Below are 57,671 nucleotides of genomic sequence, written 5' to 3'. Positions count from 1 at the left end.
CTTAAATATCGTAGAAGGAACATTGGACTATTTGGGTGAGAATGGCGAAATTATTGCGAGAGATAATTGGGAATCATTCCTGAAAAGATACCATGACTACTGTGCGGCCGAAGGAATTGAACCTACAGATGTAACCAAATTTTAAATGGTAGACATGAAAAAGAGAAGCCGTTGCCGTAATCGTACGGAGGTGCTTCTCTTTTATGTTACGTCTTAACTCTTAATGATTTCAGATTTTAAATAATGAATATACTTGTTAGCAAAGGTGGATAAATGTTTCACCTCTGATTTAACCAACCCGATAGAAATATTGACAGGCCCATGATTCACCAAATCAATAGCAATGATATCACCCTTTATGACAGGGTGATAGTTTTTCATTTGGAAATCAGGAGCAAATGTAAAAGCCAAACCATCAATGATCGCCTGGAGAACTCCCTCCATGTTATTTGCTGTAAATAAAATTCTCAAGGGTTTGTACTTGTTAAAGAAATCTTGAACAAAACACTGCATTGATTCACTGTTAAATGTGACCAAAGTTTGATCAAGTAACTCATGCGGAGTTATGGTACTAAGAAATGCTAATGGAGAGTGCTTAGAAACGTATACTTTCGGTCTCCCTTCAAGCAGTGCTTCAAAAGCTATTCCTTCCAAGTTTATGTTCCAATTAGTTGAATACGTAATCAATCCAATGTCGGTCTTATGCTGACGAACATCTTCAATCACAGTAGGGGCCCATTTTTCGGCAACTTCCACATTTACGTGAGGATAATCATGTCTAAAAGCAGCAATAGCTTTTACCAGAAGCGTCGTCATCCCAGGTGCAGAAGACACTTTTAGTTCCCCCACTTCCGTGGAGTTGAATGAGTTAGCTGTTTCTTTTATTTCCTCAAGTTTTCTCAGCACTTCGTAGGCTTGCTTCAGAATGATTCTACCTTCATCGGTTGGTACTGCTCCGTGTCCCCGTGACCGATTAAAAATTTTAAGCCCTAACTCCTTTTCTAAGTTGGTAATGGACTGGCTAATACCGGATTGGGTAACATGAAGATTCTGTGCTGCTATAGACAGAGAGCCGTGTCTTGCGACTTCAACACTATATTGTAATTGTTCAAGGTTCACAGTCATTCCCTCTTTATTCAATATTAGAAATACTTATTTGCAAGTAAAAATCTATAATTTTATTTAAATACAATTTATCAGTATAATCAAGATAAGTTTTCAAAACACTCATAAAAATCATAATAATCGCTATTTAAAGAAACCAACCGCACTATTGAAGGAGGAGTATTTATGGGATCCATTATAAAGGAAAAAATTCAAGGAGCAGTAGCGTGGAAAGGGACTGATCTAGCACAAGATGATTCATGGATCTATAATTTGTCCGAAAAAACGATTGCAGCGCTTGAAAGCGCTTTATTTCATGTGAAGCAAAAGGGTTTACAAGCACCTGATTTTAACAAGGAAGACTTCCCGATTCAGGATCTCTCTGACGAAATTGCTTACTTTGTTGACGAGTTGGAGAACGGTAGGGGGTTTCTATTAATTCGTGGTTTACCGATCGAAAGGTATACGGATGAAGAAGCAAGCATCATTTACTGGGGGCTTGGACTTCATATGGGCATTCCGGTAACGCAAAATGCAAGAGGTGACGTCTTAGGGCACGTCATAGATCAAGGTCTCAGTTTAGAAAATCCAAATGTACGTGGTTACCAAACGAAATTACATCTTCCCTTTCACGCAGATGGATCTGACGTCGTCGGATTATTAAGTCTTCGAAAAGCGAAATCTGGCGGTTTTAGCAGTATCATAAGTTCGATGGCTGTTTATAACGAAATTCTGGAGAAATACCCAGAGTATCTCGGAATTCTCTATCGTCCATTCATCTTTGATCGCCGTGGAGAGGAAGCGCCGGGTGAATCTCCCGTATTTACTTCACCTATCTTTAGCTATTACGATGGTAAATTGAGCTGCAGATATGTGCGTACATTTATTGAATCAGCACAAGTGAAAACAGGTACTCATTTATCAAAAGTTGAAATCGAAGCATTAGACATGCTGGATTCCATTCTTCATGATGAAAATATGCATTATAACATGATGATGGAACCAGGTGATATGCAATTCGTCAATAACTATACAATGCTTCATTCACGTACTCTGTACGAAGACTATGAAGAACCGGAACGCAAACGTCATTTATTAAGATTGTGGCTCACGATGCCAAATGGTCGGGAAATTGCATCAGATTTCGCGATGTATATTGATGAGCACACAGGTAAACCGGGTCGCGGTGGTATTCCTGTACGTAAAAAAACCGCCGGCGGTATTGTAGAAAACTTGAAGTAATTGAACGTAAACCTTGAAGATTTACCTTTATTGACCGTTTCATAAGAACACCAACTGAGCCATGTGATGGGGAGTACCTTTTCAGATATTACGAAATGGTGTTCCCTTAATGGAAAAAAAGGGGGATTTTATGCCGAAAACTCCAAAATATTCCTGGATCATATTATTATTCCTAGTTCTTTCCGGGATGATCAACCAAGTCGATAAAATTGTCATAGGTTTAGTTTCCGTTCCCCTCATGAAGGAATTACAATTAAGTCCTTCCGAATGGGGACTTGTAGGGAGTTCTTTTTTTTGGTTCTTTATCTTTTCCTCTATCGTACTTGGCGGCATGGCCGATTCAATAAACACAAAAAAAATGTTAACTTGGCTGTCATTGATTTGGTTGGCTGTTCAATTTGCCACACCGTTTGTTTCCGGTTTGTCTGTCTTAGTGTTGACCAGAATGATCTTGGGAGCAGGTGAAGGTCCAGCCCCTGCACTATCAACGGTGATAATCGGAAAATGGTTCCCAAAACATAGACATGGTATCGGTTTTGGCGCTGTTCTGTTAGGAACAACTGGCGGATCAGCGATTGCTTCGCCATTATTAATTTCCATGATCGAACAATATGGATGGAGATCTGCTTTTATCGCCATGGGTATTCTTGGGCTTATTGTACTAGGGTTTTGGGTGATTGTCGGTAAAGAAAGTCCACAAGAAATCGGGTTGCCTTCCTTTGATCAAGAGGAGCAGCGTTCATCAACCCTCTCCAAGGTTTCTTGGCGTCAGTTTCTCCCATATCTTTTTTCTAAAAATTTCGTTTTTACCGTTTTGTGTGGAGGCTGTGCCTATTGGTTACTGTCCGTTCAAGCGGTATGGTTTCCGGCATACTTTTCCAAAATTCAACATTTTAATGGCCCAACATTAAAACTAGCGGTGTCTTTACCATTTCTTTTCGCTGCCATTTGCCAACTTGGCTTTTCGATGCTATCAGATTGGCTTTATCGCAAAACAGGGGACATTCGTAAAGCACGAATAAATCTTGCAGGTTTGATGATGGTGCTATCCGCTGTGTGCATATTTCTGGCAAATGCCGTGAATTCAACTGATCTTAAGATACTGTTCTTTACCATTGCTCCAGGTCTTTCGTATGTCATCCTTTCACTCGCACCCGCCATATTGATGGATTTTTTTTCTCCCAAAAATATCGGAAAAGCACAAGGGACGTTCATTGCTCTTTCAAGTTCAGCAAGTATTATTGCTCCACTCGTATTCGGTTATCTCATCCAAAATGCTGCGACTGAAGCAATTGGATATCATTATTCGTTTCAAGTAACCTCTTTGAGCATGTTGGTTATTGGATTATTGTTTTGGATCGTTGTGCGTCCCTTAAAGCGGAGTCTTACAGCGCTAAAAGAAGGGGAACAAGTGAATGTTTAATCACCTTTACAATAAAATACTAGATTGGGGATGAAAATTATGGATAAAGATCTAAAACAACACATTAGAGGACTTGAGGAACAATTGTTAAGACCAGAAGTTCGCTCATCTCCTGAGGAATTAAATAAACTGCTTGCAAATGATTTTCGTGAATTTGGAAGTATGGGTCATATATTTTTGAAAAGTGATTGCATAGCAGCTGTTGGAGCCAGCGGTGTCTTTAAAATGACTCTCCATAATTTTGATATGCATACTTTGGCTGACGATGCGGTACTGGCTACTTATCAAATAATTGATGAAACAAGAAATCGACATACTTTGCGTAGTTCTATTTGGAAATTGAGAAATGGAAGATGGCAATTGTTTTTCCATCAAGGTACAATTATTCATTTACAACCTTAACCTTTTCAGCGCAAGGTAACCAAGATTTGGCGTATGTAAGAAATGAACTAATTGGAATGGAAAACAAGATTATTTTTACGGTCCATTTTATAGAAAAAAATCAATCATATGCTTATGTTCCTAGGAGGATAAATAACATGTCTTTTAAAAAATGTTTGATTTATCAGAATAGACAGCATTTGTTACAGGAGGCGGTACCGGGTTAGGTCATGTCATGGCGCTGGCTTTGGCGGAAGCAGGCGCAAGTATTGTAGTATGTTCGCGTCGAATAGAGGTTTGTGGCAAAGTTGTAAAAGAAATCGAAGTTTTAGGAAGACAAGCACTTGCCTTGGCATTGCATGTCACAGATCCTGTATCTGTCCGTCAGGGAGTGGATAAAGACATTTCTCACTTTGGAAAAATCGAGATTTTAGTAAACAGCAGCGGAACGGCTTCTGAATCGCCTGCGAATGAAATGTCTTTAGAACAGTGGAAAGAGATGATTGATACAAATGTTACAGGCACATTCTTGATGTGTCAGGCTGTAGGCAGACATATGATCGAGAACCAATACGGAAAAATTATTCTGCCGCTGGATATAAAGGTGCTGACCCAGAATTTATAGACTCTGTTGCATATACAACAAGTAAGGGTGCAGTTATGACTTTAACGGAGGAGCTTGCCGTCAAGTGGGCCGCCATGGCGTAAATGTGAATTCCATTGCTCCTGGAACTTTCCCTATCGGCATGAATGACCCACAGGTACCAAGAACTCTTGTCCAAAAAGCTGGCTCTATCCTTTCTTCCCTTATTCCTCTTAGGAGATTAGGTAGCGAAAATGATTTAGCAGGAACTTTCCTTTACTTCGCTTCTGCCGCTTCCAAATATTGTACTGGACAAATATTGGCTGTTGATGGGGGATTTGGAGCTAAGTCAAAGGACGTCCAAAACACTTTCGTATGTAACCGTACGAACTACAGGATAGCCTGCTGATCTTCGCTCGCAGGAGCGCTCAGCTCTGGAATCTCTTGACTTTAGTGACGAGAGCTTCATTTCCACTCCTTTCTATAGAGAAAGAAATACCTAATTTCTTTCTCTATTATTTCTTTCCGTTTTAGTGAAAGGGAATAGCCGTCTATTGATGGTTTAAGCCAAAGGAATGCATGTAACGACATGTCGTGAGGATTTCAATTCTAAAGGAGGGTACCTTCCATGGCAAAAATAGACAGTTGTATTTATTGTAACGAGCCCCTCTCCATTTGGGAAAGGATAAGAAGTTACTGCTGGAATTGTAGTGAATTAACTACGGATACTTCTCATGAGGAAGTAGAAGCAGAATGAGACTATGAACTCGAAAGGGAGAGAGAATTTATGAATTTTATTTTATCGGATGAACATTTAATGATGCAGAAGATGGTACGTGAGTTTGCTAGAAATGAGTGTGAACCAACAGCAGGAGACCGTGATGAAGAAGAGCGTTGGGATATGTCGATATGGCAAAAGATGGGGGAAATAGGCTTGTTAGGAATCCCTTGGGGTGAAGAATATGGTGGCGCTGGAGCCGATTACTTAAGTTATGTGATCGCGATTGAAGAGCTTTCTCGCATCGATGCTTCTGTAGGCGTAACGCTAAGTGCGCACACATCACTTGCCAGCTGGCCAGTATATAAATTTGGGACGGAAGAACAAAAGCAAAAATACGTTCGGGCGATGGCAAAAGGACAATGGATGGGTGCTTACTGCTTAACTGAACCAGGATCCGGTTCCGATTCCGCGAATATGAGGACAACTGCTGTTTTACAAGGGAATGAGTGGGTGATTAACGGAAGTAAGATTTTTATTACTAACGGAGAATATGCGGATGTCTTTATCGTTTTTGCTCAGACCAATCCTGAGTTAAGGCATAAAGGAATCGCTGCATTTATAATAGAAAAAACATTCCCCGGTCTAAAGATTGGTAAGAAAGAGAAGAAGTTAGGGATTCGTTCTTCGGCAACAAATGAAATTATTTTTGAAGGATGCCGCGTGCCAAAAGAGAATATGCTAGGCTCTATTGGCGAAGGGTTTAAGATTGCTATGATGACGCTCGACGGGGGAAGAAACGGCATTGCAGCTCAAGCTGTAGGGATTGCGCAAGGGGCATTCGATCACGCTTTAGCCTACTCCAAGGAGCGCGTACAGTTCGGCCAGCCGATCTCTACGCTACAAGCGATCCAATTTAAGCTTGCTGATATGGCGACTAAGATTGAAGCTGCTCGCTTGCTGACATATCAGGCAGCCTGGCGAGAAAATCAAGGAATCTCTTACGGACTTCACTCTGCGATGTCTAAGCTTTTTGCTGGAGATATTGCCATGGAAGTGACCGTTGAAGCTGTTCAAGTGTTCGGCGGATACGGTTATACTCGTGAATATCCAGTTGAGCGTTTCATGCGCGATGCGAAGATCACTCAAATCTATGAAGGAACAAATGAAATTCAGCGTGTTGTGATTGCAAACCTGCTTCTTAAAGGATAAAAATTAAACGAGCCTCAGATTTTAGAGAGGCTCGTTTTTTAATAGAGAAGATATTTTTATTTTTGACTTGTCCTAGCTATTAGTAAAAAACGGTATTCCCTATGCCGCCAGTTACCGAAATGACATCGCCAGTAATCGATGTCGACAAAGGTGAAGCCAGGAAGGTAACGACATAAGCAATATCCTCCGCTGTAACCAAGCGGCCAATCGGATACATTTCTACTGCCTTGCGCAAATCCTCCTCATTAGGGAATCGCTCTTTAATCGTTTCCGTCACGGTAACGGCTGGATAAACAGCATTGACGTTAATTCCGTGCTTTCCTAATTCCAATGATGCAGATTTTGTTAAATGGACAACAGATGCATTACGCGGACCGGAACTAAAATAATTGCCTCCTATTCTGGCAGCCAGACCGCTTATATTAACGATGCGCCCCCAATTGTTTTTCATCATATATGGAGCAACAGCTCGCATGCAACGAAAATAGCCCATATACTTTTCTTCAAAATCTTTCAAAATAAGTTCATCTTTAATACGGTTAAAATCCTCTGGCTCTCCACCCCCAACACGAGCTCCGCTGTTGATGAGAATATCAATACCACCCATCGCTGCTGCCGATTGTTCAACTAAATGTAGGATAGAGTCAGGATTCGAGGTATCTGCCACGATCGGATAGATATTTCTTTTTGTTTCTTGGGCTAATTCATCTGCTGCGATCTCTAATGCGGATTCGTTTCTTGCACAAATCGTACAATCTACACCTTCCAGAGCCAACTGTCGGGCAATCGCTTTACCAATTCCCCGGCTTCCTCCTGTAATGAGTGCTTTTTTTCCAGATAACTTTAAGTCCATACAATACCTCCTGTTTTAATCAAGACTTTATGCGACCAAAATAGAAAATGATTTTTGTGAATATTAACTCTTTTATACATTTGATTATACTTGTTAAAAATAATTAAATAAAATTAAATATTTTTACTTGCAAGTAAGTATTACTAATATTAAAAGGGGAACAGCCTTTGTCTTTCAATCATGGTTATACAGCCAGAACGTTTCATATATTCACCGTTTTACGTGACGAGAGTTTGATCAAGGATATGGTACTTCACCGTGCCCTCTTGAGTGATTAAAAATGTTGAGCCCTAACTCCTTTTCTAATTGTTAATGGACTTGCTGATACCGGTTGTAGCTACCTTTTCCAATATTAGCAATACTTACTTGCAAGTAAAAAACTCTAATTTTATTTAATTGCAATTGATGAGTATAATCAAAATAAGATTTCTAAACAGTCATAAAAGTCATAATAATCACTATTTACAAACACCTAATTGTGAGTAAAGGGGGAGTATTATGTAATGAGTTATCATTTAGATGGAAATTTGAAAAGAAGCGCAAGTAATTTCCCGGATAGTAACGCCTATATCTATGGAGATAAAAGTGTTACTTATAAAGAATTAAATCAGCAGGTGGATCGATTCGCTGCCGGGTTGTCTGCCCAAGGAATCGGGAAAGGTGATGGAGTAGCTCTTGTATTAGGAAACAGCCCTGAATTTGTCATCGCGTACTACGGCATTTTACGTGTCGGTGCATTTGCTGTTCCAATCAATCCTTTATTTACCTCTGGGGAAATCACCTATATTTTAGACAATAGTCAAGCCAAAGCGGTCATTGCTCATATATCAGTAGAACCGAAGTTATCAGAAATAAAGGGACAATTGGAAAATCTAAAACTCGTCATTTATACAGATGCAAAGGATCAGGAATGGACTTGGGAGCATCTGATGGAAACAGGCAATTATGTTTGTGAAAGTCCTCTCATTGATCAGGAAGACCTTGCCGTCATTCTATACACATCAGGAACAACCGGTAAACCAAAGGGTGTGATGTTATCTCATCGAAACCTGGCTTCGAATGCAGACTCCGTTTTCAAATTACTGGAAATGTTTGAGGGAGATCGCGTCGTAGCTGTTCTGCCGATGTTTCATGTTTTTAGTATGACCGTTTGTCTGAATGCGCCAATTGCTTGCGGGGCAACTGTCCTTATCGTGCCTAGATTCAGCTCTCTCGATGTGGTCAGCACCATCCGAGAAAAAAAGGGAACTGTGTTTGCAGGAGTTCCCACGATGTACAATTTTATCTATCAATTGCCTGAAGTAACTGCGGAAGATCTCTCATCCATTCGCTTGTGCATCTCTGGAGGTGCCTCCATTCCAGTTGAGGTGCTGCAAAAATTTCAAAACAAGTTTAACGTGTTTATCTTGGAAGGGTATGGCCTTTCCGAAACTGCTCCTGTCGTCGCTTTTAATCCTTTAAAGGGAACACGCAAGCCAGGTTCTATCGGTCTGGATATTCCTGGTGTCAAGAGCAAAGTGGTAGATGAATACGGAAAAGAATTGGCGAAAGGAGAAGTCGGAGAATTAGTTGTCCAAGGCCCAAATGTCATGAAGGGATACTTGAGCATGCCGGAAGCTACATCAGCTGTTTTAAAGGATGGCTGGTTTTACACGGGTGATCTAGCCAGAATGGATGAAGAAGGATACATCTACATTGTTGATCGCAAGAAAGACATGATTATCGTTGGCGGGTACAATGTATATCCCCGTGAAGTAGAGGAAGTCCTTTATGAACATCCTGCAATATTAGAGGCGGCCGTGATCGGAGTACCAGATGCGGAATACGGTGAAAGCATAAAAGCTTATGTCGTCGTCTCGGATGAACAGATCACTAAGGATGACATGATTCGCTTCTGTCAGGAAAAGCTGGTGAAGTACAAACTTCCAGAATATGTAGAATTTTTAAAGGAGTTACCAAAGAACTCAGCAGGGAAAATTTTACGCAGAGAATTAAGAGAACTGACTGAAGGTAAAACCAGCCATATTATTTGAGGAGGAATTTTTATGGGATCCATTCTAAAGGAAACAATTCAAGGTTCAGTAGCTTGGAAAGGGAGTGATCTCACGAAAGATGATTCATGGATTTATTATATGTCCGACAAAATGATCGCATCTCTTGAAAACGCTTTATTTCAAGTGAAGCAAAAGGGTTTACAAGTACCTGATATTAACAAGGAGGATTTCCCGATTCCTGATCTCGCTGATGAAAACGCTTACTTTATTGACGAACTGGAGAATGGGAAAGGGTTTCTATTAATTCGTGGATTGCCGATGGAAAGGTATACAGATGAAGAAGCGAGCATCATTTACTATGGTCTCGGGCTTAATTTGGGCATTCCGGTAACGCAAAACGCAAAAGGCGACCTCTTGGGACATATCAAAGACAGAGGTCTCGACTTTTCCAATACAAGTGTACGTGCTTACCAAACGAATGTACATCTTCCTTATCACACAGATTTAACGGACGTAGTCGGGTTACTCTGTCTTCGCAAAGCGAAATCTGGCGGTTTAAGCAGTCTGGCGAGTGCAATGGCTCTTTATAATGAAATACTGGAGAAGTACCCAGAGTATCTTGGAATCCTCTATCGCCCACTCTTCCATGATCTTCGCGGGGAACAAGCAAAAGGTGAATCTCCCGTATTTTCATCACCGATCTTTAGTTATTACGATGGTAAATTGAGCTGTAGATTTATGCGTTATTATGTTGAATCTGCACAAGAGAAAACAGGTATCAAACTGTCAAAAATGGAAATCGAAGCATTTGATGTAATGGATTCCCTCCTTCATGATGGAAACTTGCAGATTGATATGATGATGGAACCGGGTGATATGCAATTCGTCAACAATTACACCGTTCTTCATTCACGGACTGTATTTGAAGATTATGAAGAAGAGGAACGCAGACGTCATTTATTAAGATTGTGGCTCATGATGCCAAATGGTCGAGAAGTTGCCCCAGAATTCGATGTGTTTAGCGGTGGTATTCCTGTACGTGAAAAAACAGCTAAACGGTAGTGTAGAAAACCTGAGGTAAATGGGCTTGAATTTGGAAAACCAATGGATTCATGTGAGAGGGAGTGCCTTTTCAGATTTCAAGAGAAGGCGTTCCCTAAAAAGTAAAATGTTAGGGGGGATTATTATACGGAACACTCCTAAATACTCCTGGATTATATTGTTGTTTCTAGTTCTTATCGGTATGATCAACCAAGTTGACAAAATTATCATAGGTTTGGTTTCCGTCCCCGTCATGAATGAGTTACATTTAAGTCCTTCCCAATGGGGACTTGTGGGGAGCTCCTTTTATTTGTTTTTCACCCTAACATCGATCTTACTAGGTGGTATGGCTGATTCCAAAAACACGAAAAAAATGTTTATTTGGCTGTCGATGATATGGTTGACTGTTCAATTTGCCACACCTTTTGTTTCCAGTCTGTCTCTCTTGGTGTTGACAAGAATCATCTTGGGAGCAGGCGAAGGTCCAGCCGCCGCTGTAGCAACTGCTATGTTGGGAAAATGGTTCCCGAAAGAAAAACATGGGATCGGCTATGCCGCTATTCTGTTTGGAACAATGATTGGACCTGCGATTGCTTCTCCACTATTAATCTCCTTGACAGATCAATATGGATGGAGATCTGCTTTTATAGCCATGGGTATCGTAGGACTGATTTGGGTAGTTTTTTGGCAGTTTTTTGGTAAAGAAAGTCCACAAGAAATTGGTTTGCCTTCATTTGATCAAGAGGAGCAGCATTCATCAAACCTCGCTAAACTTTCTTGGCGCCAATTTCTCCCGCATCTATTTTCTAAAAATTTCGTCTTTGTCGCTTTGAGTGGAGCTTGTGCATATTTTTTAGTGGCCATTCAAGTGATTTGGTATCCAGTATACTTTACCAAAATTCAACATTTTGATAGTCAATTATTAAAACTTGCCGTGGCTCTACCTTTTCTTTTCGCTGCTATTAGTCAAATTGGATTTGCCATGCTATCAGACAGGCTATATCGCAAGACAAGAGATATTCGTAAAGCACGAGTAAATCTTGCAGGTTTGTCGATGGTGCTGTCCGCACTTTGTATATTTCTTGGAAGTGTAGTGAATTCGAGTGCTCTCTCGATACTGTTCTTGACCCTTGCTCCAGGTTTAGGAATGCTCGTTCTCTCAATTGGACCCGCCGTATTGATGGAACTTTTTTCTGCCCAAAACATCGGAAAAGCACAAGGGATGTATATTGCTCTCGCAAATACAGGGAGTATGATTGCTCCTCTCGTATTCGGGTTCATTATCCAATATGCAGCGACTGAAGCAATCGGATATCGTTATGGGTTTCAAGTAGCTTCATTGGTTATGTTCGTTATCGGATTGTTCTTTTGGGTCGTTGTACGTCCCGCAAATCAAAGTCACACTCCAATAAAAGCAGACAAGAAAGTAAGTATCTAAACACCATTTCTAGGAGGAGATCTATTATGTCATTTAACAAAATGTTTGATTTAACTGGACAGACAGCAATTGTTACAGGAGGCGGTACCGGGTTAGGGCGTTTCATGGCGCTGGCGTTGGCGGAAGCAGGTGCAAACATTGTAGTATGCTCGCGTCGTGTAGAGATTTGTGAGAACGTTGTAAAAGAAATAGAAGCTTTAGGAAAACAAGCACTTGCCATAGCATTAGATGTCACGGATCCTGAATCTGTCCGTAAAGGTGTGAAAAGGGCCATTGAGCATTTTGGAAAGATTGAAATTTTAACCAACAGTAGCGGGACGGTTTCAGAAGCGCCGGCGACCGAAATGACATTAAAACAATGGCAAGACATGATCAATACCAATGTTACAGGAACATTCTTGATGTGTCAGGCGGTAGGAAGCCATATGATCGACAACCAATACGGAAAAATCATTAATATTTCTTCTATTATTGGAGGTAAAGGTACGGACCCGGAAGTAGTAGACTCTGTAGGATATACAACCAGCAAGGGTGCAGTGATGACTCTAACGAAGGATCTTGCCGTCAAGTGGGGTCGCAATGGCGTAAATGTGAATTCCATTGCTCCTGGAATTTTCCAAACAGGAATGAACAACCCCGAAATTCCTGGAACACTTGTCCAAAAAGCTGGTGCTTTCCTTGCTACCCAAGTTCCAGCAAGAAGACTAGGCGAAGATAATGATTTAGTAGGAGCTGTCCTATACTTTGCTTCTGCAGCTTCTAATTATTGCACGGGACAAATACTGGCTGTTGATGGGGGACTTGGGGCTAAGTAAAAGGAAATATAAAGATAAGGAAAAGACAGTGTGAGCGATCATGCATCCTGTGATCTCTCGCTTTTCGATCAATCAGAGATCCATAACTTTTTTAATCTAGTATCTTGGGAGGAGCAAGAACTCCGTTCGGCAGCTTTGGTGGAAACTTAAAGGATGTTTTCGCTGTGGAGCTTGGGGCTATTGCTTCCAGGGAAGCGATTGAGAAGAGCAAGGTCCAAGCGGAAGAAATCGAGCATATGTTTGGCCGATCAATTTGAAATCGGGTGTGACTTGCAAGATCAATTTGCACTGGAATCGCAATTGAAAGCCGCCAGAGCACAACAGGAGGGTCGGTTCAAGCAGAAAATTACGCTTGTCATTCTAACGAATAAAGGAAAGCAGATCACCATCGCCGAGGATGAATATATTCGCCATGATGCTAAACTTGAAAGGCTGGAGGATTTAAAGCCGGCCTTTAAGAAGGATGGAACAGTTACTGCTGGAAATGCCAGCGGCATCAACGTTGGGGCTTCGGCTGTGATTTTGACAAGCGAATCTTACATGAAAAAGAATGCAAGGACAACTCCCCTGGCAAGAATTGTCTCGTGTGGAATTGCTGGAGTTGACCCGAGCATCATGGGAATCGGCCAGGTGCCAGTGAGCAGATTAGTTTTAAAGAAAGCAGGTTTAAGCATCGATGACATCGACTTGATTGAAGCTAATGAAGCGTTTGCCTCCCAGTACCTAGCCGTCGAACAAGAACTAGGCCTGAATCGGGAGAAAGTGAATGTGAACGGAGGAGCTATCGCATTAGGTCACCCGGTCGGGGCGAGTGGCGCGAGAATTTTGAATTATTTGGCGGTTAAATCGAAAAATCAAGGGAAGAAATATGGATTGGCTACCTTGTGTATCGGCGGAGGTCAAGGGATTTCTATGATTATTGAATCGGTGTAACTTAGAGAACTATTACGTTCTCCTATGGTCACATGTTCTCACAATGGAAATGAGGAGGTTGCAATGGTTTATGTTTGTAAGAAACATTTGATAGAAGGATTACGAACAATTCAAGTTCCACATGTCAACAAGGTTTCTTCCACAAAACTGTTTTGCCAATTTTGCGGCGATCAAGCTCACTATAAATTATTTACAAATAAATTTATATCCTATAAAAAACAACATATTATTTAAGTGCACGACCATCCAAGCGACGTTTGATGTTGTCTCGTGGTAGGATGTGGTAAAACAAGAATGAACTCACCCGGGAGGATTTTGCCTGCGGTGAGTTACTTCTTGAAAAAACTGTATCCGTTATCAGTATTTTAATGCATTGGATTCTTTCATTGATACTAAGTGATCTTTGAATGTGCACTATTTTCCGTGAGTTAGTTAGAGTTAATTTCAGGGAGATGGATTGGGGAAAAAGGCAGGCTCTTTTTTGTTTGGTTAACCAGTTTTATAATCTTTTCAACGTATTGAAAAAGGAGTTCTCCTGAGTCGGTTGTAAAATTGTTGTGATTGCCATCGATAAGATGTTACAGGAACATTTGTCCAAACCGTTTTATGCGCATCAATTCATTGAGATATTACAGGCATGGTGTCAGTAAATCTTGTGTTATAATAAGCGCGGGTAAATAGCATGCGAGAAATCACTTAGAGATTGACGGTTGAGCAAATTGTAAAGGAAAGTGGAACATCAAAAGGCGGATTTTACCACAACTTCAAATTGAAGGATAAGCTTCTTTACATCATACATGATATTTCCTATGTATTAGAAAAGGCACAGTAAGCTTACCAACAATGGATGAATGCCACTTGCCGTGCCGTTTTGGAAAAATATATGGCTGAGTTGCCCCCTGATACTCCAAATGATTGTGTAAAGACTGCTTGTGCTTCTTTATATTTCTTCTGACCTAGAAAAATTGAATATAAAGTGGCTCCTCCTATCCCCATCCACAATGAAATGGATAATAGAATAGAGAAGATTGGCGCTGTAATATTAATGGCTACAATTGCTTCAGGTCCAATCCCAATACTGACAAAAATGCATTAGCAGCATTCCAAGTAAAGACGGCACTAAATAAGAAAAAACAATGGCCTAACAGCTTTTTGTTCTAATAAAATCGTCGCTTGCTCCATAAGTCGTCTCCCTCAGTATTTATACATTGACTTTCTTCACCATGACTTTTTCACCGTTAATATCAATTTCTCCATTGAACTTGAATCCATATTTTTGATAAATACGAATGGCTTGGACATTGTCCTTAAATACACTTAAGTAAATTTTTTCACAGTTATACTGTTTGACAAGGTGCTGAATAAGAGCTTCCAATGATTGCTTACCTAAGCCATATCCTTGATAACGGTGGTCAATAAAGTAGCGATCTAACCAAACACGTTTATCTTCTATTTCATCTTCACCCGGGAATTCCCCGTACATCGCAAATCCAACTAATTCTTTGCCAGTATATAGCCCTACTGGTTGATAATAGCTACATGCTTTTGCATCTTGTAAACATTTTTGAGGTGTTTCGATAAATGAGGTTTGGTCCTTTTTGACACGTAATTGCAGGATTTCTTGAACATTTTCTGGCGTTATGTCACGAATAATGATATTCATGACTATCAAACCCTTTCGCTTAAATTTATAGTAAGAAATGTACACTATATAGTAACTATATAGTCAAGAGAGGGAGGTTTATATGTCAGAGGCGACACACAAATATTTTACGACAGGGGAATTTGCGAGGCTATGTCGAGTCAATAAGCAAACATTGTTTTATTATGATGACATCGGGTTAATGTCACCAGATATTAAAAATGAGAAGGGCTATCGATTCTATTCGTATCGACAGTTTGAGTTATTTAACGTGATTGAACTATTAAAAGAGGTCGGGATGCCCTTAAAAGAAATAAAACCCTTTTTGGAAAACAAAACACCAGAAAACTTTGTTAGCCTTTTAGAAGATAAAGCGTCTAAAATTCAGCGCAAAATTCAAAACCTGCAGCAAATCCAACAAATGATTGAAACGAAGCTTAGCTTGACCAAGGAAGCCATCAAAACCGATTTTTCACGTATTCATATAGAAGAACTTTCGGAGGAAAAATTATTTTCCAGTGATGCCATTCTAGATTGTACGGACCGAGACTTTGTACGGGCTGTTTCTGATTTTATCGATGCGCTCCATACGCATCGTCTCGATACGGGTTATCCAATTGGAGCGATGGTTTCACGTAATCAACTATTGTCAGCAGATTACGAAAACTATTCGAATTTATATATGAAACAAACAGAAAATCATGAAGCGATAACTTGCTATACAAAGCCAAAGGGGTTGTATGTGGTTGGCTATCATTTTGGAAAGAGTGAGAGGATTACTGCAACTTATGAAGAAATGCTTGCATTTATAAAAGCCCACGAACTTCAAATCGGGGAATATTCGTATGAAGAATACGTCCTAGATGCGGTAACCAAAAATACTAGCGAAGAGTATGTGACAAAAATAATGATAGAGGTTCGAAAATAGAAGGTGTTAGGCAAAGCAGCAATACTTTAAAAAGAAAGGCAGAATGGAACTCGACAATCGAGTCCTATTCTGCCTTTCTTTTTAAAACTCGGAAAATAGAGATTAATAGGAGCATTCCTGTAAGGAAAGAATTTGGCGTTAGATAAAAAAGTACCTCCTGTTAACATACGAGGTGTCAGCTGCGCAGCAGACCCTTCAATTTGTATCTTCAACATGAAGCATATCCCAGATAATAACTTTCTTCGCGTATTGGAAAATGGTTTTGTCCCGATTGTTACGAATCAACTCAGATCGATAAAACTTAATAGATCAAATTAATAATAGGGATCACATATTATATTTTACATATGGTGTACCAAGATTGTTGAATTAAGTGGCAGCGTTTTGAACGAATATCAATTATGATGTTTGTGGCAACGCTTCTGGTTGGGTTTCTTTCATATTTAACTGATAGAAATGAGGGATATAATGGACAAATGGGAGTGGATTTGGGGGCAGAATAGTATTGAAGATATCGATATACACTTACGTAATGCTGCGAGAAATTTGCACAAACTAGAAACCGTTGATGAAGCACTGCGGTTTCTATTAGAGTCATTTTGGGATGAGTTTGTCTGTGACTACGTTGCAATTATTCAAAAATCAGAGGATGTCTTGAGTATTCGAACAAGAAGAGGAGACTCACAGAGTTTTGAGAAGAAGTTTCCATTATCGTGTTCGTCTTGTTTGGAATGCTGTTTATCTAAACCACATTGTTCTATGGATGGTATCGAGGTATGGAAGAGTTGTGATCTGCTTAGGGAATTTGAGAATGAAGGTTTTGTTACCTGGTTTACCTTCCCAATTAAGGAAAGCGACTCGACCAATTTTGATGTCTGTTTTGTTGGATATCGGGAGGCGGCTCCCTTGAATATCCAAGCGGACAAGTCCTTTGGGGAATATGGGAAAGATTTCGCAATCGTAATGGAAATGGTAAAAAACAAAGAGAAAGAAAAGCAGAAATTGAAGGCAGAACTGGAAGACAAAAATCGCTTGGAAAAACGAATGATTCACTATAAAGAATTAGTGACACAGGCTCTGGTAGGTGATGGTTACTTTGAGATTACCAAAACCCTCTCACATTTGATTGGAAAAACAGTTATTCTATTTGATCGTTTCCTGCATCCGATCTCCAGTTTTTTCATGGGAGAACGTAATGAGGAGCTAGAGGAAATCGTAAGACAACTGAATGTAAAAGCATGGGAAATCATGAATATACCTGATCGAGAGCAGTGGCTCCAATATGGGGAAGACAATCATCTTGGAATATGGAAGGTAGTTTGTGGCATTGAGCTATTCGGGTATGTAGGTGTGAAAGCAAGTAAACAGGAATTCGATCTGGAAATGCGAATGACACTGAATTACGCCTTGGATGTATATGCGATTCAGATCAAAAAGCAAAAACTTGTGGCAGATGCAAAAGAACAGGTTAAGGACGGTTTTATCCATCAACTTTTCCTGGAAAAGATTGAAGATAAAGAAAAAATGATCGGATATGCCAATCTGTTTAATCTCAATCTGTTTGAACCTAATAGAATTGGTGTATTATCTATCGAATGTAATCATAGAGAAGCGGATTTACAATCATTTAAGCTCAAGATGACTTGGATATGGGAAAGAATCAGAACAGCATTACACCTTTTTGATCGAAATATTATCGTAACGCAAAAAGAGGAACGCTATGTTCTGATTGTTCCTGACCAAAAAGAAAAAGACAGCAACCTCTATTGGAAACTGATTCATAAACAAATTAGGGATGTTGTTTCACCAACCATACAAGGAATTGAAATTTTTTTAGGAATAAGTTCTAGGACACAGACCATAGAAGACTTCCACGTTTGTTATCGCCAAGCTCATCAAGCTTTGAAAATCGTAAGTAACCGCTTATCAAACAAACGTATACAAAACTTTGACAATCTTGGTTCTCTTTCCATTTTATTTGATCTTAAAGAGAGTTTTGCGGCAAAATTGTTCATCAAGAAATATCTGGACCCGTTATTAAACTACGGAAATGAAAAGGGAAAAGACCTGTTTGATACATTGAGAGTATATTTAGCCATGAACGGGAATTTAAAAGAAACTGCAGAATATCTTTTTATCCATCGAAGTTCACTGAAGTATAGATTAGAAAAGATAACAGGCTTATTACAGTTGGAGCTGGATGATCCGGAAGAGCGGTTTAATCTCATGTTAGCCTTTAAGCTGTATGATTTATTCGGACAAAGAAACCTCCACCATGGATGAAAAAGTATTCATTTTTCGTCTGCTATGAACATATTTCTCTACCTATTTTTTATATAGAATTTTTCCTGAAGTGAATAGTAGACACGCAGGAAAGGTGATTGTATGAAGCTAAAGAAGACGGTGAATGTTGCTCTTGCATCTCTCTTAATGAGTACACTTTTCTCAGGATTTGCACAGGCCCAAACAAATGCAACGAATCCCATCAGTAAAAAGGCAGATGTCATATTGCAAAACGGTACCGTTTACACCGTTAATGCAAAGCGCGATTTTGCTGAAGCCATAGCGATCAGCGATGGGAAAATTGTATATGTTGGCACCAATCAAGGAGTAAAACCTTATCAAAACTCAAAGACCAAAGTGGTTGATCTTGGTGGAAAGATGGTTCTTCCTGGTTTTATTGATAGCCACACTCATGTGACTGCAGCCGTTGAAACAATCTTTTCAGTGAATCTGGTTGGAAAAGAATCGCGGGAGGATTATCTCCATACAATTAAAGAATTTGTTCAAAAGAACCCTAATCTTAAAGGCTTGAAGGGATTTGGCTGGGAAAACCCTGTCTTCCCCGGAAAGGGCCCGAAAAAAGAGGATCTTGATCAAATCGTAAAGGATATACCTGTTGTCTTAACCTCAGGAGACCATCACTCGGTGTGGGTGAACTCTAAAGCTCTTGAACTGGCCGGTATTACCAAGGATACCAAGAATCCAGAAGGCGGCGTAATTGAGCGAGACGATGTTACGGGGGAACCTACTGGTACTCTTCGGGAGACCGCTCAAGATCTGGTTTTGGGGATTATTCCGGATTACTCTGAAGAAGAGTATAAGGAAGGGATTTTAGCGTATGAGCAGATGGCAGCAGAAAAAGGGATTACTTCTGTCCATCTCGCGCTAGCTGTTCCAGGTAGTAATGCCCTAAAAGCATTAAAGGCTCTTGAAGCAGAAAACAAACTTCATCTAAAATATCGTGTTTCATTGGCCACTGATCCTTCCAAGGGTTCGTCACAAGTAAAATCGTTGGTAGAAGAACGGGCGAAACTAAACGGACCCGATGTCCAGGTAAACTCGGTGAAGGTATTCATGGATGGTGTAATCGAGGGAGGAACAGCTGCACTAATTGAACCATATATGGATAAGCACAATGCAAAACCGCAATGGGACCCTCAAGTCTTTAACGAAACAGCTGCTGCATTGGATAAAGCAGGTTTTGCCATGCATGTTCATTCTGTCGGAGATGCTGCCACCAAAGAAACCTTGAATGGTTTTGAATACGCGGTAAAGAAGAATGGAAAAAGAGATTCTCGCCATCAGATGACTCATCTTCAAATTGTTCAGCCAAGTGATATTCAGCGCATGGAAAAATTGAATGTTGTGGCTGTTGCCAATCCATATTGGTTTATTAAATCACCAGGCTATTATGAAAACATTGAACTGCCTTATCTCGGAGAGGAACGGGCGAGTCGTGAGTATCCGATGAAGAGTCTGATCAATAACGGAGTGAAAGTGGCCTCTGCCAGTGACTATCCGATAACGTGGAAATTTGATCCATTATACGGAATACAAGTAGGTGTCACCAGAGAGGAGCTCGGAAATACCGATCCTAAGTTAGTGCTGGGACCTGAAGAAAAAGCATCGGTTGCTGATTTGATTGCCAGCTTCACGATTAACGGTGCCTATGCCAGCTTTTCAGATAAAATCACTGGTTCCATTGAACAAGGGAAGGAAGCAGACCTTGTTGTGATCGATAAGAATCTCTTTAAGATTCCTTCGACAGAAATTGGTAGTGCAAAAGTATTGTTGACGATGGAAGCAGGAGAAGAAACCTTCAGGGATGCCACGTTAAAATAATGAACTACCTGGGACTGTCCCAAAAGGGTAACTCCGAATGACAAAATCCCCAAAAAACATCCCGTTTCATTTTCTAGGGTGGAACGGGATATTTAATTCCCTACCAAGCCACTGACTTCGAAATAACCCTTTTCAACGAATTCCCCTTATAATCTACGGTTGAAACATAGTAGAAGTTGCCATTCGCTCCAATAGCGTTAATGTCCACCTCGCACTACTCGGAGCGGACGGTTTTTTGCTGTATCCATTACGGCTATTCGAAGTACGCTTGTTTTTTCATGGCATGCTTTGCGAATCCAAGAGAGGATTCCATCTCAGCTTCGAGTATTTCTTGGATCGTTTCAGCAAACAAATCCTTTAGTGAGCGAGTCAAATTGGTAAGAAAAAACATGATATGACTCTAGTTAATTTTGCCAAAAGTCTTGGTATATCACATGCAAGTTTAAGCGAAATTGAATCAGATAAATCAACTCCTTCTATAGAAGTATTAGTATCTTTGGTAATTCAATACAAGGTCGATATGCATTGGCTTATTTTAAGTAAAGAAATGGTCTATATGAAGAAAATGGAGAAAGATGAAGTAATTGATTATATTAACCTAAAATTACTGCGATATAAATGAGTTGGATTTCCATTCTCCATCGCATGATGGTCGAGAGCACATGTAATAAAAATGGCATTAGCCCGGTGTCTTTCAGTGATTAATCGAAAAACAAACTTTTTAGGGTATCTCATACGTCTTTCATGTGTAAGGCAAGCAAATGATAAATGGAGGTTAAAAAAATGAAAAATCAACACGTAAAGAAACTTTCTTTTTTGGTACTCGCAGGTTTTATTTGTGCAGCAGGAGTGGGAAAACTCCAAGTTGCTTCTGCAGAACAGACAGTTCAAGCCAAAAAAGTGGAAATTGGTCAAAAATTTATAGCGCCCGAACTTAAACCAAAAGAAAATACGTATGTACTTGATTACAAAATGGCCGATGTGAACGGTGACTCTATTGAAGACAAAGTGATATTGGTTGGAACAAAAGAAATGATTGATGGAACATTAGATGCTTATGCAGACAATTTATCTATCGTAGTGCAGGATGGAAAAAACCAAGGGTACGTAAAATATGATTGGTTGTTCAAAGGGGAAGATGGATCATTACATGGGGAGTTAGGAAGAGAACCAAACCTAATTATTGGTGACTATACGGGTAACAAGGTGAACGATATTATTGTTACGGCTCCACAAGGAGGAAATGGTGGAAATGTGGATCATCTTGTCTTAGCTTTGGAAGAAAATAAACTGAAAATGGTATTTGCTGATAACCAAAGCACTGTAAAACAATAAAACGATTAGTTATATACTTTCCCAGCAAACTTACAATTATTTAACAAGAAACTCGATTTCCTCAAAGGGACATCGAGTTTCTTATTCCATTGAAATATTTATAGTTCGTTTATCCACGTTACATTGGAGCAACCTTCATTTTTACTGTGAGGAAGGTGTCAGGGACGCTGGTTTTTGCCATTATCGAAAAACAAACTTTTGGGTTAGCTCAGACGTCTTTTACATGTAAGGCAAGGAAATGATAAGCGCATATCAAGGGGAGAATCTTTGAATGGATAGAAAGTTAGAAAAATTACTTATCCGTTTTATTACGGAAAATAAACAGAATGTGTATCAATTAGCATTCAGTTATGTAAAGAATGCAGATAATGCACTGGATATTGTTCAGGACTCTATCCATAAGGCATTGTCATCTTCACAAACCTTAAAATCCGAGGGTTCGCTAAAAGCCTGGTTTTACAGAATTGTGGTGAATACATCTCTCGATTTCCTTAGAAAACAAAAGAGGATTCAACTAGTAGATGATAAGGTGTTGGAATTACACAGCCCCATAAGTGAAGATGCCTACCATGACATTGATTTAGAGAAGGCTTTGGAGGAATTACCCAATGCCTATCGGACTGTAGTTATACTTAGATATTTTGAGGATTTAAAAATTGAAGAAATTGCGGAAGTGATGAACGAAAACATCAACACTATAAAAACTCGATTGTATCAAGCACTTCGCAAACTTCGAATTCAAATGAGCGATGAAATTTTACAGGAGGTAAAATAATATGAGCGAACAACTGGAACAATTGAAAAGAAAATATAAGAATACGCCTATCCCCGATGAATTGGATTTCGTCGTGAAGAAAGCCCTCAAACAAAAAAAGAAAAATCAAGTGAAAATGATGAAGCCTCTCGTTGGGATTGCGGCTGCAGCTTTTTTATTGATAACAGGGATTAATACTAGCCCCGCCTTTGCACATGCCCTATCGGAGGTACCATTGGTTGGCTCGCTTGTCAAGGTGTTAACTTTTAGAGAATTTAATGTAGATGACGGACCTGCTAAAGCCGAAATAAAAGTACCGGCAATTACAAACATGAAAAATAAAACGTTAGAAGACACCCTAAACAAAAAATATTTGGAAGAAAATAAAGAGCTTTATAACGAATTTAAGACTGAAATGGAGGAATTAAAGAAAAATGGCGGAGGTCATGTAGGTGTAAAAAGCGATTACGTAATCAAAACTGACAATGATCAAATCCTTGTCGTGGGCAGATATGTTGTAAATACGGTTGGTTCCTCCTCAACAACTTTTAAATACGACACAATAGACAAGAAAAATCAACTTTTGATTACCTTGCCAAGTTTATTTAAAGATGATAGCTATATTAACCTAATCACTGAAAATATTAAAGAACAGATGAGACAGCAGATGAAGGCAGACCCCGAAAAGGAATATTGGGTAGAAGGTTCCATGAGTTTTGAAACGATTGCGAAAGATCAAAGCTTTTATATTAACAATGAAGGTAAACTTGTTATCTCCTTTAATAAATACGAAGCCGCACCCGGATTTATGGGCGTGTTGGAATTTGTCATACCAACCAATGTGATTGCCAATGCATTAGTAAGTAACGAATATATAAAATAAAAATCGAATTCGAGTAACAGGTGTCTGTCAAGCTTAGTGTGAAACCTATTCATTATTGTCATCGAAAGGGCAGAGTGCAGATGCATGGCATGAAACGATTGAAGCAGAACAAAATTAACAGGCTTGCGGCGTCGAGCCGCATAACAAATGATCGATTTCCATCGTTCGATACACTCGTTGTAATAGAGGAGGAGGGCGAAAGGTATGCCTAAGCCGCTGAACGGTAATGGCCGCTATATGGCTGGACTTGACGGACTGAGGGCACTCGCTGTTTTTGCCGTCATCGTCTATCACCTCAATGTCGGCTGGGCTCCCGGGGGGTTACTAGGTGTCGCCGTGTTTTTCGTATTGTCCGGGTACCTTATCACAGACATCCTCATTGCACAATGGAAAAGAGACGGGAAGATTGATTGGAAAGACTTCTGGTTAAGACGGGGACGGCGGCTGATGCCCGCGCTGCTCGTCACAATTGCGGTCGTCATGGTATGGATCACGTTACTCGATCGCTCCCAACTGATACCGCTTCGTGGGGAGGTCCTGTCGACGCTGCTCTATGTCAACAACTGGTGGCGTATCTTTCACGAGGTTTCGTATTTTTCGAGCTTCGGTCCGCCTTCCCCGTTTGGTCATTTCTGGTCGCTCGCCGTGGAGGAGCAGTTCTACCTACTGTGGCCGCTGCTTCTTGTTATCGGTCTTCACTTCTCGCCGCGGAGATGGCGGCTTCTCGCGTTGACTCTCGCGCTCGCGCTTGTTTCGGCGCTAGCGATGGCGTTGCTTTACGAGCCAGGTACTGACCCGAGCCGGGTTTACTACGGAACAGATACGAGAGCGTTCGCCCTGCTCATCGGCGCCGCGCTCGCCATGATATGGCCAAGCCGCAATCTCTCCGTAAAAGCTGCGCCTCGAGCACGTTTACTCCTTGATTGCATCGGGGCGGCTGGTCTGGTCACGATTGTGGTCATGATCTGGCTAACCGATCCGTACGACAGCTTTCTTTACCGAGGAGGATTTGTGCTACTGTCCGTCGCCACAGCCGCAGTGGTAGCGGTGCTCGCCCATCCGGTCAGCCGACTGGGAAAAGTGTTGGGGTGGAAACCGCTGCGGTGGCTTGGTGTTCGATCTTACGGCATTTATCTTTGGCATTATCCGGTTATCGTCCTGACAAGTCCTGTGGTCAACACCGGCGAGACCAGTATTGTACGCAGCATATTACAGGTAATCGCGAGTGTTGTACTTGCCGCGCTATCGTGGCGGTTTATCGAGGAGCCGATTCGCAACGGCGGTTTGGGTAAACGGAAAATACGGAGGAATCGGGTATCGATCGGTCGCAACATGGCTTCGGTGTATAAGCTACTCGTACTTATGCTTTTTCTAGTCAGTATAACTAGCTGTGCTTCTAACATGGCGACGAGCACAGTTTCACAAGGCGCCGGAAACCTTCAAACGGATGGGACAGCGTCGCCGAACTCTCAGCAAGAATTCGATGCAGCACTCGACAGCAAAGGACATTCGGGACTTGATGGCTCATTGCCGCGGGACCATCCTGTCCGCCCTGAACACAAACTTATTTCGGAGCCAAACGACTCGAAACAGCCCGTTGAGACTCTGGAGCCGGATACGGGTCAGAGAGTGACTGCGATCGGCGACTCGGTCATGCTCGACGTCGCTCCTTATCTGAAAAACCTTCTTCCTGGAATCACAATCAACGGCAAAGTGGGCCGACAGTTGTCTGAGGCGCAGGACGTAGTCGATCAACTCAAGACGAACGGCAAGCTAGGCGACGTAGTCATTATCGAGCTCGGCACGAACGGATCATTCTCGGAGAAGACACTTGTTAATCTAATGAATTCGCTCAAAGACGTTCGGCAAATTGTACTTGTAAATACACGAGTGCCGCGTCCTTGGGGACAAGTCGTCAACTCAGCACTGGAGGAGGCAGCTAATCAGTTCTCTAATGTGACACTCGTCGACTGGTACGCGGCCAGCGCCAACAAGGATTCGTATTTCGCACGGGACGGCGTGCATCTTGTCGAGGAAGGCGCCAAAGTATATGCTTCTCTGATGGTGGAAGCGATCAAACCGCAACAAAACGGCGATACCCTTAGCGGTACAATTGTAACCGTCCGTTAATGTGATGCCGAGACAAAAAGAAAGTCAGTTACATTTTCTATAAGGGGCACCGCTAACAAGGAAGAAACAACAATTTTAATGGCTACATTTATGGCTATGGGAACGAACATCAGTCTTACAAAAAGGGCTGAAGTAGTACCAGACATTTCATACCGGCAGATGCCCCAATGCCACGTTTTAAATGCCAGCCAAAACGTTTTATGAAATAAAGTGTCACTTATCTGTAACTATCCTTATTATATCGCTTGTTTATAATACCCTCATAAACAACGACACACCTTATACGAAGAGAGAGGAAACCAACATGAATTTCAAAAAAATCATCGTCGGTACCATACTGACATCCGGCGTAGTGATCGGCATCTTACTTGCTGTTAACTATGACAAAGTAGAACACCCAGATTCTCAAGAAAATTTCAGCTCAAAGCCATTGACTTCCTCGAATGGGCATCACAAGGTGAACGAATCTACAGGTGCAGATAAAGATAAAATTCAGCCATCGGCCAAAGTAGAACAACCAACACAGAATGTTGCACAGGAAAGCGGAAAAACTAACCTTTACACTAACCCTCAAGCAAATTTCAGCTTTAAGCCTCCTATTTCTTGGAACGGAAATTATAAGGTGAACCAATACGCAGGTGCAGATGCAGACAAAATTCTGCCATCTGCCAAACATGTAGTGCAGTTCGATTATGCGACGAAGGATGGAAAAAGTTCTGAAACGCTTCTGATGATCTCCGTTTTTACGAAAACGGATTGGACTCGCCTCTCTAGCGAAGCAGGTCCGCCTGTTGGGACATCCATTGCAGAATCAAATGACATGGTGTATGTGTATACAACTCCACAGTCCAATCCGTTAGATTCCCAGTCAGAAGACGGCAAGCTGTTTGACCAACTATACGGTGATTTGAATATAAATGAATCTTTCGCACTTTTAAAATAAGATTGTTATTATTGGTTGTACTCTGAAAAGACATGAATTATATTGTTCATTCTCGTCAGGGAGAGAGTCTCGGTTCATAAAGTGGAACTCAGAACGGAACAAACTAATTCTCTCTACATTGGACGCTACGAGCGCATCCGTCTCCTCCAAACAGCCATGTTGGCCATCAAGTGCACACTATGGCCATCGAGCGTTTGAGCAGGCATGTCCTTCAAGGCTTCATACGCCTGACGCTCCGTTTCGGTCTGTGCCACATTTTCTCGATAACGGGCCAAATCGCCGTGTGGGACGTGGAACCGCCTTTTGCCGTAGCGATACCGCGTACAAATGCAACGTTTCCGAAGGTGTTTAGGCCCTCTGAGACAAGTATGAACGGCTTTTCCGGAAAAGTTGCTGTCTGCTCACTTCCTTACAGGTTGTGAATCAAGCGACGGCTTACATCGAGGATATCGTCAGCCGCTCTTTCATATAATCGTTGTTCATGCTTTTAAACATGGTGATAAAGTGATCGGCCACCTGTTGAACTGCTACCAGTGCGGAAGCGTACAAGCGAGTAGTAGCCGCTTTTGGCGATAAACCGGTGATCATCTGTCGGCTGGACGTGGGCGGCGACAAGTATCTGCCGGCTCTGGAGCTCCCCCGGGAAGAAAACCCGTTTCTCGGCTTCAGGGCCATTCGCATCTCGCTTACCCGTCCGGATCTGTTCCACATATAACTGCGAGCTCTGCTTCGTGCCAGTGCGCCTGGGCGATTGCAGATTATGTTTCCGGAGATTTCCCACCTGGAGCAATAGATGGAAATCACAGGCGCATGCCTCCAGGCAGATGCTTTAGCCAAGGAAGTTCAGTTCTTTAGCATCGGAACCAACGACCTCGTCCAGTATACGTTAGCTGTTTACAGGATGAATGAAAAGATAGCCGATTTGTATAGTTATTACACCAAGACTATTCAAATGTTTTGAACAAGTTCAATGAATATGGACAAAGATGGAACGTTCTTCTAGAATATATGCTTGGGAAATTTGTACATAAAGGAGCAAAAATGGAATGCAGTGGATAAGGGATATAAAAGTAAGAAGAAAAATACTGCTGCTCATGATAATGGCAGTTGTATTTTTAACCATGGTAGGGTTCGTGGGGGTTACATACATTAAAAGTATGGCGGAAAATTCAACTGAAATGTATGAAGATCGGATGAATTCAGTAAGATGGCTTTCTGAAATCCGACTGAATAATCGTGTCGTTGAGGTAAATACATTAGGCTTATTACTAACGAAAGACCCGAAAGAGAATGAAGAAATGAAGAAAACAATGAACGACAGAGAGGAAGCCACCGCACAGTTGATAAAAAGCTATGAAAGAACAAAAATGGATGAGCAGGAGAAAGAGATATTTGGTCAATATAAAGAGTTGCGCAGTACATACTGGGAAAATGTAGAGAAAGTAATTGCTCTGGCGATGGTCAATAAAAATGATCAAGCTTACCAATATTATGTAGAAAATGTTAGAGAGACTCGTACGCAGTTGAGTGGTAAGCTGGAGAAACTGGCGGATTACAATCAGGAAAGAGCGGAAGAACTCTATAAGACAAATACCGCTTATGCAAAGGGCGCGATTACTTGGACAGTTATCATTACAGTGGTTGCGATTGTATTATGTGCGCTTTTCACTTTAGTCATTGGTCGCATCATTACGCGTCCGCTTCACATGATGAAAGAATTAATGGCAAAAGCGGAGCAAGGCGATTTAACCGTACAAGGAGATTATCAAGCGAGAGATGAGATAGGGATGTTAACCCAATTATTTAACAACATGATGCGCAGTGTACGTAGTGTCGTGCAGCAGGTAAACACAAATGCAATGGAATTATCGGCAAGTTGTGAGGAGCTATTGGCAACGGGTGAACAGGTAAAATACGCGGCAAGTCAGATTTCAACAACAATTCAAGAAGTGGCAGGAAGTGCAGAGTATCAGCTGTCCGGTGCAGATCAAGTAAATCAAGCCGCTTTAGAAATTTCCAAAGGAATGGAGCAAGCCGCATCTGCTATGCAGGCTGTAGCCGATCTGACAGTAACGGCAAATCATAAGGCGACGACAGGGAACCGGGTTGTTACAGAAACAGTAGCCCAGATTGAGCTTGTCCAGCAAAAAGTGAATACGACAGCGTCAGTTGTTGATACGCTTGGTGAGAAGTCGAAAGAAATTGGGCGGATTGTTACGCTGATTACCGAAATCTCCAATCAAACGAACTTGCTTGCCTTAAATGCAGCGATCGAAGCAGCAAGAGCAGGCGAGCATGGAAAAGGGTTTGCGGTTGTAGCAGATGAAGTGCGAAAACTGGCGGAGCAGTCAGGACAGGCATCTGAGGAAATCGGGCAGTTGATTTCTGAAATTCAGGCAGAAGCAGGGCATGCAGTTCGTTCGATGGGAGAAGGAACGTCTGCTGTTCATAAAGGGATTGAGATGGTTCAGCAGGCAGGTGAAGCGTTTCATGATATTACGAATATGGTGGAACATGTTTCGGTACAATCACAGGAAGTGTCTGCGATTGTAGAAGAAGTAACGGCGAGTTCTCAGCATGTGGTGAAAATGATAAGAGGGCTTGCGGATACTTCACAGCAATCTATGACCCATACACAAAATGTGTCTGCAGCAGCGCAGGAACAGTATTCATCGATGGAAGAAATCGCTTCTGCTATTGAAGTAGTAAGCAGAATGGCGGAAGAATTGCAACAATCCATAACTAAGTTCAAAGCATAAAAGTACAGGAAACAGTCAAAAACCTCTTGGGTAATGTAGTGCACCCCTTAATGTAGACATTGGAAAAGCACCCTGGTGTTAAAATCGATGAATATTGATATTATCCCCTTTGAGTAGACAGTGTAAAAAGCCCGCCCACCTAACGCTGGGTGGTACACCCTACTTGGAGGGGATTTTCTCATGGCTAAAAAAGGTCAAACATTCAAGCGATATTCCGAGGCGTTTAAGCTGAGGGCAGTAGACATGTACGAACAAGGAGGGATGAGTTATAGAGCAATAGCTAAAGAATTGGGGTACCTTGTAAAACGCAAGTTCTGCAATGGGTTCAAAAGAAAAATAGTGGTCAAGGTTTTGTCGATCAGAGAGGGAAGAATTGTTCTAGTGACAACTCCATTTGTTGGTCGTCCAAGAACCAAGTTTACTACTGTGGAAGAAGAAAGAGACGTGTAGAAAGCAACCCTACATTCAGATCAGGGCTTCCAATACACTTCTCGGCAGTACAATAAGCGAATAAAGGAACTTGCCATAAGTGGCAGCCACTCCCCAATGGAAACTGCCTTGATAACGCCTAGGTCGAATCCTTTTTCACGCATCTCAAAACTGAGACATTGTACTTTACTGAGTGTAAGACAGAGAAGATCTCATTTAAGTCATTGAAAAATACAATTGGTTTTATAACCATGAACGGTTTCAGAAAAAATTAAACCAGTGTGCCTCGGTAGAATACCGAAACACACTGGTTACTTATGCTTTTTTAATTTGTCTACTTAACAGGGATAAGACGAGGGGATTGGTCTTTTGATTGTCGTGCAACTCATTCAACGTATTTAGTTTACGTTCGTTTCTTTGTTCATGTCTTTGTTCATGTCTGAATTGGCTTTTCGTATTCGCCAACACGCCCACGCACTGAAGCCGTACAATAGCGCGCTCGTATAAAACAACGCATTGATTGTTAGCCAGTCGATGAGGTAGCCCCCAAGAATCACTGCAAAGCCAGATGAGACCGAAGTCCAGAAATGATAGGAACCGATGATTGTTCCGCGGGCTCCGTTTTCCGTGTGATCTGCTAGCAATAGCCGTTCGCTCATTTTTTGCATGGCACTACAGCTTCCCATAACAAATTGGAGAACTAGCACCCACACATATGACGTCACCCATGGAAAAGCAAGCATCGCCAGCATCATTCCTAGAGAACTGATCATGAGGATTTGAATGCCATGCCTGTCCAATCGTGGAGCAAGCCATTGAGAAATGGCCGCAGAGCTTATCGTAAAGACGGCAAAAGCTAGTCCATACTTGGAATAACTGTTACCTAGATTCTTAAGAAATAGCAAATAGTACGGGTATACCATTCCTGCGGCCAGCGTAACGACGCTTTGTGACCGAATGAGCCATTTTACCGTCATGCCCTATTCCCCCTTATATTGTTCATAAAAATAGTTCATGAACAAATGTTCCGGATCATATTGATCCTTCTTCACAAAAAACTCTTTATACCGCGGATATATAGTTTGGAACTGCTCCAAGCTCGGATAAGCAGCGTAGGGCAAATAATAGGTTCCGCGATGCCTGATGACTTCGTCGATAATTCGTTGGATTCCCTTTTTAAATAAGCTCTGTCCTTGCTCCTCAAGAGGAACGTTAAACAAGCATACGAGCGCAAACATATCCTCCCGCGCATACGACAAAGTTGCTTCCTCGTCTTGATTCACGTAGCGAACCGTAATGTTTAGCAGTTTCAAATTTTCCTGTGGCAATATCGTTTTAAGACGATGTACAAAATCAGCGAACTGGTCGACAGGAATGAAATATTCCTGAAGAAGGTCGTTCTTGCCAATCCCTCTGTACTCCATAAATTCCGTTTCTGAACGCATAGCATTATTACGACTAATTACGCTATTTTGCTGTACCTGGAAGAATTTTTGCTGGAGATTCCAGAACATATTTTTTCCCCAATCGAAAGAACGATTGAGATGAAATAAAAGCTTAGTAGGAATGACCAAATCCTCTGTCGCTTTTAACGTATTGTGCTCTATCAGGGGGACGGTCTTGTCCACCGTATAGTTAATGGCATACATGTCTGTAAGAAAATGATCGGGCGCCACTGATATTCGTGCGTAATGCATGTGAATATCCGGATTTGATTTGACCTGGCTCAAGAAATAGTTGCTGTACTCGTCAACCGTCATGGCCTCAGACGTCGTCCTGTAGATTTCATCTTCTGTAAGTGTCAAGGTTACATCTAAAATAATCCCGAATAACCCATATCCTCCGAGGACAAGTGGAAATAAGTCAGCATTCTCCGTTCGGCTGACTTGCTTAATCTCACCCTTTGAAGTCAACAGCCGAAAGGACTCTACGCTTTTGATCAGCGAGCCGTTACGGATATCCCTACCGTGAGCGTTAATGCTAATCGAGCCACCCACGGTAAAAATATTTTGTGATTGCATCGTCTTCACCGACAACCCGTAGGGATTTACCTTGTCCTGAATATCTTTCCAAGTTGCCCCTGCTTGAACGCGAATGACTTTCGTTGCCGGGTCAAACGATACGATTTTGTTGAAATGAGTCATGTCAACGACAATGCCGTCCTTGTAATAAGTGTGGCCACCTTGACTGTGCCGCTGTCCGGCTATGGAGACGGTCAGGTTTTTATCTCTTGCTTCTTTTAGTAAATGAATTAGTTGCTCTTGTTCTTTACCATCCACCACTCGCTCGACTTTTACAGGATGCAGCCTGCTATAGTCTGTGATTAGAAAGGGATCCTGATCTATCGTATCCAGCAATCTGTAATTAACAAGACATAACGCAACAAGCAACAATAATGTAATACTTTTTTTCATGGGATCTCCAACCTTTTGCTTTACTGGACTAATCATCTTTCAAACAGTCGTCTCATAGCGAGCACGGTGTTAAACATATCAAAGGAACCGAGATCAAGACAGTACCATCTTTTTTTAGTACCTCGTTGGATTGGCTGATTTCAGAGGTTAAATTAGAGAGATCAAGGGGCAGTCAAACCATGTCACATCGCGTCGAACAGGAAACGTTGATCGAAAACAAAGAAGCCTTTGCTGATGCTAAAAAAACTTTTTGACTTTTCCTGGGCCGATAAAGCATTCCATTTTAAATGAGGAAAACAAACGTCAAGGTTAAATCCCGTTGACTCATAGCTTTCTGGACATCACCGGGCATTCGATCAATTAAATTCTTTGGGAAGCGAAAATATGAATTAAGCTCCTTACCTTTTTCGTGTATCTTGAACAAACTGAGACGCGATAGCAAAAATACAGCGACAGTCTAGGACTTTTCTTGTCCAAGGCGGTCGCTGTTTCGATTTCTGGGGTCACTTCACCAATGATTGTTTTTGTTTTCAATTTCCCAAAGAGCAGGGGGTTTTTGGAATAATACTCATGTTAATGGTTACATTAATGAAAATTGGATCGAACCTAGGTGAAAAACATTGAGGGATCATTTAAGGAAATTGATTTTGAAAAATCGTGCTGAAATAGGCCAGAGCATGAAAATAGGCATGTTTTCTTCCGTGCAGGAAAATATAGAATACATTCAAAACAAGCTGTTTCATTCAGGTGATCTGAAGTGGCGGAGCATTTCATTGAATCAAGTGGAGGGATACATTGTATATTTGGAATCTCTTACTGATCAACAGAGAATCCAAAAAGAGATCATTCAGCCTATAGAAGAAAAGAAAGTAGGAATCGTGGAAGATATCATTACTTCCGTGGAAATTGGGATAAAATCGGATCTCAGCCAGTTACCTACGGCTTTAGTGCAAGGAAAAGGCATATTGTTATTTGAAGGTTCCGCAGAAGCTTTTGTTGTCGGAGTTGGGGCAGATTATAAACGGAGTATATCAGAGCCGGTGAACGAAGGTGTTATTCGCGGCGCACATGATGGTTTTATAGAGCACCTCATCACGAACTTGTATCTGGTACGAAAGCGTATAGAAAATCCAAACCTGGTCGTTCGCTACTACCAGGTGGGAAACGAAGCCAAAACAAAATTGGCTCTTCTCTATATGCAGGATCTGGCCAATTCAGATTTGGTTAGAGAAGTGGATTCCAGACTTGGTGCTATTGTAATGGACACCACCCTCTCACCTGGATTCATTGCTGAATTGATTGAAGACAATCCATTTTCCCTTTTCCCCCAAATCTTATTTACAGAAAGGCCAGATCGTGCGGTAGCTCATCTCATGGAAGGCCGTGTCGTAATTTTATCTGATGAAGATCCATCTGCGTTGATTTTACCTGTGACTTTCTTTGCTTTTTATCAAACTCCAGACGATTATCACAGCAGGTGGATAGTTGGATCATTCCTAAGGCTGATTCGTTTGTTTAGTTTTATCACTTCTTTCCTCGTACCTGCACTATATATTGCCGTAGTTGCCTTCCATCCTGAAATTCTTCCTTCTAATTTGATCTATACCGTAAAAGGCAGCGTAGACAGAGTTCCATTTCCACCGATCGTGGAGGCCTTTCTCATGCAGATTACATTAGAGGTGCTACGTGAAGCAGGCATTCGTTTGCCGAGCCGAGTAGGTCAGACCATCGGTATTGTTGGCGGTTTGGTCATCGGTGAATCCGTCGTTCGAGCTGGATTAGTTTCATATCCCATGGTTATTGTTGTGGCTTTAACCGCTATTTCTTCATTTGTAGCCCCATCCAATGAAATTAGTACGGTATCTCGTATTCTAGGCTTCCCGCTTATGATTTTGGCCGCGATGTTCGGTTTGATCGGGATCATGTTTGGATTGCTTTTTATCTTAATTCATTTATGTAAATTAGAGTCATTTGGAACAGCTTATTTTGCACCTGTCATGCCTCTCCGAATCAAAGACCTGAAGGATACGTTTACACGCTTTCCAATCTGGAGCTTGGATCAGCGTCCCCAAGACCCGCATCCAAAAAGAGTACGTCAAGAAAGATCTTCAAGGGGGTGGAAACATGATGACCCCGGAACAAAATAGTATTACTCAGGGGCAGCTGATGTTTTTTGTTATACAATCTCAAGTGGGCGTTGGAATTCTAACTCTTCCTCATAAAATGCAGGCAGCCGCCAAGGGAGGAGGATGGATCTCTACCTTAATCGCCGGTTTTGTTGTACAAGTGGTGATTTTAATTCTTTGGGGGCTTTGCAGACGTTTTCCATCCGATAATATCTACAGTTTCTTGCCAAAAATCACAGGAAAGGTAATTGGAAATCTGCTTGGATTCGCTTATATTGGCTATTTTTTGTTCACTGCGGGAACGATTTTAGGCTTGTTTGCCGATGTCGTAGGAAAGTGGGTGCTCCAATTTACACCGAGATGGGCATTATTGCTTCTCACCCTTCTCACTTGTAGCTATTTGGTTATCGAGCGCCTTCGCGTGATTGCCAGATTGTTTGTCATCTCTTCGTTTACCATCGTTGTCATGGTGTTATTATCTTTGATCGGTTATGCTAACGCGAATTTTACTTATCTCTTCCCTATAACAGAAGCGGGCTGGTGGAATATCATCGAAGCTGCGAATGAGGCATTGTTTCCGCTAGTCGGGTACGAAGTGCTATTGGTGATTTTTCCTTTTGTTGAAGGGAAAAGCGAGGGGAAATTAAAAGCAGCTTCTTTAGGGAATATGCTGATTACGCTTTTTTATACATTCGAGGTATTTACCAGTTTAGTCATTTTCAGTCCTGCGATTATGCCAGCCGTTTCGGAACCTACCATCTATATGCTAAAAGGATTCTCTTTCCAGATTATTCAACGGATCGATTTAATCTTTTTATCTATATGGATTTTTATCGTTACCACTGCCATTGTCTCGTGGCTATATATGGCAACGGCAGGCTTAGGTCACTATTTTCACCATGATAAACATAAAAAGGCGGTATTCTATGCCGCTTTCATTGTTTTTATGCTCGCTCTGATATCTCAAGATCCGTCGATCACCGACTTCTACGATCGAATAATTAAGATTTCTCATTATACATTTGTGATTGTACTTCCTTTGATACTACTCATCTTCTCGTATCTGTCAAGGAAAAGGAGGAAGTTGGCCAGATGAAAAAAATCGGTATGATGAGCGCGGTTCTTGTTGTTTTCCTTATGATAACCGGGTGCTGGGACCAAGATCTTTTAAGAAATGCTCGTTTGCTTTATGGAGGAGGGTTCGATCTCGCTCCTGATGGAAAGCTGTTAACGACCTTTGTTATACGGGACATGCCCGAGAGCGAACAACAAAGTCCGAAAAACGAAATTATCTACGCAGTTGGCAATACGCCAAGGGAAGCCCGCAATAAAGCAGACGATCAGATATCCCGGCTGCTTCGTACCTATAGAAATCGGGTTATTCTCCTCGGGGAAGAGTTGGCAAAACAAGATATTTTTCCGATCCTCGATATTTTTTACCGTGATCCCAAGAGTGCCTTAAATGCGAGGATTGGGGTGACGCAAGGGAAGGCGACCGACATACTTTCCCTTAAAAGAGTAGGGAATGTGTTAATCGCAGAAGAAATTGATGAATTAATCAAGAGTAATGAAGAGACGACAACCGTTCCCAAAGTAACTCTTGAAACAATTTATCCAGTGATGCTAGATCTTGGAGAAGATTTTGTTCTTCCCTACCTCATGCATAAAGGGAACCGAGTGGACGTTTCTCGGATTGCTATGTTTCATGATCAGCGATTGACAGGGGTACTGAGCCCAGATGAATCAACCATGTGTTTATTATTACAAGACAGCAAGGGGAAGCTGGCGAGATTCACACAAAAAATAAATGCTCAGAATGGCAAGTCAAACATCAATGAATTTATAAGCTTTAACGTAGATAAATCAAAGCGAGAGATGGAAGTGTCTATTCAACCGGACGGTCAAATTTCGGTTAAGCTGGATTTAAATTGGAAAGTGAGTGTCGAGGAATATCCCAAAGATCAGTTAGATGGTAAAACAATGATTGCACAGTTAAACCAGCTACTATCCAAAGAAATGACTGATTTAGCTAAAAAAACACTAAAAAAAATGCAAAATGCCCGCTGCGATGGATTAGGTATCGCCAGGCAGCTCATGGCGTTCCATCCTGATATTTGGAAAAAACAAAAAGAAAATTGGGGGAGCCATTATCAACAAGTGAAGTTTGATCCTAACGTTCAGGTGGAAATTAGGAAAAAAGGGATTATAAACTAACCATGTGAACCATCATTTTCCCAATAAACAATTAATAAAGAAGAGTGATTTATTCAAGTTCACCCGATGGAACGAAGCTCGTTTATTTAGGTTACATCCGAGATACGAGTATATCTCCGGCTGTAAATCGCCTCTGTTCACTCCAAGCAGAGTGTTAGACTGCTGTACGGTGCACTTTCCTCTTATTCAGAAATAGACTGTAACACAGTGGTCGAAAGGTAAGCCTTGTCCCTGGTACTAATCCTGAATAGGAGGAATACGCTTTGCCGCTTAAAAAATTTGTAACCCCGTTGGCCATCCCACCGACTCTAAAACCGATACGCTGCGGTACGAAAGGAACCTTTTATCAAGTAAAAATGACCCGATTTAAGCAAAGGTTGCACCGCGATCTGCTGCTTACTGTGGGGATATAACAGGAGATATCCGGGGCCGACCATCCGCGCCCGTAAAAGCGAGCGGATTCACGTCAAATGGATCAATAAGCTGCCGCTCAAGCATCTGCTGCCCGTCGACAAAACGATTCCGGGAGCCGGCCCTAGCGTCTCCCGAGGTCCGTACCGTCACTCACCTTCACGACACCGTAGCCTGTCAAGGGAGCGACGGATATGGCATTGTAATATAACCGAACATGAGGACAACGAAATGATGAGGCTGATCGAGTATCATTCAAAAATGTAATTAAGAAAAGGGGTTGGCGGCGTAGTTGAAAGATAGTTGATCGGACACGTATGCGAAAAATGCCCCCCTTAACAATGGGTAGGAAATCGATATGTAGTGTCCAAAACCTCAACGTTGGTAACATCAACACCTGCTCAGAGTGGAACAATTACATCATAGAGAAGCAAGGTTTGCTTGATCGGAGCGGGTAGCTCGCCTTTATCACTCTTGAGCCAGCAGTTGAAGTCATGTAATTGTTTGAGAGAAAAAGCAAATCAAAACACTACAGTAACATTACAAAAGAATAGAATAAAGGTTTTAAACCAATGTTTAAAGCAGTAATCAGGAAAAGAAAAAGCACCACTTAGGGTGTAATCTCTTAACGATTATCTTGTGTATCTAGCGAAAGAGGTTCATACAAAGTGCTGGGTGTGACCCCGATGCATCTTAAAAACTGTAAAAGTGAATTCATGTCTTTTCAGAGTACAACAAATAATAACAGTCTCATTTTAGAAGTGCGAAAGATTCATTTATATTCACATCACCGAATAGTTGGTCAAACAGCTTGCCGTCTTCAGATTGGGAATCAAACGGATTGGACTGTGGAGTTGTATACACATACACCATGTCATTTGATTCTGCAATGGATGTCCCAACAGGGGGACCTGCTTCGCTAGAGAGGCGAGTCCAATCAGTTTTCTACATTAAAAGGCAGATAGAGTGCTGATCTGAGTTGCCAAAGTTTAGGGAATAGCTGATGCGACAATGGGAAAAATAGGGGGGAATATCTGTCCCGGAGAGGAGTTGCCTAAAATGAGAGTCGATCCTTCTCCAGATATAAATGAGAAGGCGTTACGAGGTCTGTTATTTCAAAGCTCGGACTTTAAATCGAGTGACCTTAAAGTCGGAGAACGCTGTTTTCGACTTTTTTACTTAGAGACAATGATTGAGCCTGCTGCCGTGCAGGAACATATTATACTACCATTACTTCGACATACGGACATCACTGTTCGAGAAGCGGTATCCATTTTGGATTATCAGGAAACAGACCTCCTTACAATCGCTTCTGAAGCTCTGGTCGAAGGAAAAACGGTGCTCCAAATCTTTGGAGAAGAAAAACTGTATTTACTTAAGACCGAGCTTAGCAAAGAACGGACTGTCAACGTACCGCTAAACGAGCGTGTGTTACGTGGTTCCAATGAAGCGCTGATTGAAAATCTGCAAACCAATATCAATTTGATGCGAAAGTTGATCGCAACACCAGATCTCGCCGTAAAATTCTATCAGCTCGGACGAAGGTCAAATACGAAAGTTGCTGTTCTTTATTTACATTCACTGGTCAACGAAGTCGTCTTGAAGGAATTCGAACGTAGGATTGGAGCAATAGATATCGATTACGTCGAGGCGCCTGGTTTTCTTCAAGAGCTGATCCAAGATAGAAAGTTCTCGTTATTTCCCCAGATCCTTGTATCCGAGAGACCAGATAGGATTAGGTCTTACTTGATGAATGGTCAAATCGCTATCTTAACCGATGGTTCTCCAGATGGCCTAATCGTTCCTGTATCATTTTGGTCGTTCTTCCAAAGTCCAGATGATTATCAGATTAACTGGTTGCTCGGCAGCACCTTTCGGTTTCTTCGAATCATTTGTTTTATTATCGCGATCACCTTGCCTGGTGCTTATGTAGCCCTTGTCACCTTCGACCCACGAATTCTCCCATATGAGATCACACTGACTTTGCAGAGCTCTATGCAATACATCGCTTTACCTCCTGTTTTTGAAGCACTGTTTATGCTTGGCACGTTGGAAATCCTGCGAGAATCAAGCGTTCGCCTTCCCAGCCAAATTGGCCAGACAATCGGTGTTGTTGGTGGTATTGTCATAGGAACGATTGTAGTCCAATCAAATCTGATCTCCAATATGATGGTTATAGTAGTGGCGTTTACCGGTATTGCTTCTTTTATCGTTCCTTCTCACGAAATGAGTAGTTCTGCCCGATTATTAACGTATCCTTTTATCATCTTGTCGGCATTATTTGGCTTGCTTGGATTGATGCTTTCCTTCCTCTTGGTACTAACACATTTAGCGCGAATAAACACCATGGGGATTCCTTACTTTTACTCTGGGCTTAGCGGAGATACGATTAAAGATACGTTTTTCAGAGGTCCACTTTGGAGTTTGAAGAAACGCACACAAGAAAGCTTAGCACAAGATAAAACGAGAATAAGAACCCCGAGGGAATGATCAAATGATCCATCTAAAAAAGATAACCCTTAATCAGTTGATTTGCCTTGTTATACTTACTCAAGTTGGCGTTCATGTTTTAACCATACCTTATGAAGAATCGAGGAACTCAGGCTACGATTCATGGATATCCGTCCTATTGGGCGGCGTAATCGCCCAAGTCGTTATTCTAATCATTTATCGACTGGCAATAAGATATCCGAATCTGTCCTTACCACAGTATATTTTCGCGATCGTGGGAAAACCGCTAGGAATAGTCTTAAACATCTTGCTTGCTGCGTATTGCGCAGAATCGAGCCTTATGATACTAGTCACTTACACGGATGTCATTAGCCGGTGGGTTCTACTTACGACCCCTTGGCTTGTTATTATTGGTTTGACGGTATTTGTATCGGCATATATAGCATCGAGTTCCCTGCGTTCAATTGCCTCCATTACACAAACCATTATGATTATGTTTCTGATTTGTTTTCTTATCATCTTGATAAGTGGTATGGGAAAGGGGGACTTTCGTCATTTTCTTCCAATAGGCACTCACGGGATCGGGTCGATATTAAAGGATGCACTCCCTGCTTTTTGGGCTTACGCAGGATATGAGCTTCTTCTCTATAGTTTTCCATTCATCAAGAGTAGTAAAAAAAAGGATATCTTGATTGCAATGTCGGTTGCTAATGGATTTACTACATTTTTTTACGGTTTGGTATCGGTTATTGTGACGTTCAATTTCAGCGAAAGTCAACTGAATTCTACCCTATATCCAATGATCTTTATTCTTCGCCAATTTAAATGGCCAATTGTACAAACTCTTGATATTCTATTCATTTCGATTTGGTTCACTGTGACAACCGTAACGGTTTATGTTTATTTGTTTTTGTCAGCACGTTATCTAGCTTTCGTTAGTGGGAAAGAAATGCGGAACCATCCCCTTCTCGTATGGGGGATAGCAATCGTTTGTTTTGTAATTGGTTTATGGGGTTCTGACAGGCAATGGATACTTCAATTCTCAGAGTACCATAATACCGCTACAGCCATTATCATCGCGGTGGTTCCGACGGTACTTCTGCTTATTTCTCTGGTTAGGGGAAAGGCGGAGGTATGATGAAAAAAGCGTCAATCGCAGCATTGTTGTTACTGCTGTTGACCGGTTGTTGGGATCAGATGCCATTAAGACATACTCATCTGGTGGATATCATTGGATTGGACTTGGATGAAAAGAGTAATGACATCGTGCTCGATTATGTGGTCACGACACTAAAAAAAGTAGGTCAAGGCGAAGGAGATCCGGTATCGGAGACGACGGAATTCAAAGGACCGAGCTTAATCGAAGCGGTGGGAAAAAGTGAATATAATAACAAAGGACCATTCATAGCAATCAATACCAGACTCTATTTGTTAAGTGAAAGCTTCGCTACTCATCATCCTGTACAAAAGCTGGTCTTTTTGCTTAATACACCCAATACGGTGATAAACAGCCCAGTAGTTGTAGTTGAGGGGTCCGTATCCAAAAAGTTAAAAAAAGCAGGAACCAAACGATATACGGAGAAGCTAAATAAATTCATCATGTCATTGGAGGAGAACCAAATCATATCCAATGTTTCTATGATGAAGCTAATCTTATCCTATCAAGAAGCATTAGAGGATTTAGCAGTACCTTTGATAAAAGATACGCATTCGGGAGTCGAATTGGGCGGGGCCCTTTTATTTAGTCATGGTAAGTATACAGGCGTAAAAATAGACAATGGACAAGTTCGAATGATGAGATTGCTGTTAGGAAGTGATAATGTTAGGCAAAGGCTCTCCATGAGGCTATCAGGAAGCGGAGAACGTCGACCGTATACGGGCCGAATGAAAAACATCGAATATGCATTTACCGTCAAAAAAGGTGCTTCAAATATTATGGTTGACCCTAAATCAAGCGGAATGCCGAAAGTCAGCATAGAAGTTAAATTGAAAGTAAATGTATACCAATTGGGTGAAGGAGTTTATAAACTTAAGCGTGATTACGTGAATCGGATGGAAGAAACATTAAGTAAACATTTGGAGGAAATCGCGGTTGAAACGATCAAGACGTTTCAAAAAGCCAATTGTGACGTTCTCGGAATAGGAAAGCAAATAAAGGCTTATCATCCAATCCAATGGGGGTCTTTGGATTGGCGTAAAGACTATCCGCGATTGTCTATTGAGCCGAAATTCAATATAGAAATCCTTAACACGGATGAAAATTAGATGAAGGTAGCTTAACAACAGCAGCCTGGTAATGCTCAGTAGACTTTAAGATGACAGTGGGTGAATGACCTGTTAGTTTAGTGACATCGTTGATCAAGTTTAAAAGGTAATGAAGCCCTTCTTGGGTATGAAGGAATGAGAAACTCTTACCGTAAGGTTGACTTTTATCTAAAAACACTTGCCCTTGACTTTGCCCTTTTGATACATCCAGACCAATGACTGGATTCATAGATCTCTCCCTCTCCAAAGAATATTGCCGGCAACCCCTATTAACTGCTTGCAGTTCCACAGCATCGCTAGTGATGCGAGATCTTCTTTTGTCCCAACCAGCCTAAACATGGTTTCCACAAGTAGGGGGTGAACAGTTTTAGCGACGGGATGAGAAGGGGTCAACCAGTAAAAACTGGCTGACCTCATAATACGACGGGTTTGATAGTTAAATGAGTTAGTCTAAAACTTTATTATTCTGTTTAGAGCCATGGATTGCTTCATTCTAACGTTGAGTCTAATACTAATTCTCAGATATCTAGTGATATAGAAGACCGGAACTCCTTGTACCATAAGGGATTCCGGTCTAATACTTTATTTTCAGTGAACACCTGTATCCAGCGTGGAACCCACTCCAAAACATAGCCGATGCATAGCAAGTGGTAGGGAAGATTAAGAGTGAGGGATATCCAACAACCCTTCAAAACTTTGATGATTATAGGCTTTGTGAAATAGGAAATTACAAGCCGAAAGAGATAACTATTCATAAATTGAGCATAGTCGTTATCTCCTTGTATTTAGTATCCCAAATCACACGAGAAAAAAATGTCAATATATGAACAGGGATTGAAATGACAAGTCTTTTCTAGTTATTGAAATGTAACGCTATTTTTAGCGATCAGAGGACTAATATAGTCAAAAACAAGCGCTGAGATGATGCCGAGTATGCCTCAAATTAAGTCAATAAACGCATACCTATTAGACCAAACAAAGAAACAAAGTGTGAAAGGTATATTCTTTCGTTTTTGCCCTGTGCTTATTGTGCAGTATCCTCTGTTTCAAAGGAAATGGGCCTTCTCCCATATCGAATAAAAGTAACGACTGCATATACAACAGGAGTAAAGACGCCTACAAAAAAACCTGGATATGCAAGATAACTATTTAACTTAAATAAATGAACGATGTTTTGTGGGATTAGAGAAATAAAATAAAGAGGGACCATCAGAAAAATAGCCATGAACCGTTGAAACACCATTCCCATACCTAACCATTGGGGAAGGGCATATATCGTTCCGTAGTATATATTAGCAACTGTGGTAAATATAGAGGCTACCCATACTGCAATGAATGCGGATTCCATCCGTTCCAAAATTAATCCTGGTACTCGTACAGTTTTTACTAACTCCAAAGTTGGCCAAACAAGTCTTTGTAATTCTTCGTGGCCGAATACTACAATTGATGCTATAGCAATAGCTGTATATATAATAGCTGATAAACCGATACCGTATATACTAGCGGTATATACACTTGACCCCTTCTTTTTGAATGCAAAATAAATTAACATCAGCTCATAGCCTTGAAAAAGAGATAACGAGCGAAATCCCTCTTGAGATATACGTTCCGAAGACCAATAAGTGGTAAGAGATTGTTCCATTCGCAATGCTGAAAAGAACTAAGGGCAAGCAATAAACTTGAGATCACGATGAGAGGAAATAGTATCTCATTAACTCGAAACACCGCTTCTGGTTCATGAAAACAAAGAAAGATGGCAAGTAATAACATGGTGATGATTATAATTTCTAAAGGAGTATCTATTAAAATGGCCGTCACAACCGTCTCCCCGAAGGTTCGAACAACAGATGCGGTGGATAGGTATTGGAAAGATAAAAATATAATGTTCCAAGGAAAAGTAAGCCAAGTTCTTAGTCATGGAATTCCGTTTGAACTCCAGATCCACTTGCTGTATTGAATAAATGTTTGTCCGGGAAATCGGTAGCTAAGCCATGAGATTAACAGAAGTGAAAGCAAAGAGGGGACTGCGCTTATCAAAGGCACTACCCATCCTGATTCTTTAAGAGAACCTGTTATCAAACGTGGAAAGGAAAGAAAATCGATTCCTATTAGGGTACTGGTGATTAATGCCGTTAGTTGCTACGTTGAGAGTATTGTTGCTGAGACTGGCGGTTGTCTATGTTGAACAACTCCTCTAAGCAAACCTTTTTCTTGTTTGTTTAGTTTGATGAGGGTAGTATTCCAACGCCTTCCTTATTCATGCTAAATTGTGAAAACTATTTTGGTTCGCCTCCAGCTTGTTAACTTAGGAAAGGGATAAAAAGCAATTTATTGCAAATTTTGTAAAAAATACAACGTTGTAATTCTACTTTTGCTGGCGTTACTCAACTACGGTACCATCCAAACTAAATTTGCAAAATTGGACATGCGTGCGGATGCCGTTCACATAAAGCTCAGTACAAACGTTCTTGTATTAGAGACGGACAAACACTGCAGGCCTCCACATCAGTGGGGGCATTTACATTTCAATTGTAAAAAATGTCATTACTACAGTTAGGTAGGAAAATACAATAAACTCGTCTCCACATTAAGCCAAGGCGGGTTGTAGAGTTGTACATCATTACAACTTATCAGAATCAGAAAAAGAACACCTACTCATCATATTGAGAATTAGATGTTCTTTTGAGGAACTGACTTCAATTTTAATAAGTCTCTATAATACGATTTAGCTAAGAGCCTAGAGCCTTGTTTCTGGGCACTTAGCGTCAGCCGATCATTTGCTCTAATAACTCCGAGGCTAGCGTTCTCGAACCACTCAAACCCTTTACATACTTCAATGGCCCCTCACTCGACCATTCGATCCCCTTAAGTTTCTTAATATGACGTGCAGCTGAAGTAAGATCGACTTGTTTACGGGGTTCCTGTATGCAGGTTGCAAGAACTTGGGAACCTGCGATTGATAGAGCATCTAAGCATACAATATGTGTTAAGCGTTGGCCTTTATAGTCCATCCATTCTGAAGGGAACAATTCCTTGATTGTAGAGAAATAAAATGTAGCAAGAGAAAGCTTTTCCTCTTTTGTGAAAACACTTAGTTTTTGATTTTTAAACAACAAGCTTAATGTTCGGTATAAGTTTTGAAGTGTAATATGCCTGCTTTTGTTACGTTTGCCCAGGATACTTCCATTATTATGGAAGGGGCTACCGCTCTGGATTAAGAGCTGTGTTGCAACCCAACTAAGTTCATCAGAATCTCTACGTAAATATTTACTTAATGAGGAGCCTATGCCTTTAGCTTTTGTATTAATCGTATCAAAAAGCCTAATCTCCTCATCTTCATCGAGATAATGAAAGGAAAGGAATGGGATGTTTAAATCCGAATTTGTTTCTTGGATGTACCGCTTTATACCACCTAAACGATGTTGCCCATCCATTAAAGAGGCCTTACCTTTACAGATTAGACGACCATATGCCGGTCGAGCACGATCGTAACAAACAAACTCCCACTTCGATGCAGCGTTGAGTAAGATAGGTGTGAAAAGTGCATCTTCTCCTTTTGAAAGATAAATCGCAAAATCGTGGCTTCTTTTTTGATCGACAGGCCTTTGATATCCTTTACCCGACGGATCATCGTATGGTTTTACATAATATAACCCCATTATGGTTGATGCAGATATATTACCCTGATAGGCAATTTTACCTCTAATTTTACTGACTAGAACATTCTCTATAACTACTTGATTTGGAAGTGTTGTGTCCATATTTCATTCTCCTGTAATGACTATAGTATCTTGGTAACAACAATAATAGTTTTTATAAGATCTAAAATCAATTGGTTTTATATGTTATGACTATATTTAATTGCCTGCATGACTTGCCTACTCTTTAAGAGAGGTGGTTTTATGGCAGGGTTAATTAATCAAATCGGGAAACAAATACGTATTCTTCGAAAAAATCGTGGACTTACACAAGAGCAATTAGGAGAGAAAGTAAAATTACCTCAGTCATATATCGGTGGTGTAGAGCGAGGGGAGAAGAACATCTCAATCGAAACCCTTGAGCGGTTCATTCTTGCTTTAAAAGTTAGCCCTTCTGAGTTATTTGGAACGGAACTACCTTCTGATAAGGAAAAGATTCTGGACTTACTCAAAGTGTTACTTCAAAATCGTAGCTTAAAAGAAATAGAGATCATTTACAACCTATCCAAAGACGTGCTAAGTGCTTTTGATGCCAAAAATGCTGATTAGACTGCTTCAAAAAAGTGGTCTTAAACCGACCACTTTCCGCAGCCGCTGGTCTACTTGTCGCTATTTCTGAACATATCGGAGACATATTTTGAAATTCGCATACTTATTTCTGCTCGTGCTACATCACGCACTATAGCAAAGGTATCCTCATAACCTCGACACACAAACCGATAGTACAGCGCGCTATCTATGCGTTCTTCTTGAAATACTTTAATATTTTTTGCCTTCAGTTTTTTCCTGACCTCACTTAGATCCAGATGGATTCGTGCCATCAATACTTGGGAAGCTTTGAGGTAAAGATTTTTCAATGAATAGGACGAGAGGCCGATTTCTGTACTGTTTTTATCGACTATCGTTAAGATCATCGGCAGAAGAACCGAATCCCTTATTAATTCAAGTTCTTCTTTGCTGGGCAACTCTGGTTTGACCGGCTCTTGTTGCTGATTCTTTCTGCTTAAATATTGTTCCCGGTGTTCTGGAAGCATCATTCGACTGGATTCCCATCGTCCATTATTCTGAAGTTTTTTACTCATCTATAGTGCCCTCCTATTTTCGCACTACGCTCTTGAGCTTGTGCTGCTCCCAATAAAGATGATGCGCGCAAAATCGCTGTGCTTCCGTAGCGATTCTTTATTTGATCTGTGGTGCGTTCTAGCCTTCTGTACCTTTCTCTATTACCGAAGAAGGAAAGTTGGTACTCATCATCACGGCTCAAATTTGATATCACTACTCCAAGTTTTCGAATCGGTTGTCCATCCCAATGGATATAAAACAACTTCCGAGCTACTTCAAACACCTCATTGGTGATATTGGTTGGATCGTCAATCGTGATTTGTCTAAAAAATCCCGTAGGTCTGTCAAAGTCAGCACCTTGAGCTCCTACGGATACCACTTTTCCCATGTAGCCTTTGGCACGGCAACGGCGACAAACTTCTTCGCTTAACTCAAGCAGTATGACGTCGATATCCTCCTTATGGGAATAGTCACGCGGCAAAGTCATTTGATGTCCAACAGCTTGTTGATGATCATGTGTGCCTGGTGTAACTGCGCTTGGGTCTATGCCGTTCGCAGTTTGCCAATACAATTCAGCTTGTATATCACTATTTTTACCCATAACAAGTTTCATTCTACGTTTGAAATCACCAAGCGGAAGTTTGGCTATATCGCCAATTGTCGCAATGCCTATTCGGTTAAAGTGAGCCGTCATCCGTGAACCGACACCGAACATTTTGTTGATGGGCTGAGGCCATAACAGACTATCTATATCGCTTTTAGGAAGCGTGAAAATACCCGTTTCACTTTTTTTAGCCCATATGTCAGTTGCCATTTTCGCCAACATCTTCGTGGAACTTATACCCACCCTGATCCAAACACCGGTAGACATCATTACCTTGACTTGTATTCGTTTTGCAATTTCTTCTGGAGATCCAAAATAAGAAAGCGATCCGGTCACATCCAAAAATTGCTCGTCAATTGAAAATGGCTCAACTAAATCTGTAAAGGATTCAAAGATCTCAGTAATCATTAGTGATACATCGATATAAGTCTGCATGCGAGGACGTATAACGACTGCATCAGGACATTTAGCGAGAGCCTGACCCAACGTTTCTGCCGTAGTTATTCCAAACTTTTTGGCCACAGGACATGCTGCTAAGACGATGCCCGATCTTCTAGCCGGATCTCCGGCCACAATAACGGGACTATTGCGATATTCTGGACGTGCTGCCTTTTCAACAGATGCATAAAATGATTGGCAATCCGCCAACATTATTACGGGCACCACAATGACACCCCCAAATTAATACGAAAATATGTTCTTATTATATACCGAATGTACGTTCGTAATACAAGGGATAAATCATCCAGTTCAGGTATTTTTTCCACCCCAATATTTTACTTCAAGCTTTCTATACAACAATGGTCCCAGAGCTCCTGAATAGAGTTCTGGGACCATTGTATGCAAAACCTTAGGCAAAAGAGGGGATTAACCCTATAAAAGAGAATGTAGGCGCGGCTAAACACCAAGTGAGGGGTGTCAATGGTTGCGCGAATGCGTCGATTTTGAGAGCTATTGTAAAATCCGGTCGCAGCAGGTGGAAAGATCAACATGAGCACACCAGCGTACTTAAAGTGCATATTAAGTTTTTGGACCAAACATGCCAAACTGGTTTATTAAATCAGCGGTAATTTTCTTTTCATTGTTCTTATCATTTTTCTTAAATTCAAATACATTCTTTAAGTTTGAATCTGGATACGATGAAGTTAACGCAATATCTCGATATGCTTGACTAAAATGGTCCACCTGCTCCTGCAACGATCGGATAGTTTCCTTGTCCTGTTTCGATTGCTCATTGATTTTTTTAAAATCCATTTTTAAACGTTCAATCTCTTGTTCCAGTTGTGGAACACTTCTAGCTTGAATAAATAATTTTTGCAAAATACTGCTTACTTGATGAAGTTCTTCAATGAGTTTTTGTTTGTTCGCATAATTGTTTTGAACCAATTCAGACATATTGGGTAAAGGAAGTAGGTTGCTCTGCAAGGCTTCAGTTATTGGCAAAGGGCTATTTAGTGCTTCAATTCTATCTTTCATATTACGAGCCCATGTATTTCTTCCCACACCCGTTTCTCTTTCGAGTTCAATAAAAGTAATCGTTCTAGAAGGGTGCTCCTCAATAAACTTTAACAACAAATTCTCAAGATGCGGCAGGGGATGTTGCTTTGGTCTTCCAACTTTATTTTTCGTCATAATTTTTCCTTTCTATGATAAAGTTAAGCTTAGCGTCGATCACTGCTTTTTGTTCCCTTAGCTTATGAGAATTTCGAGCTAAATAACTGAGCTCTGATTGTGCAAGGGGGTCATATTCGAATGTCGAACAATTATAAGTCATATTACAAGAAAGGCTTTTCATGAGCTGCAATTGTTCTTTAATTCGGCCATTAATACGATCCGATTCATCATTAAGCCAACGAATGACAGAATCGTTGAATTGACTCTCTGGAATAAATAAGTGGGGACAGTACCTGCAATCCCCGACGGGACACATTTGCGGATCAAATGTACAATAACCAAACTCCAACGATGGGAGATTTTCCAACTCCCCTTTTGTATATCGACTAAGCATCCCTTTAGCCCGTATCAGTTTTTCTCTTTCACCTAAAGAGCTAAACGTGTCGTTTTCCAAGTTGAACTTGTGTTGGTCAGCTAGGTATTGAATAGATGACTGGCTTAATTGCTCGAGGTGACTAAAATAATGCATTTGAGAATGAAGAGACTTATGACCACCAACATGGGCAATCGTCATCATATTGAATCCCTGCAACATCATGTTACAAAATGCAAAATGGCGAGTATCCATTGGATTAATTCTTTCCATATTCGAGAATCCGTATTTTTTTTCTACGATTTCATCATAAAAATGCTTAAGTAATAATCTCAATTGAGTAGGAGTAAACGTTTCTTTAATTCTTTTATGAGATATTGCATGAGGTGTTACCCAAGAAGACTCACAGTAGGCATCATAGGATAACAAGTAAGGAGTAGGCTTATATCCCTTAATGGTTTCTTTGTAATCTAAAATAAGCTCATAAATTTCCTGATTAACTTCAAGGGTATCTGAAACATCAATCTCAGTGGTCTTATGGGCACGTAATTTTTTTCTGGGAACTTTCAACAGAAATTTTCCAGATTGACTTACTGAAGCACAATGGTTTTCGAGTGAGCAGAATTCAATTACTCGCATTGGAATGACTAACGTTATTTTCCACCACAATACAATGGGATAAAATACCGGTTTTTCGTAGGAGTTCCATGTCTTTTGAAAATTATTAATAATGGAATCAAAAACTAAAGTATCTTTAAAGTTCGGAAGGTTTCGTACTCCGCTAGTAATGATTGGGAACTGATCCAAGATATCAAAAAGTTCCTTTTTATTATTGAGGTTAGAAAATCCAAGAAATTGCGTAATTACCGATGCTGTTCTTCGAAAGCCAGGTTTTGGTTTAGAAAGAAGCCAGCTCTCGAATTTATCAATTATTTCATTAGAATTACCCTCAAACCCTTGGCAATACAGAATACATTCTTTTAGAGACTTGATTCGAAATTGAGTATACTTATCATCATGTCCTTCCACGAGTCCAAGTAAAGTAAAGCATTTCAGCAGGGATTTCATAGATTGAAACATATCTAAATCAAAAAAAATAGAAGTGGTAGAAGCTGATGTTTCGGAGAACAGTACCCACATATCGTCCTCGAAGTCGTCATTTCGTACCTTTTGTATTGTCTTCATTTTTAAAAATATTCCTTTATAAGAATCAATTTCCGTTATATTAAAAATAACCGTATCAATTGATTGTGCAAAATGTAAGTCACCAATATTCACGATATGCTCATACCTGTTATACCCCTGTAAACTACTCACCATTACCCTCCTCTAATTTCTTTATTTGGAGTGAGTGCTGATGTCGATACGCTTCAGAAACACTCGTCAATAGAGCATCATAATCAATAAATGTCTTAGTGTACTCCATTCCGTATGTATCCGTAGCTTCTTGAAGCAGCATTAACAATCTTTGAATCCAGGCTTTTTCTCTACTTGCGATGACGGGATTATTAGTACCATTTAGAATCGTAATTCTTTTTTGAAGTTCGATTCCGACACTAAGTAATAAATAATTTTTAGGAATCATATTCGAACAGCCAATACAGGATGTTGCAGTAGGATTAGTGCAGTTTGGATAAATAACACATTGCGCATGCTCAGTATGTCCAGGCAGCTTATCCATGTACACTTGCTCCACTAATGATTGGGCTTCGTCAGGGGACATAAGGGATACTCTAATAGCAAGGGACTCTCTTTCTTGTTGTTGTATTCTTAAAAATTCACCAAACTGTTCAAGCTCGTATGGTGTGGGGAAAACGTTCTTATATTCAAGGATCTTTAAAGTGCGCTCGTATAGAGTATCTTTACTTTCCATTTTCGAAAGTGCAAAAGACCTTTCAATTAATAAATTATAGAGGTAACCAAAGTGACCACGATTACATAAGTTCACAGTTGCATTTCCAAGAGGGCCATCTCTATCCGTAGATTGAATATAGATAGCAGTTGAATCTTGTTCTTTGTGACGCCGTGTTTGCTGGACTAAATCTAATGCTACGCCCATTGATTCTGAACTCTCTGTCGCTTTATGAAAAAGATGGGTCATGAAGGAACGATTCATTTTCAAACTACTGAACTTAAATGGGGGAGGAAAAAATTCATGTAGCTTGTGCCTGATAAGAGTGTAGTTATTCGTACCTGTTGTCATAAGAGATTGTTCTTTTTCATTTCTACGATGAAGCTCGCAAATTACAATCATAGTAGAGATAGGAACCAGCATATCCTGGTTTACTAAGAATCGGTTTAGTACCCCTGTTTTTGAAACCTTTAAACGAGTATGGGCAAATGTATTGACTATACGTTGAGAGTGTTCAACGGATAACCTGTTTCCCTCGTAGAACCATTGAAAATCGCTAACATTCATAAATGAAATATCTGGGGAAGGTAATCTCAAGAAATCCGATGACCTCCAAGCATTCGTCAGATGTAATGAGCTGTAAAGCCAAGTGACAGCGTACTGTCTATCATTGAGTGCTTCTAACAAATGAAACTCAATATTCTTTAAATACTTCTCTATTGCAATGAATTCATCTAAAGAATATATATCTTTATTTCCATTAGCCACATGCTTTCTAGCAACGTGGTACTTCTCACGATATTCTGTATGAACTCTCTCTTGTAAATACAACAGGAAAGCAATTAAATTTTTCTGCTGGTTAGTGTTTGTAGTGATTTTGAGTAGCCATTTAATTTCATTATCACTTAACAGAAAAAGCTCCTTTTCAAGTGACATCAAAGTTTTAAATAAAAATGTGAACTCTCTAGCGAGCATCCTCTGATTTTGTAGGTCTGCACGTGAGGTGTTTTGTCTCAAAGCTACAAAATCAAGAAATAATGCTTTTGTTTCAGAAAGGTGCAGGGGAGTTACGATCAAAGAAATTCCATTAGTAAATATGGACTGAGGATCTGTAGTCTTTTCCGTTCTATATTTATCATATGTAGCATAAAACTCCTCAAAATCCGCTATTAATACGACCATTTCCAATTGTCGAGAAAGAAGAAGTACCCATTTTATTTGATCAGCTAAATGTTTGGATAGAAGTGTAAGGACATAACGGCTTGAGACATTGTATTTATTCATAATCTGTTTAACTGTGTAGTATTTACTTGGTATGTCCTCTAGGAATTTTTTGAAAATGTATACATCCTTTTTTAATAAAAAGTACGTGCTTTTCACATTGTTTTTAATAGCACTAATTTCAACTTTAGAGCTTCTGATCATCGTTCGTAACGAATGGACTGAATAACCAAGGATTTCAGCAGCTTCCCCTATGGAATAGTATTCATTTGAGTCTTCGATTTTTAGGAATTTTTCTTTGTACTGTTCCACAGATTCTCTCGGTGCATAATAGTGGCTTTTGTATTTAATACCACCTACTATATGGTTCTTGTGAATCGCGTCAAGAACAGTAGATCTATGAATTTGTAACTCCTGAACGATCTCACTGGTATTCATGAAGTTGGAGATATTCAAGGTCAGTTCCTGTATCAGTTCTGAGTCATCTTTATGGACATAGTTTACTCTGCCTACTTTCCTTCCTCTTATTTGACCTTTACGCAGTTTTCTACCCACCCACACCACAACATCTTGAAGCGGTAATCCAAAATTGGTCGCTATTTCTTTACAAGTTAAATGGGTATGAATAAAAGTTTCATATGCTTCTATAATATTTTCGGAAATTAATATTCTTCGGTTTATTCTTTCAATTTTAATTCCAGATACCTCTTCAAGTGGGTTAAATGTATTGTTAAACCACCATGCAATTTTATCTTTTTTAATGTTTAGACGCTCAGCCGTCTCGGCAATTGTATAATATTTCAAAGCTTGAACCTCCAGCCTTTCCTAATGCTCATATAACTCATTTATAAGCATCTCAATACTTTTCTTCATTTCCTCGCTATCAGACATATAAGTTAACGAAGAAGTGATACTTTGATCTCCACGAGGTAACGCAATATCATACGGATTTCTAGCCTTTTTTGCTAGGAGATTTGTAAACGTGCCCCTGCCGATATGAAAGGACCATTTGGTTGACTTTAAATTTAATGCAGTGATCATATCGTCAGGATGGTTAGAGGAGGCTAATTCGTTGAGAAATTTCTCTTTTACGTTATTAAATGCATCACGCAGGCTTTTCCCTGTGAGAGCCTGACCATTGCGATTAAGAAAAAGGGGAGAATTCAAATTTATCGCTTTACCAAATTTATTTTCCATATCTGTTAGGTGATTTTTATACAAAGTGGGGAGAATTCCTTTTATAGAATAAACAAACTGCTTCCTATTGCGTTTTACTCTGGAAGTCCCCGAAATGTCTTTAATATCCCTTCTTAAATCACGAGTAGTAAGGAAGATTAATAACCCCCCAGATCCATACTGATCACCATAGGGTGTAAGATCACTAATCAGGATATTCACTATTTCACCGGCACGCAGACCACCGAATATTGACAGGTAAATGGCAAAGGCTATAGAGGAGGATACTGAAATGGCGGTTCTAAGAAACATTAGGATAAGTCTTGGAGGCAAAGTGTGTTCTATGGCTACTCTACCTTTATCAATATCATAGGCATATTCTCTCGAATACATAGGATGAAAGGATACTTTGGTTTCGTTGAAACCATTTAAACAGCCCTTCTCAATTAAGAAGGTATAAAAGTACTGCAAAGTACGTTCAACATTCTTAACACTATTGTTTGCGTTTCCTTTGATTAAAAGATAGTTTAAAAAGTCTGTTCCATGAAGTTTTGTTAGTTCTGATAATGAGTTTAATTTGTAAACGTTGCGCTGTTGGATCAGGATGTAGTTTAAAAATTGTGCTAGATGAACTCCTTGCAACCGTTGGGTATTATACTCCTTATATTTCCATTTCCAATGTATGAACGCAGTAAGTGGATGGACAACGGATTTATTATTCTGCTTATTCTTAAGCATTAGAACAGCATGTTTTCTTATTAAGCGATTAGATTTCACTCTATATTCCACGAAAGCTACGTCTATACAGAACACAAAATCCTCACATCTATTCTGTTCACCAAAACTGTCAAAATGAGACTTTATCACCAGCAGAACCATCTCCTAAAAAACTCCATATTTCGACTATATATTCCTTGAATTTTGTGCGCAAGAGAAGAGTGAAATAAAAATTAGGTGCATGAACACTATGTTATGTCGATTGGAAGATCACTTTGGCCTGAAAATGCGGGCGGAAAAGCGAGGATAATGTACATGAAATTATGTACAACTTTTGTTTGTCTAGGCCTGCGACAATTTCGCCAAGAAACGGGAAGAAGGCGTTTTTTGGCTCAAGCGGGAAACGTTAGCGGATACGCTCTGGAAGCTTCCGATTGAAAAGCTGTTCGGGGTAGGCTCACGCATGAAGCGTCATTTTCATCGAATGGGCGTCTATCAGATCGGGCAGCTGGCAGATATGAGGCCGGCCATCCTCACCCGACATTGGGGAGTGAACGGGGAAGTGCTGTGGCGTACGGCTCACGGAATCGACGATTCACCTGTGGCTTTGGATTCCTATGATTCACAAAAAGGAATCGGTCATCACATGACGTTGCCTCGGGATTACCATACAGCAGCAGAAATCAAGGTTATATTATTGGAGCTGTGCGAAGAAGTGTGCCGTCGGGCGCGGAAAAAGGAGCTGATGGGCTCCGTTCTGTCTGTGGGCTGTCGTGGGGCCGATTTGGCTGCTGGAACGGGCTTTGGGCGGCAGATGAAGCTCACGGAACAGACGAATGATGCCATGACTTTGTACGAAGCGGCCTGCTTTCTGTTTGACCGTCACTGGCAGGAAACGCCCGTCCGCAGTATCGGGGTCAATCTGGGGCAGCTTGTCCCTGACAACGTGGTGCAACTCAATCTGTTCACGGACAATCACAAGCGGCGTTCGTTGGCACAAGCCATGGATGACATCCGGACCCGATACGGTCAGGACGCCATCCTGCGCGCCACCTCTGTCTTGGAAGCGGGACAGGCGAAAGAGCGCGCACGTAAGATCGGAGGACACTACAAGTGACGGAGCCGATGGTGTCAGACGAGCAGGAATTGATACGCCAGTATATTTTATTTGGCATTTTGTTTCGGGCGGTCATGGTCGATCTAGGGCAGATGCGGATTGTGCCGTTGAAGTTTTCTTATCAGATGATGTTCGATGAGCTCTCGCGGTGGGCGGAGCGGCAGCATCACCAGCTGCGCCGCATCTTACAGCAGAGAGGGTGCATAGTCGTCAGCTCACGACGTCAGGGACATATGTATGTCGTCCACTATCGACAACGCGGGTACGTGCGAGAAGCGATTTATACGATTGAGGTATTGCGGGCAGAGTGTCAGGAGCTCGTCCATTTGTGGACCCGATATGAACAGCGAGGAGAGAACAAGCGATGAGGGAAAAACGCGTGTCCAAAAAGGAAAATGTATTCGTGGCCAGTCGGTTTGTGCTGCCTGAGCATCGGGAAATGTATTTGCGCATAAAGGAAGAAGAACGCCGCTATGTACCACCCGAGTTGGATCAGGAGCAGCTCAGCGCCTTGAGTGAACTGGTATGGCAGGCGTTTCAGACAGAGAGCATCCTGACGCTGACCTACTATGACGGGCGAGAGCCGCGACGCCTGTCTGCCCACATTATCCATATTGATCAAGTGGCGAGACGCCTCAAGCTTCGGGCTGGCTCCGAGATTCACTGGGTTCCTTTTGCTAGACTGCTGCATGTGGAGCTGGCAGCGGTTTTCTAAGCGCTCCATACATGAGACCCTGTCTAGTCGGGAACCCTTTGACAAACATCCAAAGGAGTGTCACGAATTGGAAAGGACAGGGAAACTGGTTTTGGCTGCCTTGCTCGCAATGACTTCAGGATGTACGGCTCCGCAGGAGGGAATGGAACAATCCCAGCTTTCCGTTCCGCACGTACGTATGCAGCAGGAGAAGACGCCATCCTCTTTAGACACGGAACAGAAATCGAGACCAGCGAAAATGATTCTGGACGTTCCGATTATCAGCCAGAAACCAGAACTGAAGTATGGATGCGAGGTAACAAGCTTGGCGATGTTGCTCCAATATGCGGGTCAAAACGTAGATAAGAAGTTATTGGCCGAACAGGTCAAAAAAGATCCCGAGCCATTGGTGAAAAACAACGGTGACATTAAAGAATGGGGAGATCCAAATAACGGGTTTGTCGGAGACATTACTGGCGTTCGCAAAGGGTTTGCTGTTTACAACAAGCCATTGGAAGAGTTGCTACGGCGCTATATGGGTGAACGGACGGTCAATTTGACGGGAGGGTCCTATCAGACTCTCTTGGATAGTGTTGCTGCAGGGCATCCTGTTGTCATCTGGACTACCGGGGATTTCAGATTGCCTACGGAATGGGAGAGCTGGTACAAGGACGGGAAAAAAGTGGTCGCTCCTTTTGATGAACATGCCGTTCTTCTGGTCGGATATGACGGAAAATACGCCTATGTCAATGATCCGCTTACCGGAGTCAAACAACAGCGGGTGCCCCATACCTCCATGAAAACGAGCTGGGAAGCACTGGGTAAACAGGCCCTCAGCTATCTATAATGAAAAAAAGGGCGCCTTTGAAAAAGGCAAGCCGCAAAAAACAGCGTGCCACGTTGAAACGGTGTGTGCGAGGAAGATGTGAGATTCCTGAAACGAAAAGCGGTCAAAAATAACCGTTTTTCGTGTTTTTTTGGCTTACACGGATTTTGCCAGAAGGGAGGTTTCCCTGTATTGTTAGATTATCTTTTGAAGCATATATTTGACGGATAGAACAAAGGAGATTTTTTGCATGCTAGCACAAGAAATGGGTGTCATATTCACCAAGCACGCCGATCAAATTACTTCCAAGCGTTGGGGAGAATTCATGCAACAATTGGAGGAAAAAGGCCTGTACGTGCTCATTGAGACAGACACGATCGGAAGAGTGATGAGTCCATTGGGCGGATTGATGCCCATGCCGTGTAAAAGTGAGACGCTCCATATTGTGACAGCTGATGAGCTGGAGCAGCGCGGCTTGCCGCTCGGTCACCACATCGTAACGAAAGCGAAAGAAAAAGTAGTCCAACCATAATCGGAAAAACCAACGCAACCTTTCCTGTGGGAGCTAGCCTCCAAGTGGGAAAGGTTTTTTGTTGTTCCTAAAAAAAGAATACTCCGGCTAGGGGCAAGATCTATCCGGCAATCGGCGGTAGACGGCAGAAGGTCACATTATGATAAGGGGTAGGACAAAAGAAGCAAGCAGGAGAGAGGAGAACAGGAATGACGACAATGGAGAGCAAAGAGGGGATGCAGCCCAAAAAAGGCGTGCGTCGCTTGCTGGAGATTGCGGATGAGAAGCGCGGATTGCTCGTCGTCTCGGCAATATTGTCTTCCTTGAGCGCAATATGCATGTTGGTGCCTTATGCATCCGTCTACTTTATTTTACGCGAACTGTTAACGCATGCAGCTTCTCCCGCTATGGCGGACGGGGCGTACATGATTCGGTGGGGAGTTATTGCGCTTTTGGGACTCGTGGGAAGTCTGATCATGATGTATGCAGGCGGGATGGTGTCTCATATCGCTGCGTTTCGCATTTTATACGGAATGCGGGTCAAATTGGCTTCGCATATCGGCCGTTTACCGCTTGGTTGGTTGAATGGAACATCTACCGGTGCAGTCAAAAAAACATTGGAGCAAAATGTAGAAAAGGTCGAGACGTTTGTCGCGCATC

The 57,671-nt window shown here is 41.2% G+C and carries 53 protein-coding genes and 5 pseudogenes (2 of these 58 running past the window's edge); 41 read left to right on the top strand and 17 right to left on the bottom strand.

All coding sequences use genetic code 11. The features are described 5' to 3' along the window. Window positions 1–145 carry the final stretch of a 2,4'-dihydroxyacetophenone dioxygenase family protein gene (locus tag ACKKE8_RS19785; protein ID WP_409174551.1) on the top strand. It extends 323 nt beyond the left edge of the window, so 145 of the gene's 468 nt are visible here — the last part of the coding sequence; its start codon lies beyond the left edge, outside the window; the stop codon is at window positions 143–145. A 68-nt stretch (window positions 146–213) separates the two neighbouring features. Here the strand turns inward: ACKKE8_RS19785 and ACKKE8_RS19780 are convergent, their stop codons facing one another. Then, window positions 214–1,125, bottom strand: coding sequence for a LysR family transcriptional regulator (locus ACKKE8_RS19780; RefSeq protein ID WP_409174550.1), 912 nt, complete (start codon window positions 1,123–1,125; stop codon window positions 214–216). A 165-nt stretch (window positions 1,126–1,290) separates the two neighbouring features. On the opposite strand from ACKKE8_RS19780, the gene ACKKE8_RS19775 reads away from it, so the two are divergent. From ACKKE8_RS19775 to ACKKE8_RS19750, 6 genes are all read left to right on the top strand, one after another. Then, window positions 1,291–2,346, top strand: a complete 1,056-nt coding sequence (locus ACKKE8_RS19775; protein WP_409174549.1) for a TauD/TfdA family dioxygenase — start codon at window positions 1,291–1,293, stop codon at window positions 2,344–2,346. A gap of 130 nt (window positions 2,347–2,476) precedes the next feature. Continuing rightward, on the top strand, window positions 2,477–3,769 hold the full coding sequence (locus tag ACKKE8_RS19770) for an MFS transporter (RefSeq protein WP_409174548.1): 1,293 nt from the start codon (window positions 2,477–2,479) through the stop codon (window positions 3,767–3,769). 39 nt (window positions 3,770–3,808) lie between these two features. Further along, window positions 3,809–4,171, top strand: a complete 363-nt coding sequence (locus ACKKE8_RS19765; protein WP_409174547.1) for a DUF4440 domain-containing protein — start codon at window positions 3,809–3,811, stop codon at window positions 4,169–4,171. Window positions 4,172–4,385: 214 nt separating this feature from the next. Beyond that, a complete protein-coding gene (locus tag ACKKE8_RS19760) occupies window positions 4,386–4,775 on the top strand; it encodes an SDR family NAD(P)-dependent oxidoreductase (protein WP_409174546.1) in 390 nt (129 codons plus the stop codon). Window positions 4,776–4,839: 64 nt separating this feature from the next. Beyond that, entirely contained in the window at window positions 4,840–5,142 is a 303-nt protein-coding gene (locus tag ACKKE8_RS19755; RefSeq protein WP_409174545.1) for an SDR family oxidoreductase, read from the top strand. A gap of 378 nt (window positions 5,143–5,520) precedes the next feature. Further along, window positions 5,521–6,663 (top strand): acyl-CoA dehydrogenase, encoded by a 1,143-nt coding sequence (locus ACKKE8_RS19750; protein ID WP_409174544.1) that lies wholly within the window; start codon window positions 5,521–5,523, stop codon window positions 6,661–6,663. Window positions 6,664–6,742: 79 nt separating this feature from the next. Here the strand turns inward: ACKKE8_RS19750 and ACKKE8_RS19745 are convergent, their stop codons facing one another. Further along, the gene (locus ACKKE8_RS19745) at window positions 6,743–7,516 is read right to left on the bottom strand and encodes an SDR family NAD(P)-dependent oxidoreductase (RefSeq protein ID WP_409174543.1); all 774 of its coding nucleotides are present in this window, start codon (window positions 7,514–7,516) and stop codon (window positions 6,743–6,745) included. Between the two features lie 503 nt (window positions 7,517–8,019). Between ACKKE8_RS19745 and ACKKE8_RS19740 the strand changes: the two genes are divergently transcribed. The 7 genes and pseudogenes from ACKKE8_RS19740 to ACKKE8_RS19710 form a co-directional block, all read left to right on the top strand. Beyond that, a complete protein-coding gene (locus ACKKE8_RS19740) occupies window positions 8,020–9,549 on the top strand; it encodes a long-chain-fatty-acid--CoA ligase (protein ID WP_409174542.1) in 1,530 nt (509 codons plus the stop codon). Between the two features lie 12 nt (window positions 9,550–9,561). After that, a complete protein-coding gene (locus tag ACKKE8_RS19735) occupies window positions 9,562–10,572 on the top strand; it encodes a TauD/TfdA family dioxygenase (protein WP_409174541.1) in 1,011 nt (336 codons plus the stop codon). Window positions 10,573–10,678: 106 nt separating this feature from the next. Then, the gene (locus tag ACKKE8_RS19730; RefSeq protein ID WP_409179168.1) at window positions 10,679–11,989 is read left to right on the top strand and encodes an MFS transporter; all 1,311 of its coding nucleotides are present in this window, start codon (window positions 10,679–10,681) and stop codon (window positions 11,987–11,989) included. 26 nt (window positions 11,990–12,015) lie between these two features. Beyond that, the gene (locus ACKKE8_RS19725; protein ID WP_409174540.1) at window positions 12,016–12,804 is read left to right on the top strand and encodes an SDR family NAD(P)-dependent oxidoreductase; all 789 of its coding nucleotides are present in this window, start codon (window positions 12,016–12,018) and stop codon (window positions 12,802–12,804) included. Window positions 12,805–12,908: 104 nt separating this feature from the next. Beyond that, the gene (locus ACKKE8_RS19720) at window positions 12,909–13,061 is read left to right on the top strand and encodes a hypothetical protein (RefSeq protein ID WP_409174539.1); all 153 of its coding nucleotides are present in this window, start codon (window positions 12,909–12,911) and stop codon (window positions 13,059–13,061) included. Then, window positions 13,045–13,737: an acetyl-CoA C-acyltransferase gene (locus ACKKE8_RS19715; protein WP_409174538.1), complete on the top strand. Its 693-nt coding sequence runs from the start codon at window positions 13,045–13,047 to the stop codon at window positions 13,735–13,737. Before ACKKE8_RS19720 ends, ACKKE8_RS19715 begins: the two co-directional genes overlap by 17 nt. A 703-nt stretch (window positions 13,738–14,440) precedes the next feature. Continuing rightward, window positions 14,441–14,566, top strand: a pseudogene (locus ACKKE8_RS19710) (TetR family transcriptional regulator); the annotation flags it as partial. A 5-nt stretch (window positions 14,567–14,571) separates the two neighbouring features. Here ACKKE8_RS19710 and ACKKE8_RS19705 read toward each other — a convergent pair. Together ACKKE8_RS19705 and ACKKE8_RS19700 are read right to left on the bottom strand one after the other, a co-directional pair. Next, complete coding sequence (locus ACKKE8_RS19705; protein ID WP_409179167.1) at window positions 14,572–14,814, bottom strand: MATE family efflux transporter; 243 nt, start codon at window positions 14,812–14,814, stop codon at window positions 14,572–14,574. Window positions 14,815–14,938: 124 nt separating this feature from the next. Next, on the bottom strand, window positions 14,939–15,400 hold the full coding sequence (locus ACKKE8_RS19700; protein WP_409174537.1) for a GNAT family N-acetyltransferase: 462 nt from the start codon (window positions 15,398–15,400) through the stop codon (window positions 14,939–14,941). Between the two features lie 82 nt (window positions 15,401–15,482). Between ACKKE8_RS19700 and ACKKE8_RS19695 the strand changes: the two genes are divergently transcribed. The 3 genes from ACKKE8_RS19695 to ACKKE8_RS19685 all read left to right on the top strand — a co-directional run bounded on the left by ACKKE8_RS19695 (window position 15,483) and on the right by ACKKE8_RS19685 (window position 20,432). Further along, window positions 15,483–16,307, top strand: coding sequence for a MerR family transcriptional regulator (locus ACKKE8_RS19695; RefSeq protein ID WP_409174536.1), 825 nt, complete (start codon window positions 15,483–15,485; stop codon window positions 16,305–16,307). Between the two features lie 468 nt (window positions 16,308–16,775). Beyond that, entirely contained in the window at window positions 16,776–18,590 is a 1,815-nt protein-coding gene (locus ACKKE8_RS19690) for a PucR family transcriptional regulator (protein WP_409174535.1), read from the top strand. A gap of 102 nt (window positions 18,591–18,692) precedes the next feature. Next, window positions 18,693–20,432 (top strand): amidohydrolase, encoded by a 1,740-nt coding sequence (locus ACKKE8_RS19685; protein WP_409174534.1) that lies wholly within the window; start codon window positions 18,693–18,695, stop codon window positions 20,430–20,432. Between the two features lie 231 nt (window positions 20,433–20,663). On the opposite strand, the pseudogene ACKKE8_RS19680 reads toward ACKKE8_RS19685, so the two are convergent. Continuing rightward, window positions 20,664–20,793, bottom strand: a pseudogene (locus tag ACKKE8_RS19680) (transposase); the annotation flags it as partial. A 33-nt stretch (window positions 20,794–20,826) separates the two neighbouring features. Here ACKKE8_RS19680 and ACKKE8_RS19675 point away from each other — a divergent pair. From ACKKE8_RS19675 to ACKKE8_RS19630, 10 genes and pseudogenes are all read left to right on the top strand, one after another. Then, entirely contained in the window at window positions 20,827–21,054 is a 228-nt protein-coding gene (locus tag ACKKE8_RS19675) for a helix-turn-helix domain-containing protein (RefSeq protein ID WP_409174533.1), read from the top strand. Between the two features lie 161 nt (window positions 21,055–21,215). Then, complete coding sequence (locus ACKKE8_RS19670; protein ID WP_409174532.1) at window positions 21,216–21,767, top strand: hypothetical protein; 552 nt, start codon at window positions 21,216–21,218, stop codon at window positions 21,765–21,767. Window positions 21,768–22,038: 271 nt separating this feature from the next. Beyond that, window positions 22,039–22,542 carry an RNA polymerase sigma factor gene (locus ACKKE8_RS19665; protein ID WP_409174531.1) on the top strand — a complete coding sequence of 168 codons (504 nt, stop codon included), beginning with the start codon at window positions 22,039–22,041 and terminating at the stop codon, window positions 22,540–22,542. Between the two features lies 1 nt (window position 22,543). Next, entirely contained in the window at window positions 22,544–23,404 is an 861-nt protein-coding gene (locus tag ACKKE8_RS19660) for an RsiV family protein (protein ID WP_409174530.1), read from the top strand. A gap of 204 nt (window positions 23,405–23,608) precedes the next feature. Next, window positions 23,609–25,534 carry an acyltransferase family protein gene (locus tag ACKKE8_RS19655; RefSeq protein WP_409174529.1) on the top strand — a complete coding sequence of 642 codons (1,926 nt, stop codon included), beginning with the start codon at window positions 23,609–23,611 and terminating at the stop codon, window positions 25,532–25,534. Window positions 25,535–25,838: 304 nt separating this feature from the next. Then, window positions 25,839–26,477 (top strand): hypothetical protein, encoded by a 639-nt coding sequence (locus ACKKE8_RS19650; RefSeq protein WP_409174528.1) that lies wholly within the window; start codon window positions 25,839–25,841, stop codon window positions 26,475–26,477. A 541-nt stretch (window positions 26,478–27,018) separates the two neighbouring features. Further along, window positions 27,019–27,438 (top strand): annotated as a pseudogene (locus ACKKE8_RS19645) (putative PEP-binding protein); the annotation flags it as partial. Window positions 27,439–27,523: 85 nt separating this feature from the next. Beyond that, window positions 27,524–29,236, top strand: coding sequence for a methyl-accepting chemotaxis protein (locus tag ACKKE8_RS19640; RefSeq protein ID WP_409174527.1), 1,713 nt, complete (start codon window positions 27,524–27,526; stop codon window positions 29,234–29,236). A 180-nt stretch (window positions 29,237–29,416) separates the two neighbouring features. After that, complete coding sequence (locus ACKKE8_RS19635) at window positions 29,417–29,686, top strand: transposase (RefSeq protein ID WP_409174526.1); 270 nt, start codon at window positions 29,417–29,419, stop codon at window positions 29,684–29,686. Between the two features lie 202 nt (window positions 29,687–29,888). Then, window positions 29,889–30,038 carry a hypothetical protein gene (locus ACKKE8_RS19630; protein ID WP_409179166.1) on the top strand — a complete coding sequence of 50 codons (150 nt, stop codon included), beginning with the start codon at window positions 29,889–29,891 and terminating at the stop codon, window positions 30,036–30,038. 25 nt (window positions 30,039–30,063) lie between these two features. Here the strand turns inward: ACKKE8_RS19630 and ACKKE8_RS19625 are convergent, their stop codons facing one another. Beyond that, window positions 30,064–30,642 (bottom strand): MFS transporter, encoded by a 579-nt coding sequence (locus ACKKE8_RS19625; RefSeq protein ID WP_409174525.1) that lies wholly within the window; start codon window positions 30,640–30,642, stop codon window positions 30,064–30,066. Between the two features lie 3 nt (window positions 30,643–30,645). After that, entirely contained in the window at window positions 30,646–32,079 is a 1,434-nt protein-coding gene (locus ACKKE8_RS19620) for an FAD-dependent oxidoreductase (protein WP_409174524.1), read from the bottom strand. 677 nt (window positions 32,080–32,756) lie between these two features. Here ACKKE8_RS19620 and ACKKE8_RS19615 point away from each other — a divergent pair. The 7 genes from ACKKE8_RS19615 (at window position 32,757) to ACKKE8_RS19585 (ending at window position 41,546) form a co-directional block, all read left to right on the top strand. Further along, window positions 32,757–34,226, top strand: coding sequence for a spore germination protein (locus ACKKE8_RS19615; protein WP_409179165.1), 1,470 nt, complete (start codon window positions 32,757–32,759; stop codon window positions 34,224–34,226). After that, window positions 34,204–35,301, top strand: a complete 1,098-nt coding sequence (locus ACKKE8_RS19610) for a GerAB/ArcD/ProY family transporter (RefSeq protein ID WP_409174523.1) — start codon at window positions 34,204–34,206, stop codon at window positions 35,299–35,301. The genes ACKKE8_RS19615 and ACKKE8_RS19610 overlap by 23 nt, the downstream gene beginning before the upstream one ends. Beyond that, window positions 35,298–36,419: a Ger(x)C family spore germination protein gene (locus tag ACKKE8_RS19605; protein ID WP_409174522.1), complete on the top strand. Its 1,122-nt coding sequence runs from the start codon at window positions 35,298–35,300 to the stop codon at window positions 36,417–36,419. The genes ACKKE8_RS19610 and ACKKE8_RS19605 overlap by 4 nt, the downstream gene beginning before the upstream one ends. Window positions 36,420–36,806: 387 nt before the next feature. Then, complete coding sequence (locus ACKKE8_RS19600; protein WP_409179164.1) at window positions 36,807–37,097, top strand: multicopper oxidase domain-containing protein; 291 nt, start codon at window positions 36,807–36,809, stop codon at window positions 37,095–37,097. Between the two features lie 792 nt (window positions 37,098–37,889). After that, window positions 37,890–39,320, top strand: coding sequence for a spore germination protein (locus tag ACKKE8_RS19595; protein WP_409174521.1), 1,431 nt, complete (start codon window positions 37,890–37,892; stop codon window positions 39,318–39,320). A gap of 4 nt (window positions 39,321–39,324) precedes the next feature. Then, on the top strand, window positions 39,325–40,419 hold the full coding sequence (locus tag ACKKE8_RS19590) for a GerAB/ArcD/ProY family transporter (protein WP_409174520.1): 1,095 nt from the start codon (window positions 39,325–39,327) through the stop codon (window positions 40,417–40,419). Beyond that, complete coding sequence (locus ACKKE8_RS19585) at window positions 40,416–41,546, top strand: Ger(x)C family spore germination C-terminal domain-containing protein (protein ID WP_409174519.1); 1,131 nt, start codon at window positions 40,416–40,418, stop codon at window positions 41,544–41,546. The genes ACKKE8_RS19590 and ACKKE8_RS19585 overlap by 4 nt, the downstream gene beginning before the upstream one ends. Here the strand turns inward: ACKKE8_RS19585 and ACKKE8_RS19580 are convergent. From ACKKE8_RS19580 to ACKKE8_RS19565, 4 genes and pseudogenes are all read right to left on the bottom strand, one after another. Then, window positions 41,527–41,775 carry a hypothetical protein gene (locus ACKKE8_RS19580; RefSeq protein ID WP_409174518.1) on the bottom strand — a complete coding sequence of 83 codons (249 nt, stop codon included), beginning with the start codon at window positions 41,773–41,775 and terminating at the stop codon, window positions 41,527–41,529. The two genes, ACKKE8_RS19585 and ACKKE8_RS19580, sit on opposite strands and share 20 nt — an antisense overlap. Before the next feature lie 795 nt (window positions 41,776–42,570). Further along, window positions 42,571–43,188 (bottom strand): GerAB/ArcD/ProY family transporter, encoded by a 618-nt coding sequence (locus tag ACKKE8_RS19575; RefSeq protein ID WP_409174517.1) that lies wholly within the window; start codon window positions 43,186–43,188, stop codon window positions 42,571–42,573. Then, window positions 43,098–43,625: pseudogene (locus ACKKE8_RS19570) on the bottom strand (GerAB/ArcD/ProY family transporter). Before ACKKE8_RS19570 ends, ACKKE8_RS19575 begins: the two are co-directional and overlap by 91 nt. A gap of 686 nt (window positions 43,626–44,311) precedes the next feature. After that, window positions 44,312–45,307 carry a DGQHR domain-containing protein gene (locus ACKKE8_RS19565; protein WP_409174516.1) on the bottom strand — a complete coding sequence of 332 codons (996 nt, stop codon included), beginning with the start codon at window positions 45,305–45,307 and terminating at the stop codon, window positions 44,312–44,314. A 141-nt stretch (window positions 45,308–45,448) separates the two neighbouring features. Here ACKKE8_RS19565 and ACKKE8_RS19560 point away from each other — a divergent pair, with 141 nt between their 5' ends. Further along, entirely contained in the window at window positions 45,449–45,793 is a 345-nt protein-coding gene (locus tag ACKKE8_RS19560) for a helix-turn-helix domain-containing protein (RefSeq protein WP_137028223.1), read from the top strand. 50 nt (window positions 45,794–45,843) lie between these two features. Here the strand turns inward: ACKKE8_RS19560 and ACKKE8_RS19555 are convergent, their stop codons facing one another. The 6 genes from ACKKE8_RS19555 to ACKKE8_RS19530 form a co-directional block, all read right to left on the bottom strand. Then, window positions 45,844–46,326: a hypothetical protein gene (locus ACKKE8_RS19555; RefSeq protein ID WP_142496544.1), complete on the bottom strand. Its 483-nt coding sequence runs from the start codon at window positions 46,324–46,326 to the stop codon at window positions 45,844–45,846. Next, entirely contained in the window at window positions 46,323–47,576 is a 1,254-nt protein-coding gene (locus tag ACKKE8_RS19550) for a DNA polymerase IV (protein ID WP_409174515.1), read from the bottom strand. The genes ACKKE8_RS19555 and ACKKE8_RS19550 overlap by 4 nt, the downstream gene beginning before the upstream one ends. Window positions 47,577–47,930: 354 nt before the next feature. Continuing rightward, window positions 47,931–48,542, bottom strand: coding sequence for a hypothetical protein (locus ACKKE8_RS19545; protein WP_409174514.1), 612 nt, complete (start codon window positions 48,540–48,542; stop codon window positions 47,931–47,933). Then, window positions 48,529–50,214 carry a hypothetical protein gene (locus tag ACKKE8_RS19540; RefSeq protein WP_409174513.1) on the bottom strand — a complete coding sequence of 562 codons (1,686 nt, stop codon included), beginning with the start codon at window positions 50,212–50,214 and terminating at the stop codon, window positions 48,529–48,531. The genes ACKKE8_RS19545 and ACKKE8_RS19540 overlap by 14 nt, the downstream gene beginning before the upstream one ends. Beyond that, the gene (locus ACKKE8_RS19535) at window positions 50,207–52,774 is read right to left on the bottom strand and encodes a hypothetical protein (protein ID WP_409174512.1); all 2,568 of its coding nucleotides are present in this window, start codon (window positions 52,772–52,774) and stop codon (window positions 50,207–50,209) included. The genes ACKKE8_RS19540 and ACKKE8_RS19535 overlap by 8 nt, the downstream gene beginning before the upstream one ends. A 21-nt stretch (window positions 52,775–52,795) precedes the next feature. Next, complete coding sequence (locus ACKKE8_RS19530; RefSeq protein WP_409174511.1) at window positions 52,796–54,025, bottom strand: site-specific integrase; 1,230 nt, start codon at window positions 54,023–54,025, stop codon at window positions 52,796–52,798. A 184-nt stretch (window positions 54,026–54,209) separates the two neighbouring features. Here ACKKE8_RS19530 and ACKKE8_RS19525 point away from each other — a divergent pair. The 6 genes and pseudogenes from ACKKE8_RS19525 to ACKKE8_RS19500 form a co-directional block, all read left to right on the top strand. After that, a pseudogene (locus ACKKE8_RS19525) lies at window positions 54,210–54,980 on the top strand (DNA polymerase IV); the annotation flags it as partial. Further along, window positions 54,977–55,348: a hypothetical protein gene (locus tag ACKKE8_RS19520; protein WP_409174510.1), complete on the top strand. Its 372-nt coding sequence runs from the start codon at window positions 54,977–54,979 to the stop codon at window positions 55,346–55,348. The pseudogene ACKKE8_RS19525 and the gene ACKKE8_RS19520, both read left to right, overlap by 4 nt. Beyond that, complete coding sequence (locus tag ACKKE8_RS19515) at window positions 55,345–55,695, top strand: YolD-like family protein (RefSeq protein WP_409174509.1); 351 nt, start codon at window positions 55,345–55,347, stop codon at window positions 55,693–55,695. The genes ACKKE8_RS19520 and ACKKE8_RS19515 overlap by 4 nt, the downstream gene beginning before the upstream one ends. 67 nt (window positions 55,696–55,762) lie before the next feature. Then, window positions 55,763–56,521 carry a C39 family peptidase gene (locus ACKKE8_RS19510; protein ID WP_409174508.1) on the top strand — a complete coding sequence of 253 codons (759 nt, stop codon included), beginning with the start codon at window positions 55,763–55,765 and terminating at the stop codon, window positions 56,519–56,521. A 229-nt stretch (window positions 56,522–56,750) separates the two neighbouring features. Continuing rightward, entirely contained in the window at window positions 56,751–57,032 is a 282-nt protein-coding gene (locus ACKKE8_RS19505) for a hypothetical protein (protein ID WP_007728325.1), read from the top strand. A gap of 215 nt (window positions 57,033–57,247) precedes the next feature. Beyond that, window positions 57,248–57,671, top strand: partial view of an ABC transporter ATP-binding protein gene (locus tag ACKKE8_RS19500; protein ID WP_409179163.1) — the start only. The gene runs 1,415 nt beyond the window's last position; 424 of the gene's 1,839 nt are visible here — the first part of the coding sequence; the start codon lies at window positions 57,248–57,250; its stop codon lies off the right edge, out of view.

The sequence above is a fragment of the Brevibacillus fortis genome (assembly GCF_046196545.1).
Lineage (GTDB): Bacteria > Bacillota > Bacilli > Brevibacillales > Brevibacillaceae > Brevibacillus > Brevibacillus fortis_A.
Note: the sequence above shows the minus strand (reverse complement) of the source record. Positions and strands in the feature narration are given on the sequence as shown.

Excerpts from the sequence above, each read along its gene's own strand:
- ACKKE8_RS19780 (WP_409174550.1), bottom strand. The coding sequence starts at position 1,125 with ATGACTGTGAACCTTGAACAATTACAATATAGTGTTGAAGTCGCAAGA.
- ACKKE8_RS19775 (WP_409174549.1), top strand. The coding sequence starts at position 1,291 with ATGGGATCCATTATAAAGGAAAAAATTCAAGGAGCAGTAGCGTGGAAA.
- ACKKE8_RS19770 (WP_409174548.1), top strand. The coding sequence starts at position 2,477 with ATGCCGAAAACTCCAAAATATTCCTGGATCATATTATTATTCCTAGTT.
- ACKKE8_RS19765 (WP_409174547.1), top strand. The coding sequence starts at position 3,809 with ATGGATAAAGATCTAAAACAACACATTAGAGGACTTGAGGAACAATTG.
- ACKKE8_RS19760 (WP_409174546.1), top strand. The coding sequence starts at position 4,386 with ATGGCGCTGGCTTTGGCGGAAGCAGGCGCAAGTATTGTAGTATGTTCG.
- ACKKE8_RS19750 (WP_409174544.1), top strand. The coding sequence starts at position 5,521 with ATGAATTTTATTTTATCGGATGAACATTTAATGATGCAGAAGATGGTA.
- ACKKE8_RS19745 (WP_409174543.1), bottom strand. The coding sequence starts at position 7,516 with ATGGACTTAAAGTTATCTGGAAAAAAAGCACTCATTACAGGAGGAAGC.
- ACKKE8_RS19740 (WP_409174542.1), top strand. The coding sequence starts at position 8,020 with ATGAGTTATCATTTAGATGGAAATTTGAAAAGAAGCGCAAGTAATTTC.
- ACKKE8_RS19735 (WP_409174541.1), top strand. The coding sequence starts at position 9,562 with ATGGGATCCATTCTAAAGGAAACAATTCAAGGTTCAGTAGCTTGGAAA.
- ACKKE8_RS19730 (WP_409179168.1), top strand. The coding sequence starts at position 10,679 with ATGTTAGGGGGGATTATTATACGGAACACTCCTAAATACTCCTGGATT.
- ACKKE8_RS19725 (WP_409174540.1), top strand. The coding sequence starts at position 12,016 with ATGTCATTTAACAAAATGTTTGATTTAACTGGACAGACAGCAATTGTT.
- ACKKE8_RS19700 (WP_409174537.1), bottom strand. The coding sequence starts at position 15,400 with ATGAATATCATTATTCGTGACATAACGCCAGAAAATGTTCAAGAAATC.
- ACKKE8_RS19695 (WP_409174536.1), top strand. The coding sequence starts at position 15,483 with ATGTCAGAGGCGACACACAAATATTTTACGACAGGGGAATTTGCGAGG.
- ACKKE8_RS19690 (WP_409174535.1), top strand. The coding sequence starts at position 16,776 with ATGGACAAATGGGAGTGGATTTGGGGGCAGAATAGTATTGAAGATATC.
- ACKKE8_RS19685 (WP_409174534.1), top strand. The coding sequence starts at position 18,693 with ATGAAGCTAAAGAAGACGGTGAATGTTGCTCTTGCATCTCTCTTAATG.
- ACKKE8_RS19675 (WP_409174533.1), top strand. The coding sequence starts at position 20,827 with ATGACTCTAGTTAATTTTGCCAAAAGTCTTGGTATATCACATGCAAGT.
- ACKKE8_RS19670 (WP_409174532.1), top strand. The coding sequence starts at position 21,216 with ATGAAAAATCAACACGTAAAGAAACTTTCTTTTTTGGTACTCGCAGGT.
- ACKKE8_RS19665 (WP_409174531.1), top strand. The coding sequence starts at position 22,039 with ATGGATAGAAAGTTAGAAAAATTACTTATCCGTTTTATTACGGAAAAT.
- ACKKE8_RS19660 (WP_409174530.1), top strand. The coding sequence starts at position 22,544 with ATGAGCGAACAACTGGAACAATTGAAAAGAAAATATAAGAATACGCCT.
- ACKKE8_RS19655 (WP_409174529.1), top strand. The coding sequence starts at position 23,609 with ATGCCTAAGCCGCTGAACGGTAATGGCCGCTATATGGCTGGACTTGAC.
- ACKKE8_RS19650 (WP_409174528.1), top strand. The coding sequence starts at position 25,839 with ATGAATTTCAAAAAAATCATCGTCGGTACCATACTGACATCCGGCGTA.
- ACKKE8_RS19640 (WP_409174527.1), top strand. The coding sequence starts at position 27,524 with ATGCAGTGGATAAGGGATATAAAAGTAAGAAGAAAAATACTGCTGCTC.
- ACKKE8_RS19635 (WP_409174526.1), top strand. The coding sequence starts at position 29,417 with ATGGCTAAAAAAGGTCAAACATTCAAGCGATATTCCGAGGCGTTTAAG.
- ACKKE8_RS19625 (WP_409174525.1), bottom strand. The coding sequence starts at position 30,642 with ATGACGGTAAAATGGCTCATTCGGTCACAAAGCGTCGTTACGCTGGCC.
- ACKKE8_RS19620 (WP_409174524.1), bottom strand. The coding sequence starts at position 32,079 with ATGAAAAAAAGTATTACATTATTGTTGCTTGTTGCGTTATGTCTTGTT.
- ACKKE8_RS19615 (WP_409179165.1), top strand. The coding sequence starts at position 32,757 with ATGAAAATAGGCATGTTTTCTTCCGTGCAGGAAAATATAGAATACATT.
- ACKKE8_RS19610 (WP_409174523.1), top strand. The coding sequence starts at position 34,204 with ATGATGACCCCGGAACAAAATAGTATTACTCAGGGGCAGCTGATGTTT.
- ACKKE8_RS19605 (WP_409174522.1), top strand. The coding sequence starts at position 35,298 with ATGAAAAAAATCGGTATGATGAGCGCGGTTCTTGTTGTTTTCCTTATG.
- ACKKE8_RS19595 (WP_409174521.1), top strand. The coding sequence starts at position 37,890 with ATGAGAGTCGATCCTTCTCCAGATATAAATGAGAAGGCGTTACGAGGT.
- ACKKE8_RS19590 (WP_409174520.1), top strand. The coding sequence starts at position 39,325 with ATGATCCATCTAAAAAAGATAACCCTTAATCAGTTGATTTGCCTTGTT.
- ACKKE8_RS19585 (WP_409174519.1), top strand. The coding sequence starts at position 40,416 with ATGATGAAAAAAGCGTCAATCGCAGCATTGTTGTTACTGCTGTTGACC.
- ACKKE8_RS19580 (WP_409174518.1), bottom strand. The coding sequence starts at position 41,775 with ATGAATCCAGTCATTGGTCTGGATGTATCAAAAGGGCAAAGTCAAGGG.
- ACKKE8_RS19575 (WP_409174517.1), bottom strand. The coding sequence starts at position 43,188 with ATGGAACAATCTCTTACCACTTATTGGTCTTCGGAACGTATATCTCAA.
- ACKKE8_RS19565 (WP_409174516.1), bottom strand. The coding sequence starts at position 45,307 with ATGGACACAACACTTCCAAATCAAGTAGTTATAGAGAATGTTCTAGTC.
- ACKKE8_RS19560 (WP_137028223.1), top strand. The coding sequence starts at position 45,449 with ATGGCAGGGTTAATTAATCAAATCGGGAAACAAATACGTATTCTTCGA.
- ACKKE8_RS19555 (WP_142496544.1), bottom strand. The coding sequence starts at position 46,326 with ATGAGTAAAAAACTTCAGAATAATGGACGATGGGAATCCAGTCGAATG.
- ACKKE8_RS19545 (WP_409174514.1), bottom strand. The coding sequence starts at position 48,542 with ATGACGAAAAATAAAGTTGGAAGACCAAAGCAACATCCCCTGCCGCAT.
- ACKKE8_RS19530 (WP_409174511.1), bottom strand. The coding sequence starts at position 54,025 with ATGGTTCTGCTGGTGATAAAGTCTCATTTTGACAGTTTTGGTGAACAG.
- ACKKE8_RS19515 (WP_409174509.1), top strand. The coding sequence starts at position 55,345 with ATGAGGGAAAAACGCGTGTCCAAAAAGGAAAATGTATTCGTGGCCAGT.
- ACKKE8_RS19505 (WP_007728325.1), top strand. The coding sequence starts at position 56,751 with ATGCTAGCACAAGAAATGGGTGTCATATTCACCAAGCACGCCGATCAA.